This is a genomic window from Rhodococcus wratislaviensis, assembly GCF_041228765.1.
Taxonomy (GTDB): Bacteria; Actinomycetota; Actinomycetes; order Mycobacteriales; family Mycobacteriaceae; genus Rhodococcus_F; species Rhodococcus_F wratislaviensis.
The window spans coordinates 7,536,569-7,592,790 of sequence record NZ_CP150488.1 but is presented as its reverse complement, the minus strand read 5'-3'; the positions used below and the strand labels follow the sequence as shown (position 1 = coordinate 7,592,790).

Genomic DNA, 56,222 nt, shown 5'->3' with positions numbered 1-56,222 from the left:
AGTCCAACCCGGCCGGGAGCTGGTCGAGGGTGAGCAGGTTGTAGCTCAGCTCGGCGTCGCGACGCTTCACGACATCCCAATGACCTGCCGCGATCTTGGTTTCCAGGTCGAACACGCGCTGCGCGTCGTAATCGACGCCGGCGAGGGCGAACATCTTCGCGATGTGCTTCACGTACGCGGTGCGGATCTCCGCGTAGTCGTCCTGACGGTAGTACGACTCGTCGGGCAGGCCGATGCCCGACTGACTGAAGTGGACGAGGTAACGCTCGGAGTTCTTGGCGTCCGTGTCGACGTAGTGACCGACCGCCCCGCCGACCCCCGTGCGCTGCTGGCGGCCGATGACGGCGGCGAGCGCGGAGAGGTCGGCGGCCGAGGCCACGTCGGCGAGCTCACCGGCGATCGGTGCGAGCCCCGCGGCCTCGACCACGTCCGCGTCCATGAAGCTGCCGTACAGGTCGCCGATGCGCTGGGCGTCGGTCCCCGGCGCCGCGCCGGAGTCCGCCGCCTCCTCGATGATGGTCTGGACGTCGACCTCGGCCTTGTCGTACAGCGTTCGGAACGCGCCGTCGATCGCCCGGTCCGCGGGAATCTCGTAGTCGTCGATCCACTTGCCGTTCACGTGGACGAAGAGGTCGTCCTGGGCGCGGGTGTCGTTGTCGAGGTGAGTGAGGTCGATGCCGGAGCGCTGAGCCGTGGTCATGCGTTCCATCCTTACACCGTTCCGCGCCGGGAGGTCCACCACTGCGCTCAGGGCGAAACCAAGGACCGGGGATCGATCAGACGTCGATGCCGAGGTTGATCGCCGCGAGGTAGCCGTCCGACTGCTTGGCGACGGTCAGCAGGCCGGCGTCGTCGTAGATGCTGTCGGTGGAGTTGTTCACGTTGTTCTCCCGTCCGGTGTGATCGGAATACGGCGCGGTCGCGTACACCTCGTCGAGCAGGGCCTCGTCGAAGAACAGCTGGGTGGTGAGCACCGTCTTCTTGTCGATGTGCACCTTGAGGTGGATGTGGGTGGTCCGGCTGATGTACCAGCCGGGGAAGACGGTGGTGAACTGGGCGATGCCGTTCGCGTCCGTGGTCTGGGCGCCGCGCAGGTAGGTGCCGTCGTCCGTGGTGGTGGCCTCGCTGTCGCCGACGCTGTAGGACCCGTCGGACGTCTCCCCGGAACCGCCGGACATGTCGCCGCCGGGGCCACCCGCACCGGGAACACCGGGACCACCGGCCGGGGGCTGGCCGCCACCGGGTCCGCCTGCCGGCGGTGCGCCTGCGGGGGCGCCGTTGCCGCTGAGGTCCGCGGCCTTGGAACCCGACTCGAAGCCGGAGTACACGCCGCCCGCGTCGCAGTGCCAGATCTCCACGACGGCATTGCTCACCACCGCGGCGGAGCCGTCTGCGGAACAGTTCGTCAGGTCCTGCACCCGCAGTGCAAGCTGCAGGTCCGTGCCCGGCCGGTCTTCGCGGATGTCGCTGCGGATGGAGTCGACGTCGAACCAGTACGGTCCCTGCGTCTCCTCGACGGCCAGGACGCACTGCGGTGCCTGGTCGAGCAGGGCGGTCACCGTGTCGGCGCTCGTCGTCGTGGCACTGGATGCGGTTGCGGTCGACGTGGCCGATGCCGACGTGCTGCTGCTCCCGTTTCCGGTGCAGGCGGCGATGAGCCCACCCAGACTCACCGTTCCACCGACCGCCAGCGCGCGGCGGCGGCTGATGCGCAGACGGCTCTTCTCGACGTCCTTGTTCACTATGCGTACCTCTCCATGATCGGGCTGTGACCCGATCGTGGCGCACGAACCTGCGCGCAGCGTGCCGTCCGGCTGTGAACTTGCTGGGAACTCACCCGCCGAGGCGGGCGTGCATCTCCCAGACGAGGACCTCGGCGCCGGAGTGCGAGGTGACCTGCTGGCCACCGGAGGCGCTCAAACGGACGGCGTCCCCCTCGTACAGGGTGCCGACACCCTCCATCTCGGCGGTGCCCCGGGCCACGAAGACATGGAGGAACGGCGCTTCGGGAAGCGTCACCGATGCGCCGGGGAAAAGTCGCGCGACATGCAGAGCCGCGTGCTTGTTGTTGATCCGGATCGCCGAATTATCCTTGTATTCCGGCATTCCGGACGCAACGGGCACGAGCCCGCCCTTGAGGATCTCGTCCTCGATCTCGAGTTGTTCGTAACCCGGAGTGAGGCCGGCTTCGTCGGGTACCACCCACATCTGGACGAAATGCACCGGCTCGTGGTGCTGCTCACCGTCGAGGCGCCAGCTGTCGTTCTTCTCGGAATGCATGATGCCCTTGCCTGCGCTCATGCGTTGCGCAAGGCCGGGATAGATGATGCCGGAGTGGCCGATCGAGTCCTGGTGCACGAGCGAGCCGCGCAGCACCCACGTGACGATCTCCATGTCCTTGTGCGGATGCGTGTCGAATCCCTGACCGGGGAGCACGGTGTCGTCGTTGTTCACGAGAAGCAGACCGTGGTGTGTGTTGTCGGGGTCGTAGTGCTGGCCGAAGGAGAACGAATGCTTCGAATCCAACCAGGAAATCTTGGTTTTCAGCCGATCGCCGGCGCGATGAACATAGACGTGAGGGGTGGTGACTGCTGGCATATCGGTCCTCCTTCGGGTGGTACCCGGTCCAGAGTACGAGGTGCCGGCTGCGGGTACTCGCAAGACGGTGTCGATTGTGCATCGAATTCATCGCCTACCGGCAGCGGTGGAGGACCCGGGTCGAAGGCGAAATGAGGTTGCGCAGTGCGACATTGGAGTACCGAGCGCTCGTAAGGCGATGTTCGGCAACAGCTTTCGCGGACGGTGGGAAAAGCGTGAAAGACGGGCGTCCAGTTCGTGCCGCCGCGAATGCCCGCTTCGGTCGGGCCCGCGGCGTACAGTTCGAATTGTGCGTCCGGAAGTCGCAGGATTTCCGGTTCGTCGCAGACAGCGGAAGGAGCGTGATGAAGGCGAATTCGGATCGACACGATCAGCACCTCCCCGAGCACCAGCGGATCGCAGACCTCGTCGACGACATGGAAGACCGGCTGGTGGCCGAGCGTGAGGCGAAGGGAATCGCGGGCAACGCGTCCGAGCGGAAGCAGGCGGAACAGGTCGAGCCCGACGACCAGGCTCCCGAATAACACCCGTGAGTACTTGTTAACCGCGGGCGGTTGACAAGTACTCACAGGGGGTTACTCGAAGAAGCGGTACACGGCCTCGACGACTACCGCGGGACGTTCGCTGCCCTCGAGTTCGATCTGTCCGGCGACGGTCACCTGGACGCCGCCCTTGGGCAGCTCCTCGACGGACTGCAGCGTGGCGTTCAGCCGGACGCGTCCCTCGGCGGGCACGGGGTTGGTGAATCGGACCTTGTTGAGACCGTAGTTGACGGCCATGGTCACGCTGTCGACGGTCAGGACCTCGTCCCACATGGGGATGATCAGCGACAACGTGAGGTAGCCGTGCGCGATGGGCCCGCCGAACGGGCTCTCCGCGTTGGCACGCTCGGGGTCGACGTGGATCCACTGGTGATCGTCGGTGGCGTCGGCGAACGTGTTGATCCGCTGCTGGGGGATGTCGATCCACGAGCTGGTGCCCAGCGGCCGGCCCTCGAGTGCGGCCAGGTCGGCGAGGGTGGCGACGCGGGTGGTGGTTGCGGTGGTCACGATAAGTCTCCTGGTGGTTCGGTGGGGCCGGGGGTCAGTGCTTGATGCCGAGGACGCGCAGCGCGTTCTGCTTGAAGATCAGCGGCGCGACCTCGGGCTTGATGTCGAGGTTCTCGAAGTCCTTCATCCAGCGGTCGACCTGGATGACGGGGAAGTCGGAGCCGAACAGCACCTTGCCGCGGAGCATGCTGTTCGCGGCCTTGACCAGCTGCGGCGGGAAGTACTTCGGCGACCACCCGGACAGGTCGATGAAGACGTTGGCCTTGTGGGTGGCGATGGAGATCTGCGAGTCGACCCACGGCACCGACGGGTGGGCCATGATCACGGTGAGGTCCGGGAAGTCGGCGGCGACGTCGTCGAGCAGCATCGGGTCGGAGTAGCGCAGTTTGATGCCGTGGCCGCCGGGCAGCCCGGCGCCGATCCCGGTCTGACCGGTGTGGAACAGGGCGGGGACCCCGGCCTCGGTGATGGCCTCGTAGAGCGGGTAGAACCGCCGGTCGTTCGGTTCGAAGCCCTGCATGCTGGGGTGGAACTTGAACCCCTTCACGCCGAACTCGTCGACGAGCCGGTGGACGCGCCGCACAGCGGCCTTGCCCTGCCAGGGGTCGACGGACCCGAACGGGATCAGGACGTCGTTGTGGCGGGCGGCGCCCTCGGCGATCTCCTCGACGGAGTTGGTCGGATGTCCGCTGGCCGAGGCCGCGTCGACGGTGAACACGACCGCGGCCATGTTGCGCGAGCGGTAGTGGTCGGCGATCGCGTCGATGGACGGGGTGCGTTCCTCCCCGGACTTGAAGTACTTCTCCGAGGCGGCCATGAGTTCGTCGTCGAGGGACCGGTGGCCGCAGCCGTCGATCTCGACGTGGGTGTGGATGTCGATGGCATCGATCGTGTCGAAGTCGATGCCGTACTCGTAGCGGCTCACTTCGCCATCAGCTCCTCGGGGAATTCCTCGCCGACGGACTGGACGGCGTCGCCGAACGTGCCAGTCCACTGAGCCGCGATGTCGTCGGCCGACCAGCCACCGTCGTGGTACTCGACCGCGGTCAGGTCGGGGTGCGACCACAACGCGAGGCGGTCGCCACCGACGGCGAACGCCTGGCCGGTGATCTCGGCTGCCGCGTCGGACGCGAGGAACGAGATGATGCCAGCGGCGTCCTCGGGGGTGCCCAGGCCCACCTCGCGGCGGATGATGTCGGGCAGCGGCTCGCCGTTCTTCATGCCCTCGATGTAGGGGGCGAGGAAGGGGACGGTCTCGGTCATCGCGGTCGCGGCGACGGGGCAGACGGCGTTCGCGGTGATGCCCGCACGCTGAAGTTCCATCGCCCAGGTGCGGACCATGCCGACGATGCCGGACTTGGCGCCCGAGTAGTTGGTCTGCCCGAAGTTGCCGCGCTGGCCGGCGGGGGAGCCGATGCAGATGATGCGACCACCGTCGCCCTGCTCGCGGAACTTCAGGACCGCTTCCCGGACGCAGGTGAACGTGCCGCGCAGGTGCACGTTGATGACGGCGTCGAAGTCGTCGTCGGTCATCTTCCACAGCACTTTGTCGCGGAGGATGCCGGCGTTGGTGACCATGACGTCGAGGCGTCCGAACGCGTCGATCGCGCCGGCGACCAGCTTCTGGGCGGTTTCGGTGCTGCCGACCGGGGCGACGACGGCGACGGCCCTGCCGCCCGCGGCGGTGATCTCGGCGACGGCGGCGTCGGCGGTGGCCTGGTTGACGTCGTTGATCACGACCGCGGCGCCGTGGCGCACGAGGTCCTTGGCGTACGCCAGTCCGAGGCCCTGTCCGCTGCCGGTGACTACGGCGACTTTGTTGCTGAGGTCCATGTCGGGATTCTCCTAAGGTCGTGTTCGCTGAATCACACGTAATCATCGATGATTGAGAATGTCAATGATTAAGGTCTGCTACTCTACCGACAATCATCAGAAGGGGGTCGTCGCATGGCAGAGTCGCAGGCGTTATCGGACGACATCGGGTTCCTGCTCTCGCGCGTCGGCGGAATGGTGCTGGGCGCAGTGAACAAAGCCCTCGTACCCACGGGTCTGCGGGTGCGCTCCTATTCGGTCCTGGTCCTCGCCTGCGAACAGGCCGAGGGCGTCAACCAGCGCGGGGTCGCCGCCACCATGGGTCTCGACCCCAGTCAGATCGTGGGGCTGGTCGACGAGCTCGAAGAACGCGGACTCGTCGTGCGCACCCTCGACCCCTCGGATCGCCGCAACAAACTGATCGCTGCCACCGACGAGGGACGCCGGCTCCGCGACGACGCCAAGGCGCGGGTCGACGCCGCGCACGGACGCTACTTCGTGGGCATCCCCGACACGGTCGTGAATCAGATGCGGGACACGTTGCAGAGCATCGCCTTTCCCACCCTCGTCGAGTAGGGCGCAATGACCGAGCTCCTCGCCCCGGCCCCGCCCGGCATGTCGTTCCTCGCCACGTTCGTCGTCGAGGTGGCCGAGCCGGTGGAGATCGGTTCCACGCCCGAAGGCACACGGCGCATCATTCCCATCGTCGGTGGTCGAGTGGACGGCCCAGAGCTCCGGGGCACCGTGTTGCCGGTCGGGGCGGACTTCCAGTTGCTCAGCTCGTCCACGCTCACCGAACTCGAGGCCAAGTACGCCATCGAGACCGACGAGGGCGACCGCATCTACGTCACCAACTTCGGGCTCCGCTCGGGTACCGCCGAAGACATCGCCCGGTTGGTCGACGGCGAGCCCGTCCCACCCGAGCGCATCTACTTCCGCTGCACACCACGGCTCACCGCCCCCGAGGGCCGATGGTCGTGGCTGCGCTCGCGGATCCTCGTCGGCACCGGGGAACGCCTTCCCGGCGAGGTGCGTCTCACGGTGTTCGTGGTGGACTGACCGGCCGTGGAAATTCGCTGGATGAAGTCGTTCGTCGCCGTCGCCGAGGAACTCAACTACGGCCGGGCCGCCGAGGTGCTGCACATCGCGCAACCAGCGGTGAGCCAGCAGGTCCAGCAGCTCGAGAAACGCCTCGGCGTGAAACTGTTCGACCGCACCACGCGGTCGGTCCGGCTCACCGCGGCGGGGGAGCGCTTCCTGCAGCCGTGCAAGGACGCGCTCGCCGGAATCGATCGGGCCGTCGATGCCGCGGTGATCGCGGATCCGGCGGTCGAGGGTCGCGTCCGGGTCGGTTTCAGCGGCGCCTACGGGCAGACCGAATTGTCCTCTCTGGCAAGGTCGGTGCGCCGTCGGTACCCCCTGATCGATCTCGTCCTCGAGGGAGCGACGGTCAGCGGGCAGATCCTCGACGAAATCTGGGAGGGACAACTCGACCTCGGCATCGTCTCGGACGCGGTGTCCCACCCCCACGTGCTCACGCGGCAGATCTCGGTGGAGTACCTCAGTGCACTGCTCCCGAGCGATCACCCACTCGCCGACCGGAAGTCGATCGACCTCGCGGAACTGCGCGACGAAACGTTCGTCGCGAATCCCGCCGCCACCGGATCCACGCTCCGCCGCGATCTGCTCGCCGCGTGCCGGGATGCCGGGTACACGCCGAACATCGTGCAGGAGACCACCGACGGCATCGTGCTGACCGCCCTCGTCGCGGCGGGGGTCGGTGTGGCGCTCGTTCCGGGTGACGTGCAGACGTATCCCAATCGGGTGGTGCTCGTTCCCCTCGATACCGGACGATACGAAGTCCGGGCCGCGCTGGCCTGGTCGGACCGTCCCGTGTCGCCCGTCGTGCAGACGGTTCTCGACCTCGCCGCCGAGGTGCTGCCGTCGCCGGATGCCGTCCGCGACGAGCAATAACGATCGCTTATCAATCGGTGCCGATACTGCTCTTGGACGGTGATCGGTTTCTTTGGCAGAGTCTCCCTCGGCGGCAGCGGATGTGACCTGGACAACTCCGATCCCCGGTGCCGCACCCGCCTCGAGGCCTCTCCGAACTCCCGGATGCCCTTCACATTCAGGTAGGAACCACATGACTTCCACATTCGACGGCCGCGCCGTAGGCGCCGACACGAGCGTCCGGTCGCCCCACGCGCGCCGGGCAGCCCTGGCCTCCTTCGTGGGCAGCACACTCGAGTACTACGACTTCTTCATCTACGCCTCCTTCTCCGCGCTCGCGTTCAACACCCTGTTCTTCCCGGATCTCGGTTCGTTCTGGGGGGCCATCGTGTCGATGGCGACCATCGGGATCGGGTACGTCGTCCGGCCTCTCGCAGCCCTCGTCTTCGGGCACTTCGGGGACACCCTCGGCCGTAAGCGGATGCTGGTGGTGACGCTCGTGATGATGGGCGTGGCCACGTCGCTCATCGGCTGCCTGCCGACGTACGGGGCGATCGGCGTCGCGGCGCCGATCCTGCTCGTGCTGCTCCGGGCCGTCCAGGGCGCGTCGGCGGCGGGCGAGTCCGCGGGCGCTGCGTCCCTGGCGCTCGAACACGCACCCGCCCACCGCCGGGCGCTCGCGGCCAGCTGGGTGAACACCGGCGCCGCCGCGGGAATGCTGCTGGCATCGCTGGTCGTTCTCGTGTTCTCCGGACTGCCCGAAGACGCCTTCCTCAGCTGGGGATGGCGTATCCCGTTCCTGCTCAGCATCTTCGTCGCACTCGCCGGGCTCGTGATCCGCCGGATGCTGCCCGAGAGCGAGGTGTTCGAGGACGCCGTGTCGAGCGACGAGCTGAAGGAGATGCCGGCGAAGGTGATCTTCCGCGACCATTGGCCGAGCGTGCTGCGGGTCGTGGGTTGCGGACTGTTCGCCGTGGTGTCCACCATCTTCAGTGCCTTCGCCCTGTCGTGGGGCACCCACGAGGCCGGTGTGTCCCGGACGGTCATGGTCGGCGCGACCGTGCTCACCGCCGCCCTCGCGCTCGTGGCCCAGCCCGCCGCGGGGATCCTCGCCGACCGGATCGGGCGCAAACCGATCTTCATCACCGGCAATCTTGTCTGCGCCGTCGCCATCTCCGGATTCTTCTGGGCGGTCAGCCAGCGTTCGACGGCCCTGATCCTGGTCACGGCGTGCATTGTGATGGTGGCCGGCTATTCGCTCGTCAACGCCGTCGGTCCCGCGCTGTACGCCGAGATGTTCGAGACGCGCATCCGGTATTCGGGCATGGCGATCTCCGGGCAGCTGGCGCTGGTGGCCACCGGATTCGCCCCCACCATCGCCGCGGCCCTCGTCCGGCCCGGACCGAACGGCTGGATCCCGGTGGCCGTGTTCACCGCGTGCTGCTGCCTGGTCAGCGCGCTCACCACGCTCACGGTCCGGGAAACCTACCGGACCAGCACCACCGACCTCGGCAAATGACCGATCTCCCGTCGAAAGTGACCGAACCTGTGAAACACGATGTACTGATCGAGAACGACGTCGAGGCGACGATGCGGGACGGGGCGGTCCTGCGCTCGACCGTGTACCGCCCGAACGGATCCGGACGCTTCCCGGTACTGCTCACCCGCACCCCGTACGGCCGCGACCTGTCCGTGAACTCGGGCTACCTCAACCCCACCACCGTCGCGGCTGCCGGATTCGTCGTGATCATGCAGGACGTCCGTGGCAGATTCGGTTCGGACGGCGAGTTCGTGCCGTCCGAGAACGAAGGTCCGGACGGTTACGACACGGTGCAGTGGGCCGCCGAACTGCCGTACTCGACCGGCGCCGTGGGCATGTGGGGACGGTCGTACTTCGCCGAAACCCAGTGGCGTGCAGCCCAGGAGAAGCCGCCCGCCCTGCGCGGCATCGCCCCGGGCATCTCCGCAGGCGGTAATGCGCGGTCCGGTGGGCTCGTGCGCGGCGGTGCCGTGGAGTTCGGTGCCCGGCTCGGGTGGGGGCACCACTCGGCCGGACCGCCCGAGATCGCGAAACTGTCCCGCACCGACCCGGTCCGCGCGGAACGCGAATGGGCGTCATGGGCGCGGATCGATCGGGCGATGTCCGAGGACACGTTCTTCGACGTCCTGCCCGTCCGCGACATGGCCGTGGACGCCCCGGCGTTCTTCGCGTCGCCGATCGTCGAATCGCTCGGATTCCCGATCGATCACCCCACCCGCGACCTGTGGGACAGCGCGAGCGACCGGGCCGTCGACCTCCCCTCGCTGCACATCGGCGGGTGGTACGACATCTTCGTGAACAGCACCCTCGACCAGTACTTCGGCCAACTGGCGCACAGCGATTCCGGGGCGGCCCCCGCTCCGTACCTGATCGTGGGCCCGTGGAGTCACACCAACTTCTCCGGGCTCGGTGGGTCGGTCGTATTCGGCAGTCCCGCCAACCAGGCGGTGCTCGACTCGGGCCAGGACCTGTCGTCGGTCCACGCGCAGTGGTACACGTCGGTGCTCGGCGACGCGGAACCCGACATGCCCCGGGTCCGGATCTTCGTGATGGGGGAGAACCGGTGGCGGACGTACGACCGTTTCCCGGAGCCCGCGCGGACGGCCGAACTCTTCCTCGCACCCGGCGGAACCCTCGTCGCGGAAGCCGAGGAGACCGACGGGTGCGTCGATTACGACTACGACCCGGCGGATCCGGTGCCGACGGTCGGTGGGGCGACGATGATGCCGGGAACGTTCGCGCCCGGCGCACTGGAACAGAGCCGCGTCGAATCCCGCGACGACGTCCTCGTGTTCACCGGTGAGGCACTCACCGAGCCGTTGACGGTGATCGGCCGGGTGTCCGCGACGCTGTTCGCGTCGTCGAGTGCGGTCGACACCGATTTCGTCGTGCGACTGTGCCGGGTGACCGCGGACGGTACGTCGATCACGCTCACCGACGGCATGGTCCGGGCCCGCTACCGCGACGCCTACCGGACCCCCGGGACGTATACGTCCGCCGAACCGAGCCTGCTCGTGCCCGGGGAGGTGTACGAGTACGCGATCGACCTGTGGTCCACGGCTGTCACCTTCCAGCCGGGTGAGCGGATCCGGATCCACGTGACGTCCAGCAGCCATCCCCGCTGGGACCGCAACCTCAACACCGGCGAATCCGCCTACGAATCATCGGAATTCGTGGCCGCCCACCAGACCGTGCACACAGGTCTGCGTCACCCCAGCCGCGTGTCGCTGTCCGTCGTGCGCTGACGCGCCCGTGAGTACTTGTTAACCGCCGGAGGTTAATAAGTACTCACGGGTCGCGAAGCGGCAAGGACGCCCAATGCGTCGTAGCCGGCCTGCCTTTCAGCAGGCCGGCTTTCGCGTAGACCAGGGAGCCCGTGCACACGCTGGTCATCAACGGAACGTCGATGCGCTGACGCGCCCGTGAGTACTTGTTAACCGCCCGCGGTTAACAAGTACTCACGGGCGGAGGTTCGCAGGTCGGGTTTGCGGATCTTGCCGGTGGCGGTGCGGGGGAGTGCCTCCGCGATCTGGATGAACGTGGGAATCTTGAACCCCGCGAGCTTTTCTCGCAGCCGGGCACGTACCGTCTCCGCGTCGAGTGTCGTGCCGTCGTCGGCGACGACGAAGGCCATCCCGGTCTCACCCCACTTCTCGTGGGGGACGCCGATCACCGCCGCCTCCCGGATGCCGTCCAGTCTCAGCAGGGCCGCCTCGACCTCGGCGGGGTAGACGTTCTCGCCGCCGGAGATGTACATGTCCTTGTAGCGGTCGCAGATGAAGAGGAAGCCTTCGTCGTCGAAGTAGCCGGCGTCGCCGGTGTGCAGCCAGCCGTCGACGACGGTGCGGGCGGTCGCCTCGGGCTGATTCAGGTAGCCGAGCATCACGTTCGGGCCCTTGGCGACGATCTCGCCGATCTCGTTCGGTTCGGCGCTCGACCCGTCCGGGCGTACGACGTCGACGTCGGTGAAGAACGTCCGCTTTCCGGCGGAACCGATCTTGGTGCGCACATCGGCACTCGACAGCATCGTCACCGAGGGCGCGGTTTCCGTCAGCCCGTATGCCTGCGTGATCGCGACGTCACGGTCCTGCCACGGGGAGATCAACGCTTCGGGCAGCGGAGCCCCGGCGACGCAGATGGCCCGCAGGCTGGACAGGTCGGCGTCCGCGAACCGGGGGTGGTGCCAGAGTTCCTGGATCATCGTGGGGACCGCGAAGAACGTGGTGATGCGTTCCTTCTCGATCGTGTCGAGGACGACGCCGGCATCGAACTTGCGCAGCAGCACCACGGTGCCGCCGTTGAGCAGTGTCGGTGTGACGGCGCCGCCGATGCCGCCGATGTGGAACAGCGGCGCCACCGACAGCGTGCGTTCCTTCGACGTCATGTCCTGGGCGAGAAGCTGGTTCAGCGCGTTCCACAGCATGTTGCCGTGGCTGAGCATGACGCCCTTCGGTGCGCCGGTGGTGCCCGACGAGTACATCAGCACGGACAGGTCGTCGAGGCCGACCTGCTCGTCGATGCGGGTGTCCGGCTGCCCGGCGCGCACGCCCTCGTACGTGTGGCTGGACCACGAGTCGCCCAGGCCGATCCAGGTGGTGACCGGGGTGTCCGACTGCGCCAGCTCCTGCGCGACGTCGGCCTGCTGATCACCGAAGATCACTGTGGTGCACCGTGAATCGCCCAGCACGTAGCGCGCTTCCTCGGCGGTGAGGCGTGCGTTGAGCGGGAGATATGTGGCGCCGAGCAGCCCGGCCGCGAACATCACCTCGAGCGCCGCCGGGTCGTTGAACCCGAAGAAGCCGACGCAGTCACCCTTCTCGACGCCGAGGGCGCGCAGGCCGTGGGCGAGTCGGCGGGTCCGCAGGGCCATCTCCTCGTAAGTGACGGCTCGTCCGTCGAAGACGAGCGCCTCGTTCTTCGGCGTCATGGCGATGCGGCGCTCGAGCCACGAGCCGATGCCTTCGTTGTCCATGGTGACTCCTCGTTCTCTTTCGAAACTACTCTCGAGCTTGTGGCGGGATGGGTGTGTGTCAGGCAGACGGGGTCTCGGCGCTCAGGTCGTTGTCCTTGCTCTCCTTCGTCGCGACGAGGAAGACGGCGCTGACCACGCACAGTGCGATGATGAACAACCCGACCGGGATGATCGATTTGCCGGACGACGCGAACAGCGACGCCAGGATGACGGGGGTGAATCCCGCGCCGATGAGGGTGGCGAGCTGGTATCCGAGCGACGCCCCGGTGTAGCGCGCCCGGGTGCCGAATTGTTCGGAGATGAACGCCGCCATCGGACCGTAGGTCGCCGAGTGGCAGATGGTGTATCCGACGAAGGCGAGCGCGATGAACAGGAACTGTCCCGTGCTCAGCAGTAGGAACAGTGGGTAGACGCTGAGGATCATCGCGCCGAGACCCGCGAGCATGACCGGCCGGCGGCCGATCCGGTCGGACAGTCGCGCAGATCCGAGAACCAGGAAGATCGCGCAGAACTGGCAGAAGGAGAACGCCAGCAGCGCGTCGGACCGCTGGGCGCCGCTCGCCACGGCGTAGGTGATGGCGAACGTGGTGAACGCGGTCTGCATTCCGAAGCTCGCGATGCAGCTCATGGACGCCACGACGACCGCGCGGGGCCGCTTCAGGATGGTGACGATCGGCGGGGCGGTCTCCTTCTTCGCCGATTCCTTCAGCGCCGCCGTGAACAGCGGGCTCTCCGACACCTTGGACCGGATGAACAGGCCGAGGGCCAGCATGAACGCGGAGATCAGGAACGGGATGCGCCACCCCCACGTCAGGAACTGCTCGTCGGGGAGGAGCGATACGGCCGCCAGTGCGAGGGTGCCGAGCAGTGCGCCGGTCGGGGCGCCCGCGTTGGTGAACGCCGCGGCGAAACCGCGCTTGCCGGATTCCGCGTGTTCCAGCGACATCAGCGCTGCGCCACCCCATTCGCCGCCGACGGCGAGTCCCTGGCAGACGCGGAGGAGGACGAGGATCACCGCGGCCCAGGACCCGATCATCTCCGGCGGCGGAATGAGCCCGATCGCGAACGACGCGATGCCCATGACGGTCATCGAGATCAGCAGCATGGCCTTGCGGCCGACGGTGTCCCCGAAGTGACCGAAGACGATTCCGCCCAGTGGGCGCGCGACATAGCCGGCGGCGAACGTTCCCATCGACGCGATGCTCGCGGCCAGGGGGTCCAGATCGGCGAAGAACACCGGACCGAAGACGAGGGACGCTGCGGTGGCGTAGAGCAGGAAGTCGTAGAACTCGATGGTGCTGCCCAGGTAGCTCGACAGGATCACCCTGCGAACTTCCGTCTTGCGTTGGGTGGCCGACATGGTGCCGGCGGTGGCGGTGACCGTCATCGATACTCCTTGGCCGAGCGTGGGACAACAGAGCGGTTCGCGTGTGTAGCGCGGATCACAATTAAACATTAATCATTGAACTTGTCAATGGAAGAGATCGCCAACGCTTCTGCGGTTATCGCGCCCGTCACGCACGTGTGAGCTTGCGCCCGATGATTTCCTTCATGATCTCGGTGGTGCCGGCGTAGATCGGCCCGCCGCGGCAGTCGAGATAGTCCTGGGCGACGTCGTACTCGCGCATGTATCCGTAGCCGCCGTGCAATTGGACCGCGCGCTGCACGACCCGTTGCTGCAGCTCGGTGATCCACCATTTGGCCATCGCCGCGGTCACCTCGTCGAGCGTGCCGTGTGCGGCGTCGAGGATGCAGCGGTCGGTGAAGCACTGCGCGATCTCGATCTCGGTGGCGAGTTCCGCGAGGTAGAACCGGTTGGCCTGGAAGTCGGCCACCCTCTGGCCGAATGCCGTGCGGTCGCAGCTGTACGTCAGGGCCTGGTCGAACGTGCGTCGCATCGACGCCATGGACGTGACGGCGACGCTGAGGCGTTCCTGGGGCAGATTGTGGCGCAGGTAGCCGAAGCCGTCGTTCAGCTCGCCCAGGACGTTCTCGCGGGGGACGCGGACGTCGTCGAACACGAGCTCGGCGGTGTCCTGGGCGGTCAGGCCGACCTTGTGCAGCGGTCCGTTGCGGGTGAATCCGGCCGTCCCGTCTTCGACCACCAGCAGGCTGACGCCCTGCTTGCCCGCTGCCGGATCCGTCTTGGCCACGACGATCACGAAGTCGGCGAGCATTCCGTTGCTGATGAAGATCTTGGTGCCGTTGAGGAGCAGATCGTCTCCGTCCGGGAGGGCGGTCGTGGAGATCGCGGCCAGGTCGCTACCCGCGCCCGGCTCGGTCATGGCGATGGCGCCGATCTTCTCGCCGGTGCACAAGGGTGTCAGGAACCGATGCTTCTGCTCCTCGTTCGCCAGCGAGACGAGGTAGGGCGTGACGAGGTCGTTGATGCCCGCCAGGCCCATCACGACGGCGGGGGCGCCGACGCGGCAGAGCTCTTCGATGACGATGGCGTTGAAACGGAAGTCGTCGATTCCGCCGCCGGCGAATCGTTCGTCGACGTTGATCCCGAGGAGCCCGAGCTTGCCGGCCTGACGGTAGACGTCCCGGTCGACCTGTCCCGCATCGGCCCAGTCGCGAAGATGCGGGGCCACGTCCCGTTCGGCGAACCGGCGCACCGTTTCCCGGAACGCATCGTGATCGGCGTCGAAGATGGTCCGTTCCAGTGCAACCGAAGACATACAAGGTTCCTTTCGTCGGCACACGTGCGACGCACGCGTGCATACCCGAAAGGAACCTATCTATCAATCATTGATAATGTCAATGGTTGAGGATGTCCGACAACTGGGCGCCGGTGTCAAAGGCTGGTGTCAATACCAGTACTTCCGCCCGCCGACCGCGCGACCCGTCGTGCCCAGCAGCAGTAGCACGAGGCCGATGACGAGAAGGATGATTCCGATCGTCGTGAGGATCGAGATCCCCGCGACGAGGCCGATGACGAGCAGGATGATTCCGAGAACGATCACGGTCTTCCCTCTTTCGGTTGACGGTCTGGAACTACTGACTCGGTTGCGGCACTTCACAATCGATCTTCGGGTTCACGCCCGCGTAATTGAGTGGGCCGGCGATCACGGTGACCGCGATCGTCCCGGCGCTGGCGCAATCAGCCGTCGCGTCCTTGAAGTAACCGCGCTGCCACACGGCAATGGCGCCGATGATCAGCCAGATGATCACGATGAGCGTCACGAGTCGTCCGATACGCATTTCCGACCTCCCGTGTGGGCACCGGCGCCGAGCCGGTGCGCGTGACGTACTCTCGAACGCTATGTCGACGACGTGTCGGTCGGCTTCGCGTGCGCTCCATGGGTATTGGTGGAGTCCGTGCCGTTGGGGCGAGCGTTGGCGGGCCCCGTTCCGGTGGTTCGAGCGTCAGTGACGCGAGCGTTCGTGGGTCCCGCTCCCGTGGTTCGAGCGTCGGTGGCCCTGGCGTCGTTCGTCGGAGTGTCCGTCTTCTTGACGTCGGGATCGAGCTCGTCGGCCCGCTGCCACTCGTGCTTCAGGTCGTCACGAGACGTGGTCGCCGTGTTCTGGTGCGTCTGCGCATCGACCTGCAGCCTCTTGGCCTCTGCCGCCTTGGCCTCGGCTTCTGCTTGAGCCCTTCTGGCGTTGGCCGCAGTTTCCTCCGCGATCGCCTCGCGCTTCTCGACGACGGACGTCTGCTCCTGCGCCTTCGCGCGGATGCTGTCGGCCTGCTGACGGTTGCGCTCGTTGCGCTTGCGTGATGCCGCAACGGCCAGCGCGATCAGGGCGAGAACGACGACGATCGCGACGATGATCCAGATGACAGTCATGGTGTCCATTGGTTACTCCCAGCGGTTGTGTTGTTAAAGTACCCCGCGTCGAAACCCGGCAAACAGACCGAGAGCCAATCGCAATCAACCGTCGAATTTCGGCACGACATAGGGTGCGGGCATGGAGATCCGCTGGATGCGCGCGTTCCTCGCCGTGGCCGAGGTGTCGAACTACGGCCGGGCCGCCGAGTCGTTGCGCATAGCCCAGCCCGCGGTCAGCCAGCAGATCCAGCAGCTCGAGAGGCATCTCGGAGTGAGGCTGTTCGACCGGGGTACGAGACCCATCCGGCTGACTGCCGCGGGCGAGCAATTTCTCGAGCCGTGCCGGGCCGCGCTGAAAGCCGTTGCCTGGGCCGAGCAGTCGGCGTCCGCGGGCAATCCCGCGGAAGAGGGTCGCGTGCGTGTCGGATTCAGCGGCGCCTACGGACAGTCGAAGCTGCCTCTGTTCGCCCGCACCGTGCGCAAGAGATATCCGAAACTCGAGTTGGTTCTCGACGGGGCGAGACCGAGCGGGCTGATCCTCGACGACATCTATTCCGGCAAGCTCGATCTCGGTTTCGTCTCGGCGGCGCTGTCGCATCCCGAAGTTTCGACGAGGCTGATCTCGGTCGAGCCTCTGGGTGCGCTGCTCTACGCCGACCACCCACTGGCGACACGCTCGGAGATCTCACTGTCCGAACTGCGCGACGATCCATTCGTCACCAACCCGGCGGCGTCGGGATCGACTCTGCGTCTGGACGTGCTGGCTGCATGCCACGACGCGGGGTTCACGCCGGAGATCGCGCAGGAGACGTCCGATGGAACGACGCTGACCGCGCTCGTGGCGGCGGGTGTGGGGGTCTCGCTCATCCCCGTCAGTTCCCATCGCGCCGGAGCCGTCGACGCCGTCGTCGTGCCCACGGACGGCGGACGCCACCGAATCCGCGGTGCGCTGGCGTGGGCCGACAGGCCCCGGACACCGTTGCTCGAGACCGTCCTCGCGGTCGCGGAGGAGCTCATGCCGACGATCGACGAGTTCGATAAGTAATTCTTATCGAAAGTATGCCAAGTTGATCTTGGACTGTGATGAAGGCGTTTGGCAGAGTCGTCGGCGCAGCGGTGGTGTGATCCGCGGCACCTCATCACCTTCACTCCGGTCCGAAAGGTCCTCCCATGAGCGTACGAGCTGGTTCGGCTGCGCCCCCGAACTCGCAGCAGCCTGTCGGCACCCCGGCGAGCGTGCCCGCGCGTCAGCCCCGCAAGGCGGCGTTCGCAAGTTTCCTCGGCAGCCTCGTCGAGTACTACGACTTCTTCATCTACGGGTCGGCGGCCGCCCTGATCTTCCCGACGGTCTTCTTCCCGTCGGAGAGTCCGGCGACCGGCACGTTGGCGGCACTGGCGACCTTCGGCGTCGGATATATCGCCCGCCCGATCGGGGCCGTCGCGCTCGGACACTACGGCGACCGCATCGGACGCAAACGTGTGCTCGTCTTCACGCTGGTCCTGATGGGAGTCTCGACGTTCCTCATCGGATGCCTGCCGGGCTTCGGGAGCATCGGGATCGCGGCGCCGATCCTGCTGGTGGTCCTGCGGCTCATGCAGGGTGCGTCGGCGGCGGGCGAGCAGAGTGGCGCGAACTCGCTGACCCTCGAGCATTCGCCGGAGGGTTCCAGGGCGTTCTACACCAGCTTCACGATGAGCGGCACCCAGGCGGGGCAGCTCGTCGCGACCCTGGTGTTCATCCCCGTCGCCGCGCTGCCCGAGGACATGCTGATGACCTGGGGTTGGCGAATCCCCTTCCTCGTCAGCGGAATCCTGACGATCGTCGCGCTGTTCGTCCGCCGGACGATGGAGGAGACACCGGTGTTCCGGGAGGCGGAACGCGACAACGATCTGGTGGAGATACCCGTCGTCGAACTGTTCAAGAACTATCGGCTGCAGATGCTCCGGGTGATCGCGTGCTCGCTCTTCGCCGTGTCGGGCACGATCATGACGGTCTTCGCGCTCGCCTACGGAACCGGTGAGGCCGGTCTCGAACGCCAGACCCTGCTGTGGGCGGGCGTCATCGCAAACATCATGCAGCTGTTCGCCATTCCGCTCTGGGCGATGCTGGGCGACAAGATCGGCCGCCGCCCCGTGTATCTCGCCGGAATCGTCGGCGCCATCGCCGCGTTCTTCTTCTACTTCGGGGCGATGAGCACAGGTTCCGTTCCCCTGATCTTCGCGGTGTCGGCCTTCTTCGGTGCCGCCGCATCCGGTGTCAGCGGGGTCGGTCCGACGTTCTTCGCGGAAATGTTCGACACACGAGTGCGGTTCTCCGGCATCGCCATCTCGACACAGATCGGGTTCGCCTTCGCGGGCTTCGCCCCGAGCATCGGCTACGCGCTGCTCGGAACCGGCACGCACGGGTGGATACCGGTGGCGGCTTTCGGCTCCGTCTGCCTGCTGGTGGCCGGTCTCTCGGCGGTGACCGCTCCGGAGACGCGCAGCGTCGCGATCACCGATCTGGGCAAGAAGTAAATCGACCCCCGAACCGCCTCGGTGCGGTACCCCATCACGAGGAGAATCATGAAGCTCGACCCCGACATGTCCGTCCTGCTGGACAAGCTGAACGACTGGGACGCCGCCGCAGGTCCCCAGACGACGATCGAAGGCGCCCGCAAGCGCATCGAGGAGATGCGTGCCCTCTACTTCGAGCCCGAACTGCTCGAGGTACGAGAAGTCGAGAACGTCACCATCCCGGGCCCGGCCGGTGACATCCCCGCCCGGATCTACCGGCCCGACACCGACGACGCGACTCGGTCGACGGTCCTGTACCTGCACGGCGGCGGCTGGGTGATGGGCGGCCTCGACTCGCACGAGTCGCACGCTCGACGCGTCTGCGCCCGCACCGGCTCCGTCGTCGTCGCCGTCGACTACCGGCTCGCGCCGGAACACCCGTTCCCTGCCGGCTACGACGACTGCCTGGCATCGCTCCACTGGATCCACGACACCATCGAACAGCTGGGCGGCGACGCGTCCCGAGTCGCCGTCGCCGGAGACAGCGCGGGCGCCAATCTCGCGGCGTCGGTGGCCTTGGCGGCCCGCGACGCGGAACTTCCTGTGCGGGCACAGCTGCTGCTGTACGTGCCGGTACATCTCGTGAAGCGTTACCCGTCGATGGACGAACTCGCCGAAGGGTATTTCCTCAGGGTGCCGGCGGATGAGGACATGGGTGCCGGCTACCTCGAAGATCGCAGCCTGGCCCTCGACCCCCGTGTCTCGCCGATCGAGGGTGACCTGACGGGGGTGGCACCCGCCATCGTGTGCGGGGCCGAATGTGATCCGCTCCGCGATCACGCCCCCGCGTACGCCGCTGCGCTGGAGGCCGCCGGCGTGCCGGTTCGACTCCGGATCTCCCCGGGCATGCTGCACGGGTACTGGAGCATGGGCGTCGTGCCTCGTGCCAACGAACTCGCGAACCAGCTGTGCGAAGAACTGGCGGAACTGCTCGCGCCGGAGTAGCTCGACATTCCACTACCGTGAACCGCATGAGCGAGTTGCTGGAACGTGACGGTGTGCGCGGACATCTCCACCGCCCTGCGGGTGACGGGGTGGCGGGGCTGGTCCTGACTCATGGAGCGGGAAGTGACTGCGGCACAAAGCTGTTGCGCGCCGTGACCGACGGGTTCGTGGAACGCGGCATCGTCGTCCTGCGGTTCGATCTCCCGTTCCGTCAGCGCCGCGCGTCGGGCCCGCCGCACCCGTCGAAGGCGGCGGAGGATCGGGACGGTGTCGCGGCCGCGGTGGCAGTGATGCGGGAGTTGGTGTCGGCGCCGGTGTGGGCCGGCGGGCACTCGTACGGCGGGCGGCAGGCGTCCATGCTCGCTTCGGAGCGTCCGGGTCTCGTCGACGCCCTCTTGTTGCTGTCGTACCCGCTGCATCCGCCGGCCAAGCCGGAGAAGCTCCGCACCGAGCATCTGCCCGGTCTCCGCACCCCCTCCGTGGTGGTGCACGGTTCGAAGGACCCGTTCGCGACCACCGACGAGATGCGGTCGGCACTCGAACTGATCCCCGCGCCGACCACGCTCGTCGAACTCGAGGGCGCCCGCCACGATCTGGCCCCGGACAAGTTCCCGGTGGTCGAACGGGCGGTCACCGCCATGCTCGACCTTCTGTAGGGCGAGCGGGGACGGCCACACGTGGTCGGTATGTTCGGTGAATGAGCAACGTGCAGACGGACGCGCCCCACTGGTTCACCACGGCGTTGGCGTCCCCCGTGGACACCGGCCGGGTCGACGTCGCCGGTGCGCAGGTCCACTACCGTGCATGGGGGCCGTCGGGCTCACCCGGCATCGTGCTCGTTCACGGCGGCGCGGCCCACAGCCGGTGGTGGGACCATGTGGCACCCATGCTGGCCACGGGCCGTCGCGTCGTCGCACTCGACCTGACCGGGCACGGCGACAGCGACCGGCGCGCGGAGTACGGCCTGGAGCAGTGGGCGGAGGAAGCCCTGGCCGTGGCGAAGCCCGCAGGGATTTCGGGGCCGCCGCTGTTCGTCGGGCACAGCATGGGCGGCATGGTGTCCTACGTGGGCGCGCAGCTGTTCGGCGAGGATCTGGCCGGCGTCCAGCTGATCGATTCGCCCGTCCTCGCCCGCACACCGGAAGAGGAGGAGGCACGCAAGCAGCGGGCTTTCGGTCCGAAGAAGGTCTACCCGTCCAGGGCCGAGGCCCTCGAGCGGTTCCGGTTCGTCCCGCCGCAGGACACCGCGGTGCCCGCGGTCCTGCGTCACGTGGCCGAGAATTCGATGGCGGAGATGGACGGCGGCTGGTCGTGGAAGTTCGATTCCACGTTCTTCGCGCGCCACGGCAGCGATCACCTGGGCGGATCCGACCCACGCTGCCGCATCGCCTACTTCCGCGCCGAGAACGGCATCGTCACCGACGCCATGATGGACAGCATGCGCCGCCGATTCGGGCCCACCGCTGTGGTCGTCGAGATCCCCGACGCCGGACACCATGTGATGATCGACCAGCCGCTCGCACTGGTCGTGGGCATCCGGACGGTGCTCGCGTCGTGGGACGTGGAAGATTCCGTGGCCGGGATGCCGGGCTGAGTCAATCGCCGGATCGGACGGCGGCGACGAACTGTTCGATCAGCGCCGCATCCTTCACACCCCGTGAGGATTCGACGCCGCTCGACACGTCGACACCCCACGCGCCGGTCGCGTCGACGGCGGCCCGGACATTGTCCGGGTGAAGTCCGCCGGCGAGGATCCATTCGCCGTCGGGTCGGCTCTGGTTCGCCCAGTCCCAGGGCACGCCTGCCCCGGCGGTCGCCCCGTCGACGAGGATGCGGTCGGCGCCGAAATCGCCCGACGTGTCCCCGGCGACCACGGCACGAATCACGCCGAGGCCCGCCTCCCGTAACCGGGCCACGTCGTCGGCGGACTTCAGGTCGTGCACCTGGACCGTTCCGAGACCTGCCGCGGCGGCGACCTCGATCACCTCCGGCACGGGGCTCCCCTTGAAGACGCCCACCGCGACGGTATGACCGGTGACCCGGCGGACCAGCGGCGCGGCATCCTCGGGGGAGATCCGGCGGACGCTGTCGGCGAACACGAAACCCACGGCGTCGACGCCGAGGCGCACGGCCAGATCGACGGAGGCCTCGTCTCGCAGACCGCACACCTTGATGAATGTCACCCCCGCAATTTTACCGGTCGCTCCGAGTCGCCGACGCAGCGCGGGTTCGCGCTCTAGGCTTCGTGACGTGGAATGGCTCAGCGACCTCAGCGTGATCTCAGGGCCTCTGCCCTGGATCCTCACGGTGATCGGCGCGCTCGGCGGCGTGTGGCTGCTCGCCGCCCGCGCCCCCTGGTACCGCAGGAAGGCGATTCCGATCTGCCTGGCCGTGTCGGTGGTCGTCACCGTCGCCCTCTACGTGATGGTCGAGAAGGTTCTCCGGCCGTTCCCCGACCCCATCGAGATTTCCATCTACGTGTGGATCGGTCTGGGGCTCTTCGCGATCGTCCTGCTCGTGCCGAGGATCCGCGCCGGCCGGACGGTGAAAGCCGCCGTCGTGTCGGTTCTCGCGGCACTCGCCGTGATACTCGCGTCGGCGACGCAGATCAACCTGGTGTTCGACGCCTATCCCACGGTGGGCACGGCATTCGGGGCGGAGCCGTTCGACCGGGTTCAGATGAACGACGTCGGCAGCGCCACCGGGAACGTGGTGACGGGAACGCCTCTCGACGCGTCGTGGACCGCCCCGCCCGGAATGCCGAGCGAGGGGCGGGTCCTGACGGCAGCCGTCCCCGGAACGGCGTCGGGGTTCGCCGCCCGCGACGCCGAGATCTACCTCCCGCCCGCCTACTTCGCCAACCCGCGCCCACTGCTGCCGGTGCTCGTGATGCTGGCCGGTCAGCCCGGTTCGCCGGAGGACTGGTTCGCCGGAGGCAAGCTCGCCACCACGATGAACGAGTTCGCCGCGAAACATGGGGGACTGGCCCCGATCGTGGTGGTGGCGGACGGCACCGGCTCGCAGATCGCGAACCCCCTGTGTGTCGATTCGAAGCTGGGCAACGTGGCCACGTATCTGGCGAAGGACGTTCCGTCCTGGGTGAAGTCGAACCTGCAGGTGAACCCGGATCCCCAGGCGTGGGCCATCGGCGGCCTCTCCTACGGCGGCACCTGTTCACTGCAGATGGCCACCAACTATCCCGACGTGTACCCGACGTTCCTCGACATCTCGGGTCAGGAGGAACCCACGCTCGGCGACCACCAGCGCACCCTCGACGAAGGATTCGGCGGTGACGAGGCGGCGTTCAAACGGGTCAACCCGCTCGATCTGATGGCGTCGAAGAAGTACCCGGACTCGGCCGGGGTCTTCGTGATCGGCAGCGACGACGACGCCTACAAGCCGGGGGCGCAGAAGGTCTATCAGGCCGCGAAGGACGCGGGCATGGACGTCCAGTACGTGGAGGTGCCGGGCGGGCACAGCTTCGCCGTGTGGTCTGCCGGACTGGAGAAGGAATTGCCCTGGCTGGCACAGCGGTTGGGGCTGATCGGTTCGTAGGCACTCGTCACGGCGGAGAGGAACGACATGACGACGGCAGCGCGGTCACTGCGGGTGGGTTCGGCCTTGCCCGACCCGCCGTTCGAGTTCCGGGACGGTGAGACACCGGCGGGTTTCGATGTCGAGTTCACCCGGGCCGTCGCGCAGGTCCTCGGCCTCGAGTGGTCGCTGGTTCCATACCGGGGCACCGACTTCAACGGCATCTTCGATGCGCTGGCCGGCGATGAATTCGACTGCATCGCTTCGGGAACCACCGTGACGCCGGAGCGGAGGACGCGCGCGGATTTCTGCGCTCCGTACCTGGTGTCGGGTCAGTCCCTCGCCGTCGACACGTCGCGGCATCCGGGAGTGCGCGGGGTGGACGACCTGGGCGGCCTGACCGTCGGTGTCCAGCACGGCAACACCAGTCAGCCGATCGTGGAGAGGCTGGTCGCGGAGGGCCGAGCGGGCGCGATCCGGGTGTATGCGTACGACCGGATCGGGCAGGCCCTCGACGACCTGTCCTCGGGCGGGTGCGACGCCGTCATGAAACTCGCTCCGGTCCTCACCTGGCTCGTCCGGGACCGCCCGCACGTGGAGGTGGTCGAACGGGGAATCTCCCGCGAGGAGATCGCCGTCGCGGTCCGCACGGGGGATCACGCGCTGCGCGAACGCATCGAGTCGGCGCAGCGCACCCTGGCCGCGGACGGCACCCTCGACCGGCTGCGGTCGAGGTGGCTCGGGATCGGCGAACCGGAAGGCGGCTCGTACTGACCGGCACACCTGTCCAAGAATAGGAACGTGTTCTATATTTGCGGCAACCCTTTCTCTCAGTGACTGGAGTGCCCGGCATGTATGAGTGGTCAGATACCGACCTGATGTTCCGCGACGCGATCCGCGGGTTCATCGACAAGGAGATTCGACCGCACGTCGACAAGTTGGAGACCGGCGAGCTGCCGCCGTTCGACATCATCCGCAAACTCTTCGCGACGTTCGGCCTGGACGAGATGGCTCGTGACGCGCTGACGAAGTCCCTGGACCGCGAGCGCAGTGGGGATGCGGCTTCCGGCGCGAAGGAGGAGAAGTCCGGCGGCCTCGGCGGTGCGGGCAGCATGGGTGTCATCATGAACGCCGAACTGGCCGGCGTCAGCCTCGGCCTCGTCGCCTCGCTCGGGGTGAGCCTCGGGCTGGCGGCGGGCACCATCCGCAGCCGCGGGACGCTGGCGCAGAAGGAGCGTTGGCTGCCCGGCCTGGTCACGTTCGAGAAGGTCGGAGCGTGGGCCATCACCGAGCCCGACTCCGGCTCGGATGCGTTCGGCGGCATGAAGTCGTACGTGCGCCGCGACGGCGACGACTACATCCTGAACGGGCAGAAGACGTTCATCACCAACGGTCCCTACGCCGACGTCATCATCGTCTACGCGAAGCTCGACGAGGGGGACTCGTCCGTCGACCGCCGCGACCGGAAGGTTCTCGCCTTCGTCCTCGACGCGGGCATGGAGGGGCTCACCCAGGGTGCGCCGTTCAAGAAGATGGGCATGAACTCCTCGCCGACGGGAGAACTGTTCTTCGACAACGTGCGCGTCACCCGCGACCGTCTGCTCGGCGAGACGGAGGACGGCGGCAAGTCCGACGGCAAGACCAGCGCGAAGGAGAGTTTCGCGGCCGAACGGATCGGCATCGCGTCGCTGTCGCTGGGCATCATCAACGAGTGTCACCGGCTGTGCATCGACTACGCCAAGTCCCGCAAGCTGTGGGGCAAGGAGATCGCGCAGTTCCAGCTCATCCAGCTCAAGCTCGCGGAGATGGAGATCGCCCGCATCAACGTGCAGAACATGGTCTTCAACGCCATCGAGCGCACCGCGGCGGGCGATCAGGTGAGTCTCGCGGAGGCGTCGGCGATGAAGCTCTACTCCTCACGGGCGGCCACGGAGGTGGCGATGGAGGCGGTGCAGTTGTTCGGCGGCAACGGGTACATGGCCGAGTACCGGGTCGAGCAACTCGCGCGCGACGCGAAGTCGCTGATGATCTACGCAGGCAGCAACGAGATCCAGGTGACGCACATCGCGAAGGGTCTGCTGGCGATGTGAGGTGTGGCCCCCCCGGAACAAATGTCGTACGGCGTACGTTAGTGGGGTGTCGTCAACGAAAGGACACCACCGTGAAGGTCACCGCGAGCGCACTGTCGCTCAACGTCGCGGACCCCAGTGCGTCGGCCGAGTTCGCCAAGTCCCACCTGGGCTTCGTCGAGGAGATGGCCGCCGAGGGCTTCGTGTCACTGAAGCGCGCGGACGTCGGCTTCAATCTGGTCTTCCTGAAGACCGGACTGGAGACCTTCAAGCCCGCGCGGATCGCCGGTGACGCCGGCCAGGGGTTGCTGATCGCGCTCGTTGTCGACGGTATCGACGGCGAATACGAGCGACTGCAGGCGGAGGGCGTCCCGATCGTGACGCCCATCGAAACCGAGCCCTGGGGCGAACGCTACTTCCAGATGAGCGACCCCAACGGGGTGATCATCCAGCTGGTCGAATGGATGTAGCGGTCACACCGAAGCGAGGAACGGCTCGACGGCCGCGAGCACTTCGGTGCTCGCGGCCATGGCCGTCGAGTGGTCGAAACCGGGCAGGATCGTCAGCGACGCACCGGGAATCAGCGCTGCCACCCGCTGGGTGTCGCCGATCCGCTCGGCGTCGTCCGAGCCGACGAACAGCAGGGTGGGGACGGCGATCCCGCGCAGGACGTCGTCGTCCACTCCCGGCTCCACACCGGAACGCCGCATGTACGCGGCGAGCGCCTTTGCGTCGTTCGCCATGAACGCCGCCCGGGTGCCGGCGTCGATCGGCCACGCGCGCCGGGCATTCCACTGACCCAGGAACGCATCCATGCCGTCCCGTTCGAGGACGTCGATGCAGCCCGGGAAGAACAGGCGGTCGAACGCGCCGGCCTGCGGTCGGCTGCTGCCGCCGCCGACGATCAGGCTCTCCAGCCGTTCTGGCGCCCCGACTGCCAAGGCCAGCGCGACCCGGCCGCCGAGCGAATACCCCAAGACGTGCGCGCTGGGAAGATCCAGGTGGTCGAGGACTGCCAGGACGTCGCCGCTGACCAGATCCATCGCGTACGCGCTCTCGTCGTGCGGCTTGTCGCTGCGCCCGTGGCCCCGCAGATCGACCAGGATCAGCCGGTATCGGTCACGCAACGCGGCGACGTAACCGAAACCGCGCCAGATCGCGTGGGAGAGCGCCGTGCCGTGGATGAGAACGAGGGGCTCGCCGTCGCCGACCGTCTTGTACGCGATCCGGACACCGTCGACGGGGTTGGTAGCGTGCTGCACCCGCCCAGTCTGCATCACTCAGAAGTCGCGGCCCTCCGACACCCACTGCAGATCCTCCGAACGCGCACCCTCCACGTGCTCCCCGGCCGAGTTCAGCACCGCCAGCTGCGCCGCATCGAGTTCGATACCGAGAGCACCGGCGTTCTCCGTCACCCGTTCCGCACTGCGGGTTCCGGGGATGGGTACGACCGGAAGTCCGAACTCGCGGCCTTGCGCGTAGAGCCACGCCAGCGCAACCTGTGCGGGTGTGGCACCCAGCACGTGTGCGACCGAATTCACCGCGTCCACCACGCCGAGGTTCCGCCGCAGCGTGCCCGCCGCGAACCGGGGGAGAGTCCGCCGGAAGTCGTTGGGCGCCAGGGTGCCGACGTCGGTGACGGTCCCGGTGAGGAACCCCCGGCCGAGCGGCGAGTAGGGGACGAACCCGACACCCAGTGCGGCCGCCGCCGGCACGATTCGCGCCTCGACGTCGCGGCTCCAGATGCTCCATTCCGACTGGATCGCCGTGATGGGATGCACCGCGTGCGCGGACGCCAGCTCTCCGGCCGTCACCTCCGACAGTCCGAGGTGCCGCACCTTGCCCGCCGCCACCAGTTCGGCCATCGCACCGACGGTGTCCTCGACCGGAACCGACGGGTCGGGGCGGTGCAGGTAGTAGAGGTCGATCGTGTCGATACCGAGCCGGCGCAAGCTGGCGTCCACCGCCTCGTGGACGTAGGCGCGGTCGCCGCGGATCGAGGCGCCACCCTCGCTCCGTTTCCTCGGATCCCCCAGAATTCCGAACTTGGTTGCCAGCGTGACTTCCTCGCGCCGACCCTTCAGCAACTGCGCGATCAACCGTTCGTTGTCGCCGGCGCCGTACACGTCGGCGGTGTCGAGGAAACTCACTCCGAGATCCACCGCGTGATGCAGTGTCGCGAGCGCCTTCCCCGGTTCCACCCCGCCGTAGACGGGTGTGAGAGCCATTCCTCCGAAACCCATGTCGGAGACGGTGAGCGAGTCACCCAGGGTTGTCGTACCTATACCGGTCATGCTTCTCCTCGTCGTTGTCAGGTGCGGTTGTCGTCGGTCCCTGCGATGAGGGCCCGGTAGTGATCGACCTTCGTGTCGAGGGCCGCCAGGGCGTCGTCGAGCCTCGCCTGCTGGGCGCGGATGCGTTCGCGGTGCTCGAGGAGCAACGACAACCGCCGCCCGTAGGTCTCGGCGCCGCCGGCCAGCAGCACCGCGAATCGCTGCATGTCACTGGTCGGCATGCCCGTGGTCCGCAGCTTCACCAGCAGTTCGATCAGCCGCACGTCCCGCTCGCTGTAACGGCGGCGACGGTCCGAACCCCGCGCGATTGTGGGAATCATGCCCTCGCGCTCGTACCAGCGCAGGGTGTCCTGTGTGAGGCCCGTGATCGCCGCGACCTCCGAGATGCTCGCGAACGCTCCGGTCGACTGCTCCAACTGGGTGGCCATGACTGAACCGTACGACCTGGAGTGCACTCCAGCGCAAGACCCGGGCGACTCCGTCTCGTCGATCTGTCCGCACCGGGAGCCGGTTTGCCGGACACATTGTCGGTTGTCGCTGCCGGCTTGGGCGAACACAGTGCTTCTATGGCAATCACCGAGGGCGCCACGAGCGACGCGACCGCTGCCGAACTCGAGTACGGCGACCGTGTCCTGGCCGTCGAACCGGGCGGAAACGAATTCATCCCGCACGAGGTCCGGCACGGGACTCCACGTCAGCTGTTCTGGACGTGGATGTCGCCGAACCTGGAGTTCGCCACGATCTTCATCGGGGTCCTGTCCGTGTCGGTGTTCGGGATGACGTTCTGGCAGGCGACGCTCGGGCTCGTCCTCGGGACGGGCCTCGGGGCTGCCGCGCACTACGTTCTGTCCGCGCGAGGTCCACTGCACGGCGTTCCGCAGATGGTGCTCGGACGCCTCGGCTTCGGTTACCGGGGCAACGCCCTTCCGTCGGCGTTCATGTCGATCACGTGCGGCGTCGGCTGGTTCGCCGCCAACAGCGTCAGTGGAGCGTTCGCACTCAACACGCTGACCGGTCTGGCGCCCCTGCCCTCACTGCTCGTGATCGTCGTCATCCAGACCGTGTTCGCGTTCTTCGGGCACAACCTGGTCCAGGCGTTCGAGCGTTATGCGTTCCCCGTGCTGGCCGTGATCTTTGCGATCACCGCCGTGGTCGTGCTCGCGAAGTCGAACCCGGGGGCACCCGCGGTCGAGGGCGGTGTCGGCGGAATGGGCGGGTTCCTCCTCACCGTCGGAACGGCGTTCGGCTACGCCGCCGGGTGGACGCCCTACGCCGCCGACTACACGCGCTACCTGCCCGCTACCGTCTCGACGGTCCGCACCGGGCTGTTCGCCTCGGCCGGACTGTTCGTCTCCTGCGTCGCACTGTCGGTCGTCGGCGCCGCCTCCGTGACGATCGGCGCACCGGCATCCGACAACCCGACCGACGCCTTCACCGCGAATCTTCCCTCGGCGCTGGCGAACCTGACGCTGCTCGCCATCGCACTCGGGGCAGTCGCGGCCAACGCCCTCAACGTATATTCCGGGTCGATGGCCTTCGTGACCATCGGGCTGAAGTTGCCGCTGAAGACGCAGCGGGCAGTGGTCACCATGATGTTCGGAGTCGTCGGATTCCTCGTGGCGTGGTGGGCGCTCGCCGACGCCGCCGCGAGCTACGAGGCCTTCCTGCTCATCGTCGCCTACTGGATCGGACCGTGGCTGGGCATCATGTTCGCCGACCAGTACCTGCGCCGCGGACAGCGGATCGACAACCTCCTGTACAACCGCGAGTACCGCAACCGGGGTGGTCTGACAGCGTTCGTGATCGCCCTCGTCGGATCCGTCCTGTTGTTCTCCAATCAGGAGAAGTTCGTCGGCTACGTCGTGCGCGCGGTACCCGAACTCGGCGACATCACGTTCTTCGTCGGCTTCGTGCTTGCCGGAGCGCTCTACTTCGCGATCAACGGTGCCAGGATCTCACGTGGCCAACCTGTTGGCGCACAGGGCAAGTAGCAGCGAACCGTACATCGACGGCGAACCCGGGTCGTATCCGAGCAACGCCCGGATACGCTCGAGACGCTGATACAGCGATTGCCGGCCGAGATGCAGCGCCGACGCCGAACTGGTGGCGCTGCACCCGTGCCGAAGATGCACCTCCAGCGTACGGACCAGGTCGCTCGAATGGGTGCGATCCCACTCCACCAGCGGCGCAATGGTTGTCGCGACCATCCGCTCCCTGACGTCGGGAGGTAGCCGGTCGAGCGTGAGTTCCGGCGCGAGTTCGCGCGTCGTCGTCACCACCTGTCCTGCCAGCCACGACCGCCGGGCAGCCATGGCGAGGCGCAGTCCCGAGCGGGCGGTGTGCAGCGCGGCACCGACGTCTCCGGGAGCGAAGTCGCACGGATCGCCGACCACCACCGTCACCCCGTCGGTGATGTTGGACGCCAACGATTCCTGAAAACAACCGGTGACCGTACCCACCGCGTCGACCGCAGATGCGGGTAACGCGATCAGACCGAACGTGCTCGCGTGGACCTCCGCACGCAGGCACGGCTGTCCGAGCAGTTTCGCGGCCGAATCCAGCAACCGGGTGGCGATGCGCGAACCCGGCGAATCGATGGCGATCGCGACCACCCGGTTGCCCGGCGCGGGATGGAACCCGGCAGCGGCGGACCGCACCGTGAGGTCGATCTGCCGGACGTCGCTGCGATCCAGCAGATCCGACACCAGCGCGGCCGCGGCACGCTGGGGACGTCCGGCGAGGCTGCCCGAGTAGGTGAGTGCCAACCCCAGCGACGCCGTGGATCGTTCGAGCAGCGCACGCAACACGGACGAGTCCATGGTGGAACCCGGCCCGGCCGTCAACGTCCCCCACGCGCCGTCCCGCGAATGGATGGTGGCCGTGACGGTTCCGGCGTCGGCTGCCGCCCAGGCCGCACGGTCGTCGTCGACGCCGTGCGCCGCGACCAGCGCCCCGCTGCCGCTGGTGACGATCAGCGGGCAACCGCTCGCCTCGCTGATGCGCTCGAGCAACCGGGCCACCCCGTTGCCTGCCATCAGTTCGGCGTCGAGGATGCGGGACAGTTCGTTCTGGGTCCGGAGGGCCGACACCTCCCGGGAGATGATCTCGGTGTTGGCGTTCTGGCAGAGTTCGATGAACGGGACCACCGTCCGGAGCGCGATCAGCGGCAGGTCCAGGGCGGCCGCCTCCTCGATCATGTCGCCCGGAACGGCGTCGAACGTCCGGCCCAACTCGATCGCCACGCCCGCGACGTTGCGTTCCCCGACCTCGCGGAGATAGTGCCTGCGCGTGCCGGGATCCACACCGGACAGACCCAGCCCGGTGGTCAGCAGCAACTCGTCCCCGGACAGCAGCGGGCTGATCTCGTAGATCTCACTGGAGTGCACCCAGCGCACCGTGCGGCCGAGCTGCGACTTCCCGGCCAGGACCTGCGGGTTCGCACCGAGGAACTGGTTACGGAGCAACTCGCGCACGGTCAACGACATCGTCGAACCCTCCTCCGGAGGCGGACAGTCTGTACAGGTTAAGTCCCGTTCGTTACCACAGTGTGTCCGTTGTGGTCGCAGCGTCCGAGACGGAAGGTAGAGGCATGTCGATCTCTGTGAACTCTGCGCGGATGGCCCTCGACCCCGAGGAACTGCTGACCGTCGCGATCGCCGAAGCCGAACTCGGCAAACGCGAGGGCGGGATACCGATCGGGGCTGCACTCTTCGCCGGTGACGGAACCCTGCTGGGCAGCGGCCGCAACCGACGGGTCCAGCACGCCGATCCGTCCGTCCACGGTGAGACGGACGCGTTCCGGGCCGCCGGGCGCCAGCGCGACTACCGCTCGACGATCATGGTGACGACCCTGTCCCCGTGCTGGTACTGCAGTGGTCTGGTCCGGCAGTTCAACATCGGCGCGATCGTCGTGGGGGAGAGCGTCACGTTCACCGGCGGCCACGAATGGCTCCGCGAGAACGGCGTGGACGTGACCGTGCTGCGCGATCAACACTGCATCGACCTCATGACCGAATTCATCGAGAACCAGCCCGAACTCTGGAACGAAGACATTGGAGTAGCCGAATGACCCCGATCGCCACCGTCGACATCGCACTCTGGCGGGCGGGCGGACCCTCCGCCGCGGCCGTCGCCCGGGACGTCGACGAGGGACTGCAGCGCGCCGGTTTCCTCCTCGTCCGGGGCCACGGGGTGACGCGCGACCTGGCCGCGGACGTACGGGCCGCCGCGCGCCGGTTCTTCGCACTCCCCGAAGAGGTGAAGGCGCGGTACTCGGCGATCGTGGGCGAACGCGGCTGGATCGGGCCCGGGATGGAGGCCAACGGCTATGCCGAGGGCACCGAGACGCCCCCGGACCTCAAGGAGACGTTCGCCATCGGGGCCGAGACGTGCACCGGGGATCCCGTCGTCGACGACGTGTGGTTCAAGCCCAACGTGTGGCCCACCGAAGTGGTGGAACTGCGCGACCTACTCACCACCTACATCGAGGCGATGCGCCGGCTCTCCGACGACCTCCTCGCCCTGTTCTCGGCGGCACTCACACTGCCCGCCAACCCCTTCGACGGACTCGCGGACCGCCCGACGTGGACATGCAACATCAACCACTACCCGCCGATGTCGTCGGTGGGGGAGCCCGAGCCGGGCCAGTTCCGGATCGGGCCGCACACCGACTTCGGCACCGTCACCGTCCTCGACCGGGAACCCGGCGCGGGCGGACTCCAGGTGTACACCGACGAAGGCGGCTGGGAGGACGCGCCGTACGACCCCGACGCTCTCACCGTCAACATCGGTGACCTCCTCGAGTACTGGAGCGGCAAGCGCTGGCCGTCGGGCCGGCACCGTGTGCTGCCGCCGCAGGCCGATGCCCCCGAAGAAGACCTGGTGTCGCTCATCTACTTCTACGAACTCAACCACGACGCGCAGGTGACACCGCTCGAGCCGCCGATCGGAACCGTCGCCGGGCTCGGGCCCGTCACGTCGGCGGACTTCATCAAGACCCGTCTCGACGCGATCACGCTATAGGCCCCGCCCGTGCGCCTTTTTGGTAGCCGGGGCTACCCGAAAGGCGCACGGGCGCGAAGCGCCTCGTCGGTCAGTTCCAGCCACCGGGTGACACCGATGTCGGAGAGGAACTGCCGGTCGTGGCTGACCACGATCAACGCGCCGCGGTAGCTGCGGAGCGCTTGCGTGAGGTGCGCGAGGCTCGGCAGGTCGAGGTTGTTGGTCGGCTCGTCCAGCAACAACAGCCGCGGGGCGGGTTCGGCCAGCAGGATGGTCGCGAGCGCCGCCCGCAACCGTTCCCCACCCGACAATGCGGATGCGAGCACGTCGGAATCGTTGCCGCGGAACAGGAACCGGGCCAGCTGGGCGCGGATCTGTTCCTGCGACGCGTGGGGCGCCGCCACGGCCACGTTCTCCGCCACCGTGAGCGATTCGTCGAACACGTCGAGGCGCTGCGGCAGGGCCTTGAACGGAACCCGCGGTCCCGCGGCCACGACGGCGTCGAGCAGGGTCGTCTTCCCGACGCCGTTGCGTCCGACGAGGGCGATCCGCTCGGGACCGACGACGTCCAGCGACACGTGCTGTCCGCCGAGCAGGCTCACGTCCCGGACGGAGACCACCTCCTGACCCGAGTGCACCTCGGTGGCCGGGAGATCGATCCGCACCTCGCGGTCGTCCCGCAGTGCACTCTCCGCCTCCGTCAACGACACCCGCGCTTCGTCGACCTTCGCGATGTGGTTGTTCCGCAGCTTCCCCGCGGATTCCTGCGCCTGACGCTTCCGCAGCCCCATCACGATCTTCGGCTCGCGCTTGTTCTCGAACATCTTCTGCCCGTACCGCTTACGACGGTCGATCTTGATGCGGGCCTCGACGAGTTCCCGCTTCTGCTTCTGCACATCGCTGCGGGCATCACGCACCGCCGCCCGCGCGGCCTCCTGCTCCGCCTCGACGATCTCCTGGTAGGCACTGAAGTTGCCGCCGAACATGCGGACCTCGCCACCACGCAACTCCGCGACGGAATTCATGAGATCGAGCAGGTCGCGGTCGTGGCTGACCACCAGCAGGGTGCCCGGAAACTGCTGCACCACCTCGTAGAGCTTGCTGCGGGACGCGCTGTCGAGGTTGTTGGTGGGCTCGTCGAGGAGCAGCACCTCCGGTTCCTTCAACAGTTGCGCGGTGAGGCCGAGCAGCACCGTCTCGCCGCCGGACAGGGTGCCGACGGTGCGATCGAGGTCGGACGTGCTGCCGAGCACGCGTTCGAGACCGAGCCGGTGCAGGGTCGAGACGGCTCGTTCCTCGATGTCCCAGCGGCCGGTCGCCGCATCGAAATCCTCGGGTGTGCCGTCGCCGGACTCGATGCGGTGCAACGCCGCCCGGAGGTCGGCGATGCCGAGGATCCGGTCGACCGTCAGCGTGGGATCGAGTGTGATGTCCTGCGGCAGATACGCCACCTCACCCTGAGCCGTCACCGACCCGCGGTCGGGGTGCAGGCGCCCGGCGATCAGCCGGAGCAGCGTGGATTTACCGGAACCGTTGAGACCGACCACGCCGGTGCGTCCGGGTCCGAAGACGGCGTCGAGGCCGTCGAAGACCGGCTCGCCGTCGGGCCAGGTGAACGTGAGGTCGGACAGGGACAGATATGACTGGGCCATGGGGTACTCCCGAGGTGTGTGCGGATGAAGACTCGCGTGACTACCTCGTCAGGAGCAATGGACCGTTCCCCTCTGTCTGACGCGCCCGGTGCGCATCGGTGACGTTCACGATAGGACGCCGCCGATGCCCGCGCAATCGATTTAAATCTGGGGGCCGTCGGCCCGGAGTTCGTCCACCTTCGCCATGGCTTCGCGGAGTTCGGCGAGCCACTGTTCGCTGTGCTGGCCGGCCAGGCGCACCGTCCACATCAGGGCGTCCGACCGCGACCGTGCCACACCGGCGTCGACGAGCGTGTCGAGAACCTTGCGTTCGGGTTGGCGGAGCCGGGTCATCACCGGAACGGCGAGGTGAGTGAACAGCGTCTTGTGGCCGTCGAGGCTCACGCCCCACGCGACCTTGCGCCCGTATCGCCTCTCGGCCTCGTCGGCGATGCGCATCCGATCGCCCCGGGTGGTTTCGCGGAACCGGGAGATGCGTCCGTCGATGGCGGCCTCGGAACCGGAGTCGGCGGATTCGACGGGCGGCAGTTCGCCGACCACCACGATCTCCTCGCGGTCGACCTCGACGGTCGCGGGGCCGGTGAACCAATCGTCGGGAAGACGGCCGGCGAACCATTCGGCCGCATCGGTCGCATCGGGGACATCCGCCTGCTGCCATCCACCGGGCCGGCCGAAGCGGCGGGGGCCCGGACCTTGTGTGTTCCTCATGGCGTCCTCCTGGGGACCCTGGTGCCGCGATCACTGTGATGCAGCACTGATTACATGATTACACCGATTATTCGAAGCGCGCCACCACGTCAGGCATGATCGAGTCCGTGCGCACCTCAACCGTTCGTCACAGCCCCATCCGTCCCACCCCCACCCGGAAGGCAGCGGCCGGAATCGCCGTCCTCGCGTCCGTGCTCTCCGCCTGCGGACTCTTCGGGCCGGATCAGCCCGACACCGTCTCGCAGCAGTTCGCCGACGCCCTGAACAGTGACGACGTGCAGGCCGCCGCCGAACTCACCACCGATCCGGCCGCGGCCACCGCCGCGATCACGGCGATGTACGACGGGCTCGGAAACAAGGACGGAACGTTCACCCGCACCGACGTGCAGGAGTCGGGCGACGACGGCGGAACGTTCACGATGGACGTGTCGTGGCCGTTCGCCCCGGGGCAGGAGTGGAAGTACAGCACCACCGGCAACGCCACCAAGGATGGCGACGACTGGAAGATCGTCTGGGACCCGGCCGTGCTCGCACCCGGTCTCACCGACGACACCACCGTCCGGTACACCACCACGACCGGGGCGCCACCGAAAGTCCTCGCCGCGGGTGGGGCGCCGATCCTCGAGCAACAGGTCGTGACGCTCGTCAACCTCGAACCAGGTGCGGACACCGCGGCGGTGGCCTCGCTGCTGTCGCCCATCGCCCCGACGATCACCGCAGCCTCGCTCCAGCAGGATCTGGCCGGCGCCCAGGGCAAGCCGGTCACGGCCATCTCGCTGCGCGCCGAGGACCTGGCGCCGATCGAACCGCAGTTGCGGCAACTCGCCGGAGTGACACTGGCCCCGCAGACCAGGCTGCTCAGCACCGACAAGGCGCTGGCCTCACCCACCCTGGCGGGCCTCGGCGACCTGTGGCAGGAGGGGCAGGACGCCTCCGCCGGCTGGGCGGTGCAGCTGGTCGGTCAGGACGGCGCGGCGAAGAGCATCGCCGGTGAGCAGGGACCCGACGCCCCCGACATCGCGACGACCCTCGACCTCCCGATGCAGATGGCTGCCGAGCGGGCGCTCGCCGATGTGCCGCAGCAGGCCGCGATCGTCGCCCTGCGACCCTCCACCGGGGAGGTGCTGGCGGTGGCGCAGAACGCGCCGGCCGACGCACTCGGGCCGATCGCGCTGACCGGCCTCTACCCGCCGGGATCCACGTTCAAGACCGTGACGACGTCCGCGGCCCTGCAGGCCGGTGCCGCCACACCGGACACCGTTCTGCCCTGCCCCGGCACCGAGAACATCGAGGGCAGGCAGATCCCCAACGACGACGAATTCGACCTGGGCGCGGTCCCGCTGCACACCGCCTTCGCGCGGTCGTGCAACACCACCATGGGACGGTTGGCGGTCGGCTTGCCGCCCGACGCCCTGCAGCAGGCCGCGCTGCAGTTCGGGCTCGGCGTCGACTACGTGACGCCCGGGCTCACGACCGTGACCGGCAACGTGCCCGTCGCCGACAGTCCGGCGGCCCGTGTCGAGTCCGGGATCGGGCAGGGGCAGGTGACCGCGACGCCGTTCGGGATGGCCATGGTGGCCGCCTCCATCGCGAACGGTTCGACGCCGTCGCCTATGATCGTGCAAGGCCAACTGGGAACAGCCGACAAGACGGCACCCCCCGTGCCTGCGAACGTCACCTCCGACCTCCGGACGATGATGCGTGAAACTGTGACGGGCGGTACCGCTACTGCGCTGCAGGACATTCCGGGACTGCTCGGCAAAACGGGCACGGCCGAGTCGGGAAATGGCCCCGCGCACGGCTGGTTCGTCGGAATCAAGGACGACCTAGCATTTGCCGTATTTATAGCAACAGGTGACAGTTCGGCCCCTGCTGTGCAGGCTGCGGGGCGTTTTCTTCGATAAACCCGTTCGCGCGTTGCTGTTCGGGGATAAGTTGTGGCTCAACCGTAACTCCTTCGTAGGCAAATGGTGCTTGTTACGCATGTGACTGAAAGCAAGATGGTGGACATGGGGAATGGACGATCGCTTGGCCGCCGCAACAGATACGTGATCGCCCTGACGTCGGCTGTCGTTCTGGCGGTGATTCTGGCGTCGTGTGTGCTGTCGAAAGAGGAGGCGACCGCTCAGTCGGTCGTCGACGACTTCGTCAACGCACTGAACGAGGGCGACGCCGCTGCCGCGGCAGCGCAGACCTCTTATCCCAACGCCGCGGAGACGGCGATTCAGCAGATGTTCGACGGACTCAAACCCGAGGACGCCAAGTTCGACCTGACCCAGTTCATGGATCTCGGCTCGGATTCCGGCTTCTTCACCGTCGGTGCCGCTTGGCATTTCGGTGAGGGCAAGGATTGGACCTACCAGGTTCAGGGTGGTGTGCGGAACCTGTCCGTCGGCTGGCGCATCTCCTGGGATCCGTCGATCCTCGCGCCCGACCTGGGCAACGGGCGTATCGTCCGCTACGACCGGACGGACGCCGCTCCGCCGCGGGTCTTCGACGCGTTCGGTGCGTTGCTCATGAACGAGCAGACCATCAACTCGGTCACCCTGGATCCCGCCACGATGCCCGATCCTGTCGCGACCACCCGGCGTCTCGCGGAGGTCCTCGAGCCGGTGGCGCCCCTCGTGACGTCCGACACGATGATGGCGGAGATGGCCGAGAAGCCCGGCCAGCAGGTCACCGCCGTGCTGCTGCGCGACCAGGACTGGGAGTTCCTCGAGGAGGATCTCGCGATCCCCGGCGTCGTCACCATCAAGACGCCGAAGCTCATCACAGCGGATCGGCGCATCACGACACCGCTGCTGGATCCGCTGCGCAAGGTGTGGCAGGCGAACCGGGACGCCACGGCCGGCTGGGCCGTCCACCTCGTGGACCCCGACGGCACGCTCATTCCGCAGGCAGGTTTCCAGGGCCCGCCCGGACCGGACATCGTCGCGACCATGGACTCCCGCCTGCAGCTGGCAGCAGAGGAAGCCGTGGTCAGTGTCGGCACGCCCGCGACGATCGTCGCGATCCAGCCGTCGTCCGGCGCCGTGCTGGCCGCCGCGCAGAACAATCAGGCGATGGAGCAGGGGCCGATCGCGTTCCAGGGGCTCTACCCCGCCGGATCGAACCTCGACCTGGTGAAGAAGGCCGCCGGACTGCAGAAGGGCGTCGACCCGTCCTCGCTGTCGATCGAGGACATCGAGAAGGCGGGCAATCAGCTCGGGCTCGGCATGAACTACAAGATCCCGGGCCTCGACCATCAGACCGCCGTCTTCACCGCCGACCAGTCGGGCATGAACCAGGTGATGAACCGTAAGGACAGCGACCTGCCCGCCGTGACTCCATTCGGGATGGCCATGCTGGCCGCGTCGATCGCGCGGGGCAGCGCGCCGGCGCCGATGATCGTCCAGGGACAGCCGGGCACCACGGACGTGGCCGCTCAGCCGCTTCCGGCGAACGTCAACGACCAGCTCCGTGGCATGATGCGCGACAACGTGGTGCGGGGCGGGGCGTCGTTCCTCAACGGCTACCCGGACCTCATGGGCATGAACGGTGCGAGCGGCGACGACCGCTGGTTCTACGGCTCACGCGGCGACCTGGCCTTCGCGGTCTTCGTCGCCGACGCCGACGGTGGCGACCGCGCGGTGAAGATGACCGACATGCTCTTCCGTGAGATGGCGAAGCCGGCGAACTGAGGGCGGGCCGTCCGCGCTGAGGGAGTAAGTGAGCAAGGGTAAGTTTCTACCTTGTGTCCCTGCTTGATATCGGTCTTCTCGTCGTAGCGGGGTTCTTCGCGGGACTGGTCGGCTTCGTCACCGGCCTGGCGTCCATCGTGTCGTATCCCGCACTCCTCGCGGTCGGTCTGCCGCCGGTCACCGCGAACGTCACCAACACGGTCGCGATGGTGGCGGTCGGCGTCGGCGCCCTGTCCAACTCGACGCGGGAGGTCGCCGACACCGGTCCCAAGCTGTGGCGCTGGGCGCTGTACTCGGCTGCGGGCGGCCTGGTGGGCGCGGGAATCCTGTTGGTGGCTCCGGCGGGATCGTTCGAGGCGATCGTTCCGTTCATGGTGGCGTTCGCGGCGCTGGCATTGCTGCTGCAACCCCGACTCCGCGCGCTGGCGGGCGGGCGGGACATGCCACGCGCGTACTCGGTGTCGTTGTTCGTCGTCGCCATCTACGGCGGTTACTTCGGCGCGGGTGCCGGCGTGATCTTTCTGGCGATCGCTTTGATCCTCACCTCGGAGAAGATCTGGCGCGCGACCATCCTGAAGAGCTTTCTCCTGGGCGTCGCGAACCTGGTTGCGGCGATCGGGTTCGCGGTCTTCGGTCCCGTCCACTGGGGCGCCGCCGCAGCGATGGCGATCGGCGCCCTGGCCGGTGGGTGGTGCGGCCCGCCCGTCGTCAGGCGGATACCACCGTCCGTCCTCCGCGTCGTCATCGCGATCGCGGGATTCGGGTTGGCCGTGTGGTTGTGGGTGCGCTGACGCTCAGTGCACGCCCTTCATCAGACGCCGGATCCACGGTGAGCCGACGGCGAGGAGCACACCGACGGCGATCGAACCCAGCCCGACCGCGGTGAAGTACGGGACTTCGTTGTTCTCGTCGTAGTAGCCGGCCAGCGTGCCCGCCATGGCGGTGCCCAGGGCGACGGACAGGAAGAACAACGCCACCATCTGGGTGTGGAAGGCCTCGGGCGCCAGCTTGGTCGACAGCGACAGCCCGACCGGGGACAGCAGCAGTTCGGCGAACGTGAACAGCAGCAGGATGCCGGCCAGACCCAGCAGCGGTGCGCTGTTCGCACCGCCACCCGACATCGGGATGAACGCCAGGAACGCGATACCCATGATGACGGTGCCCGCCGCGAACTTGATCGGCGAGGACGGCTGACGAGGTCCGAGCTTCGTCCAGGCGGCCGCGAAGACGCCCGCGAAGATGATGATGAAGACCGGGTTGATGGACTGCACCCACGACGGCGGGAAGTCCCAGCCGAACAGGTTGCGGTCGAGTCGTTTGTCGGAGTACACCGCGACGGTGGTGAACTGCTGCTGGAACAGCGACCAGAACACGGCGCTGGCGATGAACATCGGGATGAACGCGTAGACGCGGCTGCGCTCGACGGCCGTGATGCGGCGGCTCGACAACATGATCGCGAAGTAGCCGATCGCCGCGACGATGGTGAGGCCGACCACGATGTCCGACATGTTGGCTGCGGTGATCACCCCGGTCAGGGACAGGGCGGCAATCACCACGACCGCGGCGGCGCCGATCGCGATCCACTTGGGTCGCTGTGCGCGGGGGAGGGGATTGGGCGGTTCCGCCCCGATGCCCCGGAGGCGCTTGCGGCCGAGCGTGTACTGGATCAGTCCGAGCGCCATGCCGATTGCGGCGAGCGCGAAGCCGGCGTGGAAGCCGATGGCGTCTTGCGCCCAGCCCGTCAGCAGTGGGCCGACGAGGGCACCGAGGTTGATACCCATGTAGAAGATGGAGAATCCGGCGTCGCGGCGCTCGTCGTCCGCGTCGTAGAGATCGCCGACGAGCGAGGTGGCATTGGCCTTGAGCCCACCGCTACCGAACGCGACGCAGACCAGGCCGATGCCCACACCCCACAGGCCCGGGAACACGGCCAGGGCGATGTGGCCGAGCATGACGAGGATGGCGCTGTAGAACAGGGTTCGTTCGGAGCCGAGGAGCCGGTCGGCGATCCAGGCGCCGAGGATGGTGGACAGGTACACCGTGCCGCCGTAGGCGCCGACGATGCTGGTCGCGGACGATTCTGCGATTCCGAGTCCGCCGTCGGCGGCCGAAAAGTAGAGGTAGTAGATCAGGATGCCCTGCATCCCGTAGAAGGAGAATCGCTCCCACATCTCGACGCCGAACAGGTTCGCGAGGGCGAACGGCTGGCCGAAGAAGCCGCGGTCGGACCGCTTCTCGTCCCGGGCCGGATCGATGGTGTCACTCATGGGAAAACTGTCTCACCTCGAGCGGAAGTTCGTGTGCCGTCGGGGCGGATTCGCCGCTATCGGGTGGCGGCGCGCGACTTCGTCACGATCTTGGCGACGGCACGCCAACCGAGGAGGAATACGGCGAGCACGGTGCCGGCCACGATGACGAAACTGAACGCCGTTCCCTGGCCGCTGACCACGCGCAACAGCATGCCCACCACGAGCGTCGAGAGCCACACCACGATGCCCGTCGGGACGAGGAGGAATCCGTCGAACTTGTCGCGGTAGAGCGCGACGGTGGCGAGCCAGCCGACCGCGAGGCCGGTCAGAAACGGCCACGCCGTGGTGGCCAGACCCGTCAGGGCGTTGGCTTCGTCGTGGCTGCGGCGGCCGATCGCGCAGAACACGATCACGAGAACGACGTCCAGGGCGAGCGCGGGGAAGTACTTCTTCACACGGTCAGCCTAGAGGGGCCGCCTTCGCGACAATAGGTGGACTCGCGCCAACAGTGGACCGGGAAGAAAATTGTACTCGGTCCAAGTTGGAGTTAAGGTTCGATTCATGGCGACGGACAGCGGATCAGGTCTTCGCGTCTCGAAGAAGCACGAGACCTGGCGGACGCTGCATGCGTGCGCCCTCGACCTGGTGGACACGCGCGGATACGACGACGTCAGCGTCGAAGAGATCGCGGCAGCGGCACGGGTGTCCAAGAGCACGCTGTTCAACTATTTCGACTCCAAGGAAGCGCTGCTCTTCGACCCCGGACCGGGTGACCGTGAGCGGTGGCAGAAGCTGGCAGACGAGCGTCCCGACGGCGAACCGATGTGGGCGTCGGTCCGCGAGATCATCCGCGCGAACATCGCCCACAACGCCGCCACCCTCACGGTGCAACGCCGGATTCTGGACGCCGCCCCCCACCTCGCGCAGTCGACGAAGGCCGCCGGAGAGCGATTTCAGCAGTTCGTCCAGGAGTGGGTCGACGCCCGGGTCCGACCAGATCGGGTCGACCCGCTCTGCAGTGCGCTGCTCGTCAACACGGCGTTCGCCGTACTGCGCACCGCGTATCTGCAGTGGCGGCCCGGCGACGACGCGCAGCGGTTCCTGGGGTTGCTGGATTCGGCTTTCGCGGAGATCGAGGCCGGGGTCCTCGACCTTCCCCGGTCGCGGACCGGCGTCGCGTCCGACGAACGTCACTGAGGTGTGGCGCGGGCGGACGGTACCCAGGACGGCATTGGCGATCGCCGCGGCCGGAGCGCTGGTCGTCGAGGTTCTGGTGTTGGGTCCGTACATCGCGCGAGCGTCGGGCACGTTGCTGCACCCGCGGTGGCGGTGGCTCGTGCTGGCGGTGATCGCCGAGATCGCGTCGATGACGACGTTCGCGCGACTGCAGCGGCAATTGCTCGCGGCAGGCGGTCTGCGGGTGGCACTCCATCGTTCGATCGCCCTGACTTTCGCGTCCAACGCGCTGTCCGTCACGCTCCCCGCCGGCCATCTGGTGTCCGCCGGATTCACGTTTCGGAGGTTGCGCACGTGGGGTGCGAGCACCGCGCTGGTCGCCTGGACGATGCTCGCGTCGGGGATCATCAGCTCCCTCGCGCTCGGGGCCCTCGGAATTCTCGGCGCAACCGTCGGCGTCCGGGCGCATGCCGATCCCATCACCGTCGGCGGCGAGATCGTGGGAGTCCTCGGCCTCGCCTTCGCGATCCGGGAGCTGGTGCGCCGTCCCGAACTGCTCGTGTCCGCGGGGGAGCGGGTGCTCGGCTGGGCCAACGCGTTTCTGCGGAGACCCGCGGCGTCGGGCGTCGAACGCGTCCGTGCCCTCGTCGAGCAACTGGCCCTCGTCCGGCCCCGCCCGCGTGACTGGGTGCTCGGCGGCGTGTTCGCGGGACTGAACTGGATCGGCGACCTGCTGTGTCTGGTCGCCGCGTGCCGCGCGGTGGGCGTCACCGACGTCGGGATCGGCCTCGCGATGACGGCCTACGTCGCGGGCATGGCCGCGTCGAGCATCCCTTTGATTCCCGGCGGGATCGGCGTCGTCGACGGCGCCCTGATCGTGGCGTTCGTCGCCGGCGGGCTGGGCACGGACGAGGCGACTGCCGCCGTGATGCTGTACCGGCTGATCAGTTTCGCGCTGATCGGCGCGATCGGGTGGGCAGTGCTGTTCGCCGCCCGGTATGCCCGCGGCACGACCGCGCCCCGTCGTCCGGGTGGATGACGGGGCGCGTGGTGCGAGCCAGGGTCAGGCCTGCAGGCCGGCCTCGATCTCGAGGGTGATGGTGATCTTGTCGCCGACGACGGCTCCGCCGCCTTCGAGGGGCATGTCGATGGTGATGCCGAAGTCCTTGCGGTTGAGGACGGTGGTGGCTTCGAAGCCGGCGACCGGGCCGTTGCCCATGCCGGGGTTGACGCCGTTGAACTCGAGGGCGAGCTCGACGGGGCGGGTGACGCCGTGGAGGGTGAATTCGCCCTCGACCACGTAGTCGTCGCCCTTGGCGCGGACGGCGGTGGAGGTGAAGGTGGCGGTCGGGTACTGCTCGGCGTCGAAGAAGTCGGCGGACTTGATGTGGGCGTCGCGGTCGGTGTTCTTGGTGTCGATGGACGCGACCTGGATTTCGGCGGTGACGGCGGCGGTGCCGTCCTCGGCGACGGTGATCGCGCCGGTGAAGTCGTTGAACGTGCCGCGGACCTTGCTGACCATGAGGTGGCGGACGGAGAAGCCGACGGTGGAGTGGACGGTGTCGATGGCCCAGGTTCCGGCGGTGAGGTTGGGCAGGGTGGCGGTGGCGGTGGTCATGAAAACTCCTCGGATCGTCGACTCAAGTAGTTGAATCTTTAAGTTCTCCTGGCTTCAACTATGGGTCGGGTGAATTTCTTCCGCAACCCGAATGTGATGCCCGTCACATACCGCACGTGAGTGGCGAAGTGTGCCCGGGGGCGCTTTCTCACTCACGTGGGGGGAGGCAGGCTCGCGCCGCGGCGAGGACCGTGGCGCCGGCCGCGTCGAGCGGTTCGGTACTGCGCAGCGCGCGGGCGAGGACGAACGCGCCCTCCAGGCTGGTGACGAAACCCAGGATCAGGCGCCTCGCATCGGCCTCGTCGAATCCGCGTTGGCGCAGGAGGGCGCTCCCCGAGTCGATCCAGCTCGTGAACACGTCCGCCGTGGCCACGCGAAGCACCTCGTTGGTGCTCGCGACCTCGAGTGCGACCGTGGCGATGGGGCAGGCGTCCGCGTAATCGGTGGCCACCAGGGTCTCGCCGGCCAGCCGGAACCCGACCTCGATCCCCTCGAGGATGTCGGGATGCGCGTCGAGAATGGAAAAGACCAGCCGGGCGTACTCCTCGCCCGACGATCGGATGACCTCCTCGCCGAGCTGCTGCTTGCCGCCTGGGAAGAAGTGGTAGATCGACCCGAACGGGGCGCGCGCCTCCGTGGCGACCTGCTTGAGTCCGGTCCCGGTGTAGCCGTTGCGGCGGAAGAGGTCGCTGCTGGTGCCGAGAATGCGGGCCTTCGTGTCGTTCACTTTCCTGCCCTCCGACCGTTGCGCTCGGTGCGTACCTCATCGTAACGTGATTCTCAGTAGAACGATCTATCAAATGGAGTGAGTGCCATGAAGCAGATCGAGCTCTCCGCAGGCACCGTCGAGTACCGGGACACCGGGGGTGACGGCCCCGTTCTCGTGTTCATCTCCGGGCTGACGATCGGTGGCACCGTATGGCGACACGTCGTGGAGCAACTTGCCCCGGACTTCCGCTGCATCGTCCCGAACCTCCCGCTCGGCGCGCACCGCATTCCGATGCGTGAGGACGCCGACCTCTCGCTACGCGGTCTCGGACTGCTTATCGGCGAGTTCCTCGAACGACTCGATCTCACGGACGTCACCCTCGTGCAGAACGATTGGGGCGGCGCACAGGTGCTGATCGCGCTCGGAGACACCAGCCGCGTCGGGGCTCTCGTCCTCACCCCGTGTGAGGCGTTCGACAACTATCCGCCCGGAATTCCTGGTCGCGCAATAGGTCTCGCGGTGGCGATCCCCGGCGGTCTCGCGTTGACCATGCAGGCGCTGCGATTCCGGGCCATGCGCCGGGCACCCGCGGGGTGGGGCTGGATGAGCAAGCGGCCCGTACCGAAGTCGGTGATGGACGGATGGTTCCGGCCCGCGACCACCGACCGCCGGGTGCGACGAGACCTGCGCAAGTACACGACGTCGCTGCCGCCGAAGTCGACGCTGCGGGAGTGGGCGGAAGCGAACCGGAGTTTCGACCGGCCGGTCCTCGTGCTGTGGGCCGTCGAGGACAAGGTGATGCCCCGCGACCACGGCCGGCGCCTGGCCGAGCTGTACCCGCACGCCGAACTGCAGGAGGTCGAGGACAGTTACACGTTGATGCCCGAGGACCGTCCGGACGTGGTCGCGGAGGCTTTGCGGCTTCGCCGCCCGTGAGTACTTGTTAACGTCCGGCGGTTTGTGCTGTCTACGTAGATGTGAGACACGGGTGTCTACGTAGATGTGAGACAGATTTTAGGCGGGGCGGAGTTTGCCTTGGTAGCGCTTGGTGTGGTCGAGGTGTAGGTGGCCGATCACGTCGCCGTCGGTGGTGTAGGCGGTGACGTGGTCGTCGTCGCGCAGCAGGGTGACGGTCTGTCCGGCCATCTTTCGGCCGACGCTCAGGCGGGCGCGGGAGTCGACGCACACGGTGCCGGTGGAGGAGACGACGAGGGCGTGCACGGTGGCGTCGTGTTGGATCGGAAGGTGCTGTGGCCCACCGTGGATCGCCGCATTCCGCCAGGCCTGCAGCGGTGGCATCTTGACGGCGCTGTGCGGGCGTTCGGTGTTGTAGAACCGCTGGTAGGTCTCGCACAGTTGCTGCAGTTCGGTGGTGGTGGCCGCGGTGGTGGGCCGTGCGGCCAACCATTGCTTGAAGGTGCGGTGGTGGCGTTCGACCTTCCCGCAGGTCTGCGGGTGATACGGGGTGGAGTGGATCAGCCGGGCCCCGGCCTGCTCCACGACCCGGGTGAAGCCGGAGATGCCGCCCTTGGTGCGGCGGGAGGTGAACGCGCTGCCGTTGTCGGCGAGCACCAACGCCGGGATCCCGAAGCCGGTGAACGCGGCGGTGATCGCCGCGATCGCCCCGGCGGCGGTTTCGGCGTCCGCGACCCGGGTGGCGACCAGGGTGCGGGTGCAGTCGTCGAGGACCTCGAAGACGACGACCTTCTCGCCGGTGGCCAACCGGACCTGGGTGGCGTCGATCTGGTAGCAGTCGCGGGGGTTGCGGTAGCAGAACCGGCGGTACGACGATTTCGGGCGTTTCTTCGGTTCCGGGATCACCAGGTCGTAGCGGGAGAGGATCGTGTTGATCGTGGCCCGGGACGGGATGGTCCAGCCCTCGGCGGCCCAGTGGTGTTTGTCGGCGACGGCCTGCAGGTGGTAGGCGATGGTGTCGGCACCGCGCTCGTGGTGGGGCAGGTTCAGGCGGAGCCGCACGATTTCGATCTCGACCGGTAGTGGGGTGGCGTGTGGGCAGGAGGTGGGCCGGCGGGACCGGGTGGTCCACCGGCCCTCCTCCTCGATCCGTTTCTTGTGTCGGTAGGCGGTGGCGCGGGAGATCCCGTGGTCGGCGCACCAGCGGGCGAAGTTCCCGTCGAACATGTCGGCGCCGGTGGCGTGGGCGAGCACCAGCAGGGCGTGTAGCAGGTCCATGACGGCATCCGTTCCGGTCATGAACCAAGTTCACGACCAGTCAGGTGCCTCACACCTCGTCGACGGCAGCGTGTCTCACATCTGGGTAGACATCATCTGTCTCACATGTCCCCAGACTCAACAAACGTCCCGCGGTTAACAAGTACTCACGGCTCGGTACACCGCCCGGATCGCGGAGGCCGTCACCGACTGATGCGAGCCCATGCCCCACACCGTCCGATCGCCGACGCGGCACTCGGCCAACGTGATCGCCGCGCTGTCGCTACCCGACCGCTGCGAGTGCTGCGTCAGGGAGAGGACGTCCACGTCCAAACCCTTCGACATGAGGACGCGGGTCATCGCCTCGACGGGGCCGGTGGCCACCGCCTCGCCCGACACTTCCACTCCGTCGACGTCGAACACGACGAACAGCCGGTCGCCGTCCGTGCCGTGCTCGACGGACCATCGGCCGAGCCCGCCCCGGTAGCCGTACTCGGCGCAGAACAGCGTCCACAATTCCTCGGCGGTGATCTCGAGCCCCGACGAGTCCGCCGCCTCCTGCACCTTCGCGGCGAAGTCGATCTGGAGCCGCCGCGGCAGCGTGATGCCGTATTCGCTCTGCAGGAGATGCGCGATGCCGCCCTTGCCGGATTGGCTGTTGATGCGGATGACGGCCTGGTAGTCGCGTCCCACGTCCGCCGGGTCGATCGGCAGGTACGGCACCGCCCACGGCGCGCTCGCCGCATCCAGCCCGGCTGCCGCCGCGGACGCCCGATGTTCCGCGAATCCCTTCTTGATCGCATCCTGGTGGGTGCCGGAGAACGCCGTGTACACGAGGTCGCCGCCGTAGGGGTGCCGCTCGTGGACGGGAATCCTGTTGCAGTACTCGATGGTTCGTCGCACCGCGTCGATGTCGGAGAGGTCGATCATCGGGTCGACGCCCTGCGCGTGCAGATTCAGGGCCAGCGTCACCAGATCGACGTTGCCGGTTCGCTCACCGTTGCCGAAGAGGCAGCCCTCGACCCGCTGCGCACCCGCCAGCACCGCCAGTTCGGCGCAGGCGACCCCGGTGCCGCGGTCGTTGTGCGGGTGCACCGACAGGATGACCGACTCCCTCCGCTCCAGATGCCGGTGCATGTGCTCGATCTGGTCGGCATACACGTTGGGTGTCGAAACCTCCACCGTGGCAGGCAGATTGTGGATCACCGGACGGTCGGGGCTCGCGTCCCACAACCGGGTGAGGCTGTTGCACACGTCGAGCACGAAGTCCGGCTCGGTCAGGTTGAACACCTCGGGCGAGAACTCGAAACGCCGTCCCGGATGGTCACCGGCGCCGCGTGCCACCTCCTGCGCGGCATCGAAGATCAACCGGTGCAGTTCTTTCCGATCCTTGCCGAGAACGACGGAGCGCCACGTCGGCGCCGTCGCGGTGTACATGTGCACCACGACGTTCGGCAGTCCCTCGACCGACTCGTACGTCCGGGCGATCAGATCGTCGCGGGCAGCGGTGAAGACGACGATCGTCACGTCCTCGGGCACCAGGTCCAGACGCACGAGGTCGCGGACGAAGTCGAAATCGGTCTGGCTCGCGGACGGGTATCCGACCTCGATCTCCTTGTAGCCGATCGAGATCAGCAGTTCGAAGAACCTGCGTTTGCGCTCCGGATCCATCGGCTCGGCGAGGGCCTGGTTGCCGTCGCGCAGATCGACGGGCACCCACAGCGGGGCGGTGGTGGTGCGTCGCGCCGGCCAGGTGCGGTCGAGGTCGGGGACGGGAACGCGGTCCCAGATCGCGCGGTAGCGATCGGAGGGCATCGGCGACGGTTGCTGGTTGTTCCACGTGGGGACGGTGCTGGTCATGACGGTCTTCTCCTCGGAAGGGGGTACACGAGTCGACCGACGCGGCGAAACCCCGCGGCAGGGTGCCGGCCTTCAGGCCCCGCCGCGGCAGTGGAGGAGAAGTCCACGGAACGCCACGGCGCTAGACTAGGAGAAAATCACTCATCAGACAACCTGAGGAGCTGTGCGTGACCTCGTCGATACGACGCCACCTGCTGACGGACCAGGCGGCGGACCTGCTGCGCTCACGGATCGCGAGCGGTGAGTGGGAGGTCGGCGCCAAGCTGCCCGGCGAGACGACGCTGGCGGCCGAACTGGGCGTCGGACGGTCGACCGTCCGCGAGGCCGTCCGGATGCTCGCGGGTCTCGGCATGGTCGAGTCACGGCAGGGGGCCGGCGTGTTCCTCCGCAGGTCGACGCCGCGGCAGGACTGGGACCGGGTGCTCCGGACCGAGGAGATCCGGCACGTCGTCGAGGTGCGCCACACCGTCGAGATCGAGGCGGCCCGGCTGGCGGCGGCCCGGCGCGACGAGGCAGATGTCGCGGCGCTGCGCCAGGCGCTGCACGCGCGGTCCGCGGCGTCCGGGACCGGTGCCGCCGCATTCGTCGACGCAGACATCGCGCTGCATCGCGCAGTGGTGGTCGCGGCGCACAACCCGGTGCTGACCGAATTGTTCGAGACGTTCGTCCCGCGGCTGCGCGAAGCGATGCTCGACCTGACGGCGACGCTGGACCTGAGCGTGGGCAGCGAGCCTGAGGCCGACGCCCACCGACTTCTGGTGGAGGCGATCGCCGACGGCGACGCCGGGGAGGCCGTCAGGGTCAGTACCGAGCACCTCATGCGGCTTCGCCGCCCGTGAGTACTTGTTAACGTCCGGCGGTTAAGCCTGGATCCACCGATAGGGGCGGGTCGGGTGATGGGTTCGGTTGTGGCCGTTGATGGGCTGTCAGGGGTGTGGGTGATCGCCCGACCGATGTGTCGGGTTGTTCCACTGGGTCTTTCGGGTCGGGGCCGGGGGTGGCCGGGCGGATTAGGTGACCTGGGGTCTTCGATGTCGGGTGTGGGTGAAGAGTTGGTTCCATTCGGATTCCCAGGGCCAGCGCCGCGGCAGGTGCAGGGTGAGGCGGCGGGCCGAGGACGCGATCCGCGCCGGGACCGAGATCAGGGTCCGGCGGATGGTGGCGGTCGTCGCCTTGGCCAGGCGGGCCCCGGTGAGGGTGGCGGCGGCGCGGGTGAGATTGAACGCCATCACCGCAAGCACCAGCCAGGCACTGTTGGCGGCGAACCGCCCCGACGGCAGGTGCGCGAGCGCGGAGTTCTTCAGGTCGGCGTGGACCTGCTCGATGATCGCGTGCCCGCGGTGGATCTTGTCCGCGGCCACGGTGTCCAGGACGGCGGGGTCGGTGGTGGTGAAGAACGCGTGGAACCGCCAGGCGTCGAACAACGTGCCCTGACCATCGGTGTGTTCCCGCAGGTCGGGGATGCGGCGCACCACCAACCGGCCCGGTGTCCGCTCGGAGGCGAGGCGGGTGAACGCGGTGAAGTCGATCTCGGCGACCTCGGCGCGGGAGATCCACCGGCCGGCCTGTTCGTCGTAGACGGCGTCGGTGTATTCGATCGGGGTCCACGCATCCTCGTCGATGGCGGCGATCGCCGCCTTCACCGTCGCGGTCATCCGCACCGTGACCGAGACGTCGGCGCCGGAGCGCAGTGCCGCGGACACGGTCGGGTGCCCGTAGAAGGCCGAGTCGGCCCGCACCAGCACAGACCCCGGTGACAGCTGCGGGCGCAGGCGGCCGAGTGTGGCGAGGGCGTCGCTGACCATCCGGGATGCCCCGCGTGGGGATCCGCAGCCGCCGCGGCGCAGGCGTTGGCCGACGATCACCGGTGCCCGCCCGTCGGTGGTGGCGGTGGCGATCAGCGCGTTCAACCCCCGGACCCCCGTATATCCGTAGCCCGAACCCTGCTTGGCGTGCCCGTGCACCTCGACGATGGTGTCGTCGAGGTCGACGAGGATCCGCCCACCTGATTCGGGCCCACCGACCAGCGGTGTTCGTTCGGCCAGGCCTTGCAGGAATCGGGCGGCGACGGCGTCGAGTTGGCGGACGTGCCCGAAGGAGAACGTCCGCAGGAAGGAGCCCAGCGTCGACGGGGCGTACGGGCGGTCGAATACCGTGGGCATGGCGCCGTGCCGCAGCAGCGCCATGTCGTCGATGCTGTCGGCGCCGGCGACCATGCCCGCTACCAGTGCGGTCACCTTCCGGCCCGCGTGTGCGCCCTTGTCGGTGGGCAGCGTCAGATGCTCGTCTGCCAGGTCATCGAGGCCGCAGTCCTGAGCCAACCCCAGGACCGGGACCAGTCCGGCCGCGGCGAGGAGATTGCGGTCGTCGAACGCCGAGGCCGTCACCGGGTGGGTGTGGGATAGTTGCACCCTAGAGATGCCCTTCGTGTCGATCGAACTGGTTCTGTGAGAAGTCCAATTCTTTCAGCACGCAAGGGCATCTCGCCGTTTCGACTCACCTACCCCGACACCACATCGGTGGATCCAGGTTAAGAGGTACTCACGGCTGGGTGTCGGGCTCGGGGTCCCCGGTGTGTGGCGTGCGCTTGGTGGTCGGTGAGGACTGCTCCCGGCGCTCGAACTCGAGGTCCATCTCCAGGTCTTCGTGCTGGTTGTGCCGGAACAGGATGAGGAAGACCACCCAGCCGACGAGCGCGACGAGGATGTAGCTCACCATGCGGTAGACGAACACGGCCGCGAGGGCCTGCGACGCGGTGGCTCCCGCCGCCGTCAGCGTGGCGATCAGGGTGCCGTCGACGAACCCCAGCCCGCCCGGGGCCAGCGGAATGCTGCCCACCGCCTTGGCTGCGGCGAACGCGATCAGCAGACCGGCGAACGACGGTTCCGCGCCCACCGCCCAGCACGCGAAACCGAGGCACGCGACGTCGGCGAGCCGGTGCACCGCCGACCACCCGAACGTGATGACGGAATCCTTGCGGCTCAGCTCGACCGAATCGAGCTGGCTCAGGATTTCCTTCCACCGCTCGACGCCGGTCTCGGGGGGATTCTTGCGGAACTTGTTGTATCGGGTGAGTACCCAATGCCCGATCGACTCGATCGAGTCGGGGTTACGTGAGATGTATCGCAGCCCGTAGAACAGGCCGAACGCGGCCACCAGCGACAGTGCCAGCGTGACCGGACTCACCTTGGTGCCCACGGCGAACGCGCCCGCGGCGCCGAGCAGTGCGAGGCTGCCCGCGGCGATCACTCCGGAGATCGCCAGCTGCCAGGACGCGACGATGGGGGTGGCACCCCACTTGCGGGTCTGCTTGTAAGTGAAGGCGGTGGAGAACACCTGACCGGCAGGCAGGCTCACGGCCATCGCGGTGCTCGCGTAGATCACCGACACCGACTTCAGCTGGCTGACGACGACACCACCCGCCTGCAGCAGTCGCTGCTGGACCGCGCCGTACCCGCTCAGGGAGACGGCCTGGGCTGCGATACATGCCGCGACCCACCCCCAGTGGATCTCGGTGAGTGCTTTCCACGAGTCGCTGAGCGTGGGCCACAGGTAGATGCCCTCGACGGTCAGCAGGGCAAGGAGGCCGGCGCCGAGTAGCCATTTGATCCACCAGTATCGGCTTCGCTGCCGAGGAGGCTCGGCAGTGGGCGGGTCGGATCGAGGCTGGGCCACCTGGCCAGCGTAACCAACGGGTAGCGGATTACTCCGGATAGTCCTCCGGCCAAGCCAGATGGGTGTTGCGGCGACGCCCCCGCAACTGGACCTGTTCGCCGAGTTCCCAGTGCGCCTGTTCGTCGTCGTCCGCGAAATACAGGGCACTCGTCGATGCCAGCACGCGGCTGGGGTGGAGCTTGGCGAGTTCGGTGAGCCGCGACGCCTCGTTGACGGGGTCGCCGATCACCGTGTATTCGAAGCGTTCGGCGGCGCCGATGTTGCCGGCGACGGCGAGGCCTGCGGAGACGCCGATGCCGACGTCGAGGCCGGTGATCTCGTTCAACGCGAACCGCAGCTCCCGGGCCGCCGCCAGCGCCGCCGTCGGCGCGTCGGGGCGGTCGAGGGGGGCACCGAAGATCGCGAGAGCCGCGTCACCCATGAACTTGTTGACGAACCCGTGGTGCCGGTCGATCACGTCGACGACGACGCGGAAGAACTCGTTGAGCAGGTTCACGACCTCGCCCGGGGGACGCTCCGCGGCGGCGCCGGTGGAGCCGACCATGTCGACGAACAGCACCGCGACGAACCTCGTCTCCCCGCCGAGTTCGGTACCGAACTGCAGTGCCCGCCGCGCGACGTCCTCGCCGACGTGCTGGCCGAACAGTTCGCGCAGCAGCCGCCGTTCGTCCGATTCGCGCATCATGCGGTTGAACCCGACCTGCAGTCGCCCGATCTCGCTGCCGTCGAACACTTCGACGCGGACGTCGGTGGCACCGCGCTGGACGCGTTCGATGGCCCGCCGCAGCTGTTTGATCGGGTCGGAGATCTGGCTGGCCGTCAGCATCGACAGCGCGAACGCCTGCGCGATCGCGATGATCGACAGCAACATGATCGCCCACGCGAGCGCGTTCGGGGAGAACACCAGGTTGGTGGTTATCTGCGTCACGCACAGCAGGATGATGCCGATGACGGGCATCAGTGTTCCGAGCCCCCACGTCATGGCCATCCGGGTGCCGACGCCGGGTGCCATGGTCCGGTCGAACTCGCCCTCGCTGAGCGCGCGGGCGGCCACCGGTCGCAGGATGCGCTCGCCGAGCATGTACGTGAAACCGAACGTCGTGGTCGCGGCCATGCAGACGGTGACGATCACCGCGACCGCGAGTTCCGGCATCTCGGTGATGGTGAGCAGCACGAAGATGATGCCGCCGAGGATCCACAGCACCAGGTGCACGATCGCCTGTCGCAGCGGTGCGTGCAGCGCCGACATCTGTTCGCTGCGCGTCGGCGGACCCCCACGCAACTGCCAGCGCACGACCGACCGCAGCATCATCGCCGCGGCCGTGAGACTCACCACGGCGGCGAACGCGAGATAGCCGCCGAAGATCGCGACGTTGCGGACCCGGTCGGCGATGATTTCCTGCGATTCGGGGATCGGCACGCCGTACCGCACGAACGCGAAAACGAGGATGGCGCCGATGAAATTGGCGAGGAGCATCGACACCATATAGAGCGGCCATCTGCTGCGGACCGTCGCCGCGATCGCTCTATAGGATTTCCGCACGCCGTTCAATTTAGCGGGGGGTGTATCGGGTGGCGTAGGACACGTCCCCCTAACGGCTCATATGCGTGCCCTGCGCGCGTGTTTCCCGCGCGGATCGCCCGGCACTGTCCGAACCTCGATACGCTCCGCAGGTGAACGCGAACGAGCAACGCTCGGACACTGCCGCGGTAACACAGGGCGGAAGTCACCCCTCGGCGTCCGTGCATCCGGTGGTGAGGGTTGCGGCCGAGTGGACGTGGCGGCTCCTCGTCATCTTCGCGGGCCTGCTGACCCTCGGATACATCGTGACCAGGCTCGACACCGTCCTCATCCCGGTGGGTCTGGCGCTGCTGTCGTCGGCGCTGCTGGTGCCGCTCGTCGACTGGCTGCAGGGCAAAGGCGTGCCGCGGTCTGCTGCCGTCCTGGTCGTCCTCATCGGTTCGATCGGCATCGTCGCCGGGATCATGACGTTCGTCGTCGAGCAGTTCATCGAGGGTCTTCCCGGCCTCACCGAACAGTTCGAGGCGAGCGTCACACAGATCCAGGGGTGGCTCACCGACGGCCCGTTGCACTTCAGCGAGGATCAGATCCGGCAGGCCGGCGACTCGGTGGTGAAGTCCATCCAGGACAACCGCCAGCAGCTGACGAGTGGGGCACTGACCACCGCCACGGTCGTCGGCGAGATCTTCACCGGTGCCCTGCTGACACTGTTCACCCTCATCTTCTTCCTCTACGGCGGAACTCAGATCTGGGAGTTCGTCACCCGCCTCGTCCCCACCGCGTCACGGCGGCGGGTCCGGCTGGCGGGGAGCCAGGGGTTCGGCTCGCTGATCGGATACGTCCGGGCCACGGTGGCGGTGGCCGCCGCGGACGCCGTCGGTATCGGCGCGGGACTCGCGATCCTGGGGGTTCCGCTCGCCCTACCCCTGGCGTCGCTCGTGTTCATCGGTGCGTTCATCCCGATCGTCGGTGCGTTCCTCACCGGGTTCCTCGCGGTGCTCGTTGCCCTCGTCACCAAGGGATTCCTCACCGCGCTGATCGTGCTCGGCATCATCATCGGGGTGATGCAACTCGAGGCCCATGTGCTGCAACCCCTGCTGCTCGGGCGTGCGGTCCGGTTGCACCCGCTCGCAGTGGTGCTGGCCATCACCACCGGCATCGTGCTCGCCGGGATCGTCGGCGGCCTCCTGGCGGTGCCGATCGTCGCGCTGCTCAACACGGCGGTGCGCTCGCTGCTGTCCACGGATCCCGAAGCCACCTACGACGCACTCGAGGTCGACGATCCGGCGGTCCCGCTCTATCCGGCCGAGGCCGACGGCCCGCACCCCGGCGGCCCGCACCCCGGCGGCCCGCACCTCGACGACACTGCGCAGACCCATGACCGACCGGAATGAGCACCGCACCCGACTGCACTACCGCCCGCGAGCGACGACCGAGCTCGACACCCAGCCGGACGCACCGCTGTGGCGGGCGGCGCAGGCATTCCGCCTCGTCACACTGGTGTACGCGATCAGCTATCAGTTCGTGTCGGTGCAGTACTACACCCATCAGCGGCTGAGCTGGTTCCTCGTCGCCCTGATGGCGGTGTGGTCGGGACTCTCGGCGGTCCTGTTGTCCCACGGGAAGGTCCCGCGCTACCAGGTGGTGATCGCCGACCAGCTGATCGTCATCGCGCTGATGGCGTCGACTCGTCTTGTCTCCGATCATGATTGGTACAACAATCATCAGACTCTGCCGACGACGCTGTGGGTCACCAACGCGGTGATCTCCGCCGCCGTCTTCGGTGGACCCTGGCTCGGGATGGCGTCCGGTGTGCTGATGGCGACGGTGAGCGCGGTGGTGCGCGACCAGGTCAACCTCGACCTGTGGCGGGACGCGACGGCGCCGGTCCTGGTGTCGGTGGGTCTGGCGCTCGGGCTCGCCACCACCACCGCGAGGCGCGCGCAGGCCCAGCTGGAGCAGGCGGTGCGGTTGGCCGCCGCCACCGAGGAACGGGAACGTCTGGCCCGAGAGGTACACGACGGCGTCCTGCAGGTGCTCGCGCTCGTCCGCCGCCGCGGCAACGAGATCGGGGGACCCGCAGCCGAACTCGCGGATCTCGCCGGCGAGCAGGAGGTGGCGCTGCGCATGCTCATCTCCGAGCAGGGTGCGGGCGTGGCCTCGGATCTGGGTGGGAGCGCGATCGACTTGCGACTGCTGCTGGGCACGCGGGCGAGCACCACCGTGTCCGTGTCGACCCCCGCGGATCCGGTGACGATCGAACGCGGCCGGGCGACGGAACTCGTCGCGATCGTCGACACGGCACTGTCCAACGTCGCACTGCACGCGGGGACCGGCGCCAGAGCCTACGTGCTGCTGGAGGATCTGGGCGACGAGGTGATCGTCAGTGTCCGCGACGACGGCAGCGGAATCGCTCCGGGACGGTTGGCCGAGGCGGAGGCGGAGGGTCGCATGGGAGTATCGAAATCCATTCTGGGCCGCGTCGGTGCGCTCGGCGGCACCGCCGAACTCGACACCGAACCCGGGCAGGGCACGGAGTGGGAGATCCGCGTGCCGAAGGGAGACGAAACGCATGGGTGACACGGAGACCGACGAGCAGATCACC

56 protein-coding genes and 1 pseudogene (2 of these 57 running past the window's edge) are annotated in these 56,222 nt (G+C 67.6%); 28 read left to right on the top strand and 29 right to left on the bottom strand.

What is annotated here, in order from left to right; genetic code table 11:
- The 3 genes from WKC72_RS34940 to WKC72_RS34930 all read right to left on the bottom strand — a co-directional run.
- On the bottom strand, positions 1-700 hold the start of the coding sequence (locus WKC72_RS34940; RefSeq protein WP_128639788.1) for a M13 family metallopeptidase. 1,250 nt of this gene lie to the left of the window's left edge; 700 of the gene's 1,950 nt are visible here — the first part of the coding sequence; its start codon is at positions 698-700; its stop codon lies off the left edge, out of view.
- Positions 701-776: 76 nt separating this feature from the next.
- Positions 777-1,742 carry an intradiol ring-cleavage dioxygenase gene (locus tag WKC72_RS34935; RefSeq protein WP_370181076.1) on the bottom strand — a complete coding sequence of 322 codons (966 nt, stop codon included), beginning with the start codon at positions 1,740-1,742 and terminating at the stop codon, positions 777-779.
- Between the two features lie 91 nt (positions 1,743-1,833).
- Complete coding sequence (locus WKC72_RS34930) at positions 1,834-2,598, bottom strand: pirin-like bicupin family protein (RefSeq protein WP_037232819.1); 765 nt, start codon at positions 2,596-2,598, stop codon at positions 1,834-1,836.
- A 344-nt stretch (positions 2,599-2,942) separates the two neighbouring features.
- Here WKC72_RS34930 and WKC72_RS34925 point away from each other — a divergent pair, with 344 nt between their 5' ends.
- Positions 2,943-3,122, top strand: coding sequence for a hypothetical protein (locus WKC72_RS34925; protein WP_005243850.1), 180 nt, complete (start codon positions 2,943-2,945; stop codon positions 3,120-3,122).
- A gap of 51 nt (positions 3,123-3,173) precedes the next feature.
- Here the strand turns inward: WKC72_RS34925 and couM are convergent, their stop codons facing one another.
- The 3 genes from couM to couN are packed head-to-tail and all read right to left on the bottom strand — an operon-like array spanning position 3,174 to position 5,480.
- Positions 3,174-3,647: a p-hydroxycinnamoyl-CoA hydratase gene (gene couM / locus WKC72_RS34920; RefSeq protein WP_112301065.1), complete on the bottom strand. Its 474-nt coding sequence runs from the start codon at positions 3,645-3,647 to the stop codon at positions 3,174-3,176.
- A gap of 34 nt (positions 3,648-3,681) precedes the next feature.
- Positions 3,682-4,572: a 4-hydroxyphenyl-beta-ketoacyl-CoA hydrolase gene (couO, locus tag WKC72_RS34915; RefSeq protein WP_370181075.1), complete on the bottom strand. Its 891-nt coding sequence runs from the start codon at positions 4,570-4,572 to the stop codon at positions 3,682-3,684.
- Complete coding sequence (gene couN, locus WKC72_RS34910; protein ID WP_037232827.1) at positions 4,569-5,480, bottom strand: 4-hydroxyphenyl-beta-hydroxyacyl-CoA dehydrogenase; 912 nt, start codon at positions 5,478-5,480, stop codon at positions 4,569-4,571. The genes couO and couN overlap by 4 nt, the downstream gene beginning before the upstream one ends.
- A 114-nt stretch (positions 5,481-5,594) precedes the next feature.
- Here couN and couR point away from each other — a divergent pair, with 114 nt between their 5' ends.
- The 5 genes from couR to WKC72_RS34885 all read left to right on the top strand — a co-directional run bounded on the left by couR (position 5,595) and on the right by WKC72_RS34885 (position 10,697).
- Positions 5,595-6,035: a MarR family transcriptional repressor CouR gene (couR, locus tag WKC72_RS34905; RefSeq protein ID WP_037232830.1), complete on the top strand. Its 441-nt coding sequence runs from the start codon at positions 5,595-5,597 to the stop codon at positions 6,033-6,035.
- Positions 6,036-6,041: 6 nt separating this feature from the next.
- Positions 6,042-6,518 (top strand): DUF3237 domain-containing protein, encoded by a 477-nt coding sequence (locus WKC72_RS34900; protein ID WP_370181074.1) that lies wholly within the window; start codon positions 6,042-6,044, stop codon positions 6,516-6,518.
- A gap of 6 nt (positions 6,519-6,524) precedes the next feature.
- Entirely contained in the window at positions 6,525-7,433 is a 909-nt protein-coding gene (locus WKC72_RS34895; protein WP_037232836.1) for a LysR family transcriptional regulator, read from the top strand.
- A gap of 172 nt (positions 7,434-7,605) precedes the next feature.
- The gene (locus tag WKC72_RS34890) at positions 7,606-8,931 is read left to right on the top strand and encodes an MFS transporter (RefSeq protein ID WP_370181073.1); all 1,326 of its coding nucleotides are present in this window, start codon (positions 7,606-7,608) and stop codon (positions 8,929-8,931) included.
- Positions 8,928-10,697 (top strand): CocE/NonD family hydrolase, encoded by a 1,770-nt coding sequence (locus tag WKC72_RS34885; RefSeq protein ID WP_370181072.1) that lies wholly within the window; start codon positions 8,928-8,930, stop codon positions 10,695-10,697. The genes WKC72_RS34890 and WKC72_RS34885 overlap by 4 nt, the downstream gene beginning before the upstream one ends.
- A 46-nt stretch (positions 10,698-10,743) precedes the next feature.
- On the opposite strand, the pseudogene WKC72_RS34880 reads toward WKC72_RS34885, so the two are convergent.
- The 7 genes and pseudogenes from WKC72_RS34880 to WKC72_RS34850 all read right to left on the bottom strand — a co-directional run.
- Positions 10,744-10,842: pseudogene (locus tag WKC72_RS34880) on the bottom strand (DJ-1/PfpI family protein); the annotation flags it as partial.
- 43 nt (positions 10,843-10,885) lie between these two features.
- On the bottom strand, positions 10,886-12,424 hold the full coding sequence (gene couL, locus WKC72_RS34875; RefSeq protein WP_370181071.1) for a p-hydroxycinnamoyl-CoA synthetase: 1,539 nt from the start codon (positions 12,422-12,424) through the stop codon (positions 10,886-10,888).
- A gap of 58 nt (positions 12,425-12,482) precedes the next feature.
- A complete protein-coding gene (gene couT, locus WKC72_RS34870) occupies positions 12,483-13,811 on the bottom strand; it encodes a p-hydroxycinnamate MFS transporter (RefSeq protein ID WP_112301059.1) in 1,329 nt (442 codons plus the stop codon).
- A gap of 127 nt (positions 13,812-13,938) precedes the next feature.
- Positions 13,939-15,105, bottom strand: coding sequence for a dihydro-p-hydroxycinnamoy-CoA dehydrogenase (gene couH / locus WKC72_RS34865; protein ID WP_112301058.1), 1,167 nt, complete (start codon positions 15,103-15,105; stop codon positions 13,939-13,941).
- Between the two features lie 129 nt (positions 15,106-15,234).
- Complete coding sequence (locus WKC72_RS34860; protein WP_005263616.1) at positions 15,235-15,390, bottom strand: DUF6131 family protein; 156 nt, start codon at positions 15,388-15,390, stop codon at positions 15,235-15,237.
- Between the two features lie 31 nt (positions 15,391-15,421).
- Positions 15,422-15,628, bottom strand: a complete 207-nt coding sequence (locus WKC72_RS34855) for a hypothetical protein (RefSeq protein ID WP_037232854.1) — start codon at positions 15,626-15,628, stop codon at positions 15,422-15,424.
- A gap of 59 nt (positions 15,629-15,687) precedes the next feature.
- Entirely contained in the window at positions 15,688-16,224 is a 537-nt protein-coding gene (locus WKC72_RS34850) for a hypothetical protein (RefSeq protein WP_128639780.1), read from the bottom strand.
- Positions 16,225-16,336: 112 nt separating this feature from the next.
- Between WKC72_RS34850 and WKC72_RS34845 the strand changes: the two genes are divergently transcribed.
- The 5 genes from WKC72_RS34845 to WKC72_RS34825 all read left to right on the top strand — a co-directional run bounded on the left by WKC72_RS34845 (position 16,337) and on the right by WKC72_RS34825 (position 21,292).
- Positions 16,337-17,242, top strand: a complete 906-nt coding sequence (locus tag WKC72_RS34845) for a LysR family transcriptional regulator (protein ID WP_370181070.1) — start codon at positions 16,337-16,339, stop codon at positions 17,240-17,242.
- Positions 17,243-17,367: 125 nt separating this feature from the next.
- Entirely contained in the window at positions 17,368-18,714 is a 1,347-nt protein-coding gene (locus WKC72_RS34840; RefSeq protein WP_370181068.1) for an MFS transporter, read from the top strand.
- 48 nt (positions 18,715-18,762) lie between these two features.
- Positions 18,763-19,698 (top strand): alpha/beta hydrolase, encoded by a 936-nt coding sequence (locus WKC72_RS34835; RefSeq protein WP_370181067.1) that lies wholly within the window; start codon positions 18,763-18,765, stop codon positions 19,696-19,698.
- A 26-nt stretch (positions 19,699-19,724) separates the two neighbouring features.
- On the top strand, positions 19,725-20,354 hold the full coding sequence (locus WKC72_RS34830) for an alpha/beta fold hydrolase (RefSeq protein WP_370181066.1): 630 nt from the start codon (positions 19,725-19,727) through the stop codon (positions 20,352-20,354).
- Between the two features lie 41 nt (positions 20,355-20,395).
- Positions 20,396-21,292 (top strand): alpha/beta fold hydrolase, encoded by an 897-nt coding sequence (locus tag WKC72_RS34825; RefSeq protein ID WP_370181065.1) that lies wholly within the window; start codon positions 20,396-20,398, stop codon positions 21,290-21,292.
- 1 nt (position 21,293) lies between these two features.
- Here the strand turns inward: WKC72_RS34825 and WKC72_RS34820 are convergent, their stop codons facing one another.
- Positions 21,294-21,881 carry a phosphoribosylanthranilate isomerase gene (locus WKC72_RS34820; RefSeq protein WP_037232875.1) on the bottom strand — a complete coding sequence of 196 codons (588 nt, stop codon included), beginning with the start codon at positions 21,879-21,881 and terminating at the stop codon, positions 21,294-21,296.
- Positions 21,882-21,948: 67 nt separating this feature from the next.
- Here WKC72_RS34820 and WKC72_RS34815 point away from each other — a divergent pair, with 67 nt between their 5' ends.
- The 4 genes from WKC72_RS34815 (at position 21,949) to WKC72_RS34800 (ending at position 25,771) form a co-directional block, all read left to right on the top strand.
- Entirely contained in the window at positions 21,949-23,253 is a 1,305-nt protein-coding gene (locus tag WKC72_RS34815) for an esterase family protein (protein WP_037232878.1), read from the top strand.
- Positions 23,254-23,280: 27 nt separating this feature from the next.
- A complete protein-coding gene (locus tag WKC72_RS34810) occupies positions 23,281-24,006 on the top strand; it encodes an ABC transporter substrate-binding protein (protein ID WP_268791455.1) in 726 nt (241 codons plus the stop codon).
- Positions 24,007-24,083: 77 nt separating this feature from the next.
- Positions 24,084-25,322: an acyl-CoA dehydrogenase family protein gene (locus WKC72_RS34805; RefSeq protein ID WP_037232884.1), complete on the top strand. Its 1,239-nt coding sequence runs from the start codon at positions 24,084-24,086 to the stop codon at positions 25,320-25,322.
- 71 nt (positions 25,323-25,393) lie between these two features.
- A complete protein-coding gene (locus tag WKC72_RS34800) occupies positions 25,394-25,771 on the top strand; it encodes a VOC family protein (protein WP_005263638.1) in 378 nt (125 codons plus the stop codon).
- Between the two features lie 3 nt (positions 25,772-25,774).
- Here the strand turns inward: WKC72_RS34800 and WKC72_RS34795 are convergent, their stop codons facing one another.
- Genes WKC72_RS34795 through WKC72_RS34785 form a run of 3 tightly spaced genes read right to left on the bottom strand, consistent with a single transcriptional unit; the run spans position 25,775 to position 28,023 of the window.
- The gene (locus WKC72_RS34795; RefSeq protein ID WP_370181064.1) at positions 25,775-26,578 is read right to left on the bottom strand and encodes an alpha/beta fold hydrolase; all 804 of its coding nucleotides are present in this window, start codon (positions 26,576-26,578) and stop codon (positions 25,775-25,777) included.
- Between the two features lie 3 nt (positions 26,579-26,581).
- The gene (locus WKC72_RS34790; RefSeq protein WP_370181063.1) at positions 26,582-27,595 is read right to left on the bottom strand and encodes an aldo/keto reductase; all 1,014 of its coding nucleotides are present in this window, start codon (positions 27,593-27,595) and stop codon (positions 26,582-26,584) included.
- A 17-nt stretch (positions 27,596-27,612) separates the two neighbouring features.
- Positions 27,613-28,023, bottom strand: a complete 411-nt coding sequence (locus WKC72_RS34785; RefSeq protein WP_370181062.1) for a MerR family transcriptional regulator — start codon at positions 28,021-28,023, stop codon at positions 27,613-27,615.
- 138 nt (positions 28,024-28,161) lie between these two features.
- On the opposite strand from WKC72_RS34785, the gene WKC72_RS34780 reads away from it, so the two are divergent.
- Positions 28,162-29,586 carry a cytosine permease gene (locus WKC72_RS34780; RefSeq protein WP_370181061.1) on the top strand — a complete coding sequence of 475 codons (1,425 nt, stop codon included), beginning with the start codon at positions 28,162-28,164 and terminating at the stop codon, positions 29,584-29,586.
- On the opposite strand, the gene WKC72_RS34775 is transcribed toward WKC72_RS34780, so the two are convergent.
- Positions 29,551-31,080 carry a PucR family transcriptional regulator gene (locus WKC72_RS34775; protein WP_370181060.1) on the bottom strand — a complete coding sequence of 510 codons (1,530 nt, stop codon included), beginning with the start codon at positions 31,078-31,080 and terminating at the stop codon, positions 29,551-29,553. The genes WKC72_RS34780 and WKC72_RS34775 overlap by 36 nt on opposite strands.
- 104 nt (positions 31,081-31,184) lie before the next feature.
- On the opposite strand from WKC72_RS34775, the gene WKC72_RS34770 reads away from it, so the two are divergent.
- Together WKC72_RS34770 and WKC72_RS34765 are read left to right on the top strand one after the other, a co-directional pair.
- Positions 31,185-31,664, top strand: a complete 480-nt coding sequence (locus WKC72_RS34770; RefSeq protein ID WP_052024015.1) for a nucleoside deaminase — start codon at positions 31,185-31,187, stop codon at positions 31,662-31,664.
- Positions 31,661-32,617 carry an isopenicillin N synthase family dioxygenase gene (locus WKC72_RS34765; protein ID WP_370181059.1) on the top strand — a complete coding sequence of 319 codons (957 nt, stop codon included), beginning with the start codon at positions 31,661-31,663 and terminating at the stop codon, positions 32,615-32,617. The genes WKC72_RS34770 and WKC72_RS34765 overlap by 4 nt, the downstream gene beginning before the upstream one ends.
- A 32-nt stretch (positions 32,618-32,649) precedes the next feature.
- Here WKC72_RS34765 and WKC72_RS34760 read toward each other — a convergent pair whose 3' ends face one another.
- Together WKC72_RS34760 and WKC72_RS34755 are read right to left on the bottom strand one after the other, a co-directional pair.
- Positions 32,650-34,248, bottom strand: a complete 1,599-nt coding sequence (locus WKC72_RS34760; protein ID WP_370181058.1) for an ABC-F family ATP-binding cassette domain-containing protein — start codon at positions 34,246-34,248, stop codon at positions 32,650-32,652.
- A 141-nt stretch (positions 34,249-34,389) separates the two neighbouring features.
- Positions 34,390-34,956, bottom strand: coding sequence for a hypothetical protein (locus WKC72_RS34755; RefSeq protein WP_037232898.1), 567 nt, complete (start codon positions 34,954-34,956; stop codon positions 34,390-34,392).
- A 95-nt stretch (positions 34,957-35,051) separates the two neighbouring features.
- On the opposite strand from WKC72_RS34755, the gene WKC72_RS34750 reads away from it, so the two are divergent.
- From WKC72_RS34750 to WKC72_RS34740, 3 genes are all read left to right on the top strand, one after another.
- A complete protein-coding gene (locus WKC72_RS34750; protein ID WP_370181057.1) occupies positions 35,052-36,860 on the top strand; it encodes a penicillin-binding transpeptidase domain-containing protein in 1,809 nt (602 codons plus the stop codon).
- Between the two features lie 96 nt (positions 36,861-36,956).
- Positions 36,957-38,636: an NTF2-like N-terminal transpeptidase domain-containing protein gene (locus WKC72_RS34745; RefSeq protein ID WP_081792393.1), complete on the top strand. Its 1,680-nt coding sequence runs from the start codon at positions 36,957-36,959 to the stop codon at positions 38,634-38,636.
- 53 nt (positions 38,637-38,689) lie between these two features.
- Positions 38,690-39,427 (top strand): sulfite exporter TauE/SafE family protein, encoded by a 738-nt coding sequence (locus WKC72_RS34740; protein ID WP_037232906.1) that lies wholly within the window; start codon positions 38,690-38,692, stop codon positions 39,425-39,427.
- A gap of 3 nt (positions 39,428-39,430) precedes the next feature.
- Here the strand turns inward: WKC72_RS34740 and WKC72_RS34735 are convergent, their stop codons facing one another.
- Both WKC72_RS34735 and WKC72_RS34730 read right to left on the bottom strand, forming a co-directional pair.
- Entirely contained in the window at positions 39,431-40,903 is a 1,473-nt protein-coding gene (locus WKC72_RS34735) for a peptide MFS transporter (RefSeq protein ID WP_370181056.1), read from the bottom strand.
- Between the two features lie 56 nt (positions 40,904-40,959).
- Complete coding sequence (locus WKC72_RS34730) at positions 40,960-41,340, bottom strand: DUF3054 domain-containing protein (RefSeq protein WP_037232910.1); 381 nt, start codon at positions 41,338-41,340, stop codon at positions 40,960-40,962.
- 106 nt (positions 41,341-41,446) lie between these two features.
- On the opposite strand from WKC72_RS34730, the gene WKC72_RS34725 reads away from it, so the two are divergent.
- Positions 41,447-42,082, top strand: a complete 636-nt coding sequence (locus WKC72_RS34725; protein WP_112301039.1) for a TetR/AcrR family transcriptional regulator — start codon at positions 41,447-41,449, stop codon at positions 42,080-42,082.
- 34 nt (positions 42,083-42,116) lie between these two features.
- The gene (locus WKC72_RS34720; protein WP_370181055.1) at positions 42,117-43,100 is read left to right on the top strand and encodes a YbhN family protein; all 984 of its coding nucleotides are present in this window, start codon (positions 42,117-42,119) and stop codon (positions 43,098-43,100) included.
- 24 nt (positions 43,101-43,124) lie between these two features.
- Here the strand turns inward: WKC72_RS34720 and WKC72_RS34715 are convergent, their stop codons facing one another.
- On the bottom strand, positions 43,125-43,679 hold the full coding sequence (locus tag WKC72_RS34715) for a YceI family protein (RefSeq protein WP_009476977.1): 555 nt from the start codon (positions 43,677-43,679) through the stop codon (positions 43,125-43,127).
- Between the two features lie 148 nt (positions 43,680-43,827).
- Positions 43,828-44,406, bottom strand: a complete 579-nt coding sequence (locus tag WKC72_RS34710; protein ID WP_370181054.1) for a TetR/AcrR family transcriptional regulator — start codon at positions 44,404-44,406, stop codon at positions 43,828-43,830.
- 87 nt (positions 44,407-44,493) lie between these two features.
- Here WKC72_RS34710 and WKC72_RS34705 point away from each other — a divergent pair, with 87 nt between their 5' ends.
- Entirely contained in the window at positions 44,494-45,324 is an 831-nt protein-coding gene (locus WKC72_RS34705) for an alpha/beta fold hydrolase (RefSeq protein WP_370181053.1), read from the top strand.
- Between the two features lie 78 nt (positions 45,325-45,402).
- On the opposite strand, the gene WKC72_RS34700 is transcribed toward WKC72_RS34705, so the two are convergent.
- Both WKC72_RS34700 and WKC72_RS34695 read right to left on the bottom strand, forming a co-directional pair.
- Complete coding sequence (locus WKC72_RS34700; protein ID WP_370180656.1) at positions 45,403-46,602, bottom strand: DDE-type integrase/transposase/recombinase; 1,200 nt, start codon at positions 46,600-46,602, stop codon at positions 45,403-45,405.
- A gap of 114 nt (positions 46,603-46,716) precedes the next feature.
- A complete protein-coding gene (locus tag WKC72_RS34695; RefSeq protein WP_370181052.1) occupies positions 46,717-48,420 on the bottom strand; it encodes a 2-isopropylmalate synthase in 1,704 nt (567 codons plus the stop codon).
- 167 nt (positions 48,421-48,587) lie between these two features.
- Between WKC72_RS34695 and WKC72_RS34690 the strand changes: the two genes are divergently transcribed.
- Entirely contained in the window at positions 48,588-49,259 is a 672-nt protein-coding gene (locus tag WKC72_RS34690; RefSeq protein ID WP_370181051.1) for a FadR/GntR family transcriptional regulator, read from the top strand.
- 171 nt (positions 49,260-49,430) lie between these two features.
- Here the strand turns inward: WKC72_RS34690 and WKC72_RS34685 are convergent, their stop codons facing one another.
- The 3 genes from WKC72_RS34685 to WKC72_RS34675 all read right to left on the bottom strand — a co-directional run bounded on the left by WKC72_RS34685 (position 49,431) and on the right by WKC72_RS34675 (position 53,581).
- Complete coding sequence (locus tag WKC72_RS34685; protein ID WP_370180111.1) at positions 49,431-50,831, bottom strand: IS1380-like element ISRop1 family transposase; 1,401 nt, start codon at positions 50,829-50,831, stop codon at positions 49,431-49,433.
- A gap of 130 nt (positions 50,832-50,961) precedes the next feature.
- Complete coding sequence (locus WKC72_RS34680) at positions 50,962-52,095, bottom strand: YbhN family protein (RefSeq protein WP_037232923.1); 1,134 nt, start codon at positions 52,093-52,095, stop codon at positions 50,962-50,964.
- A gap of 28 nt (positions 52,096-52,123) precedes the next feature.
- Positions 52,124-53,581 carry an adenylate/guanylate cyclase domain-containing protein gene (locus WKC72_RS34675; protein ID WP_370184628.1) on the bottom strand — a complete coding sequence of 486 codons (1,458 nt, stop codon included), beginning with the start codon at positions 53,579-53,581 and terminating at the stop codon, positions 52,124-52,126.
- Positions 53,582-53,769: 188 nt separating this feature from the next.
- Between WKC72_RS34675 and WKC72_RS34670 the strand changes: the two genes are divergently transcribed.
- The 3 genes in view from WKC72_RS34670 to WKC72_RS34660 are tightly spaced (each overlapping or abutting the next) and all read left to right on the top strand, a layout consistent with a single transcriptional unit that may run on beyond the window.
- Entirely contained in the window at positions 53,770-55,011 is a 1,242-nt protein-coding gene (locus WKC72_RS34670) for an AI-2E family transporter (RefSeq protein WP_128639759.1), read from the top strand.
- Positions 54,995-56,197 carry a MacS family sensor histidine kinase gene (macS, locus tag WKC72_RS34665; protein WP_128639758.1) on the top strand — a complete coding sequence of 401 codons (1,203 nt, stop codon included), beginning with the start codon at positions 54,995-54,997 and terminating at the stop codon, positions 56,195-56,197. Before WKC72_RS34670 ends, macS begins: the two co-directional genes overlap by 17 nt.
- On the top strand, positions 56,190-56,222 hold the 5' portion of the coding sequence (locus tag WKC72_RS34660) for a response regulator transcription factor (RefSeq protein ID WP_037232927.1). The gene runs 636 nt beyond the window's last position; only the first 33 of its 669 coding nucleotides appear in the window; its start codon is at positions 56,190-56,192; its stop codon lies off the right edge, out of view. The genes macS and WKC72_RS34660 overlap by 8 nt, the downstream gene beginning before the upstream one ends.

Bases quoted from the DNA above. Each gene is read 5' to 3' on its own strand.
- WKC72_RS34930 (WP_037232819.1), bottom strand. From the start codon at position 2,598: ATGCCAGCAGTCACCACCCCTCACGTCTATGTTCATCGCGCCGGCGAT.
- WKC72_RS34925 (WP_005243850.1), top strand. From the start codon at position 2,943: ATGAAGGCGAATTCGGATCGACACGATCAGCACCTCCCCGAGCACCAG.
- couN (WP_037232827.1), bottom strand. From the start codon at position 5,480: ATGGACCTCAGCAACAAAGTCGCCGTAGTCACCGGCAGCGGACAGGGC.
- couR (WP_037232830.1), top strand. From the start codon at position 5,595: ATGGCAGAGTCGCAGGCGTTATCGGACGACATCGGGTTCCTGCTCTCG.
- WKC72_RS34900 (WP_370181074.1), top strand. From the start codon at position 6,042: ATGACCGAGCTCCTCGCCCCGGCCCCGCCCGGCATGTCGTTCCTCGCC.
- WKC72_RS34890 (WP_370181073.1), top strand. From the start codon at position 7,606: ATGACTTCCACATTCGACGGCCGCGCCGTAGGCGCCGACACGAGCGTC.
- WKC72_RS34885 (WP_370181072.1), top strand. From the start codon at position 8,928: ATGACCGATCTCCCGTCGAAAGTGACCGAACCTGTGAAACACGATGTA.
- couL (WP_370181071.1), bottom strand. From the start codon at position 12,424: ATGGACAACGAAGGCATCGGCTCGTGGCTCGAGCGCCGCATCGCCATG.
- couT (WP_112301059.1), bottom strand. From the start codon at position 13,811: ATGACGGTCACCGCCACCGCCGGCACCATGTCGGCCACCCAACGCAAG.
- couH (WP_112301058.1), bottom strand. From the start codon at position 15,105: ATGTCTTCGGTTGCACTGGAACGGACCATCTTCGACGCCGATCACGAT.
- WKC72_RS34855 (WP_037232854.1), bottom strand. From the start codon at position 15,628: ATGCGTATCGGACGACTCGTGACGCTCATCGTGATCATCTGGCTGATC.
- WKC72_RS34850 (WP_128639780.1), bottom strand. From the start codon at position 16,224: ATGGACACCATGACTGTCATCTGGATCATCGTCGCGATCGTCGTCGTT.
- WKC72_RS34845 (WP_370181070.1), top strand. From the start codon at position 16,337: ATGGAGATCCGCTGGATGCGCGCGTTCCTCGCCGTGGCCGAGGTGTCG.
- WKC72_RS34840 (WP_370181068.1), top strand. From the start codon at position 17,368: ATGAGCGTACGAGCTGGTTCGGCTGCGCCCCCGAACTCGCAGCAGCCT.
- WKC72_RS34835 (WP_370181067.1), top strand. From the start codon at position 18,763: ATGAAGCTCGACCCCGACATGTCCGTCCTGCTGGACAAGCTGAACGAC.
- WKC72_RS34830 (WP_370181066.1), top strand. From the start codon at position 19,725: ATGAGCGAGTTGCTGGAACGTGACGGTGTGCGCGGACATCTCCACCGC.
- WKC72_RS34825 (WP_370181065.1), top strand. From the start codon at position 20,396: ATGAGCAACGTGCAGACGGACGCGCCCCACTGGTTCACCACGGCGTTG.
- WKC72_RS34810 (WP_268791455.1), top strand. From the start codon at position 23,281: ATGACGACGGCAGCGCGGTCACTGCGGGTGGGTTCGGCCTTGCCCGAC.
- WKC72_RS34805 (WP_037232884.1), top strand. From the start codon at position 24,084: ATGTATGAGTGGTCAGATACCGACCTGATGTTCCGCGACGCGATCCGC.
- WKC72_RS34795 (WP_370181064.1), bottom strand. From the start codon at position 26,578: ATGCAGACTGGGCGGGTGCAGCACGCTACCAACCCCGTCGACGGTGTC.
- WKC72_RS34790 (WP_370181063.1), bottom strand. From the start codon at position 27,595: ATGACCGGTATAGGTACGACAACCCTGGGTGACTCGCTCACCGTCTCC.
- WKC72_RS34785 (WP_370181062.1), bottom strand. From the start codon at position 28,023: ATGGCCACCCAGTTGGAGCAGTCGACCGGAGCGTTCGCGAGCATCTCG.
- WKC72_RS34780 (WP_370181061.1), top strand. From the start codon at position 28,162: ATGGCAATCACCGAGGGCGCCACGAGCGACGCGACCGCTGCCGAACTC.
- WKC72_RS34775 (WP_370181060.1), bottom strand. From the start codon at position 31,080: ATGTCGTTGACCGTGCGCGAGTTGCTCCGTAACCAGTTCCTCGGTGCG.
- WKC72_RS34770 (WP_052024015.1), top strand. From the start codon at position 31,185: ATGTCGATCTCTGTGAACTCTGCGCGGATGGCCCTCGACCCCGAGGAA.
- WKC72_RS34765 (WP_370181059.1), top strand. From the start codon at position 31,661: ATGACCCCGATCGCCACCGTCGACATCGCACTCTGGCGGGCGGGCGGA.
- WKC72_RS34760 (WP_370181058.1), bottom strand. From the start codon at position 34,248: ATGGCCCAGTCATATCTGTCCCTGTCCGACCTCACGTTCACCTGGCCC.
- WKC72_RS34755 (WP_037232898.1), bottom strand. From the start codon at position 34,956: ATGAGGAACACACAAGGTCCGGGCCCCCGCCGCTTCGGCCGGCCCGGT.
- WKC72_RS34750 (WP_370181057.1), top strand. From the start codon at position 35,052: ATGATCGAGTCCGTGCGCACCTCAACCGTTCGTCACAGCCCCATCCGT.
- WKC72_RS34745 (WP_081792393.1), top strand. From the start codon at position 36,957: ATGGTGGACATGGGGAATGGACGATCGCTTGGCCGCCGCAACAGATAC.
- WKC72_RS34735 (WP_370181056.1), bottom strand. From the start codon at position 40,903: ATGAGTGACACCATCGATCCGGCCCGGGACGAGAAGCGGTCCGACCGC.
- WKC72_RS34725 (WP_112301039.1), top strand. From the start codon at position 41,447: ATGGCGACGGACAGCGGATCAGGTCTTCGCGTCTCGAAGAAGCACGAG.
- WKC72_RS34715 (WP_009476977.1), bottom strand. From the start codon at position 43,679: ATGACCACCGCCACCGCCACCCTGCCCAACCTCACCGCCGGAACCTGG.
- WKC72_RS34705 (WP_370181053.1), top strand. From the start codon at position 44,494: ATGAAGCAGATCGAGCTCTCCGCAGGCACCGTCGAGTACCGGGACACC.
- WKC72_RS34700 (WP_370180656.1), bottom strand. From the start codon at position 46,602: ATGACCGGAACGGATGCCGTCATGGACCTGCTACACGCCCTGCTGGTG.
- WKC72_RS34695 (WP_370181052.1), bottom strand. From the start codon at position 48,420: ATGACCAGCACCGTCCCCACGTGGAACAACCAGCAACCGTCGCCGATG.
- WKC72_RS34675 (WP_370184628.1), bottom strand. From the start codon at position 53,581: ATGGTGTCGATGCTCCTCGCCAATTTCATCGGCGCCATCCTCGTTTTC.
- macS (WP_128639758.1), top strand. From the start codon at position 54,995: ATGACCGACCGGAATGAGCACCGCACCCGACTGCACTACCGCCCGCGA.